The sequence below is a fragment of the uncultured Microbacterium sp. genome, from assembly GCF_947488465.1.
Classification (GTDB): Bacteria; Actinomycetota; Actinomycetes; order Actinomycetales; family Microbacteriaceae; genus Microbacterium.
Window position 1 is genome coordinate 279,269 of sequence record NZ_CANKZA010000003.1, and the last position, 56,223, is coordinate 335,491.

59 protein-coding genes (2 of these 59 only partly in view) are annotated in these 56,223 nt (G+C 67.8%); 44 read left to right on the top strand and 15 right to left on the bottom strand.

Annotated elements, in window-relative coordinates:
* Positions 1-761 carry the end of a translation initiation factor IF-2 gene (gene infB, locus Q0653_RS09050; protein WP_298944387.1) on the top strand. The gene continues 1,966 nt to the left of window position 1, outside the view, so 761 of the gene's 2,727 nt are visible here — the last part of the coding sequence; the start codon falls outside the window, past its left edge; its stop codon occupies positions 759-761.
* A 71-nt stretch (positions 762-832) separates the two neighbouring features.
* Positions 833-1,288: a 30S ribosome-binding factor RbfA gene (rbfA, locus tag Q0653_RS09055; RefSeq protein ID WP_298743594.1), complete on the top strand. Its 456-nt coding sequence runs from the start codon at positions 833-835 to the stop codon at positions 1,286-1,288.
* A gap of 7 nt (positions 1,289-1,295) precedes the next feature.
* Here rbfA and Q0653_RS09060 read toward each other — a convergent pair whose 3' ends face one another.
* Complete coding sequence (locus Q0653_RS09060; protein WP_298944323.1) at positions 1,296-2,162, bottom strand: A/G-specific adenine glycosylase; 867 nt, start codon at positions 2,160-2,162, stop codon at positions 1,296-1,298.
* A 189-nt stretch (positions 2,163-2,351) separates the two neighbouring features.
* On the opposite strand from Q0653_RS09060, the gene truB reads away from it, so the two are divergent.
* Genes truB through Q0653_RS09080 form a run of 4 tightly spaced genes read left to right on the top strand, consistent with a single transcriptional unit; the run spans position 2,352 to position 5,054 of the window.
* On the top strand, positions 2,352-3,248 hold the full coding sequence (gene truB / locus Q0653_RS09065; protein WP_298944324.1) for a tRNA pseudouridine(55) synthase TruB: 897 nt from the start codon (positions 2,352-2,354) through the stop codon (positions 3,246-3,248).
* Positions 3,245-3,613 (top strand): hypothetical protein, encoded by a 369-nt coding sequence (locus Q0653_RS09070; RefSeq protein ID WP_298944325.1) that lies wholly within the window; start codon positions 3,245-3,247, stop codon positions 3,611-3,613. Before truB ends, Q0653_RS09070 begins: the two co-directional genes overlap by 4 nt.
* 35 nt (positions 3,614-3,648) lie before the next feature.
* Positions 3,649-4,092 carry a hypothetical protein gene (locus Q0653_RS09075; RefSeq protein ID WP_298743602.1) on the top strand — a complete coding sequence of 148 codons (444 nt, stop codon included), beginning with the start codon at positions 3,649-3,651 and terminating at the stop codon, positions 4,090-4,092.
* Positions 4,089-5,054 carry a bifunctional riboflavin kinase/FAD synthetase gene (locus tag Q0653_RS09080; RefSeq protein ID WP_298944326.1) on the top strand — a complete coding sequence of 322 codons (966 nt, stop codon included), beginning with the start codon at positions 4,089-4,091 and terminating at the stop codon, positions 5,052-5,054. Before Q0653_RS09075 ends, Q0653_RS09080 begins: the two co-directional genes overlap by 4 nt.
* 10 nt (positions 5,055-5,064) lie before the next feature.
* Here the strand turns inward: Q0653_RS09080 and deoC are convergent, their stop codons facing one another.
* The gene (deoC, locus tag Q0653_RS09085) at positions 5,065-5,781 is read right to left on the bottom strand and encodes a deoxyribose-phosphate aldolase (RefSeq protein ID WP_298743606.1); all 717 of its coding nucleotides are present in this window, start codon (positions 5,779-5,781) and stop codon (positions 5,065-5,067) included.
* 266 nt (positions 5,782-6,047) lie between these two features.
* On the opposite strand from deoC, the gene Q0653_RS09090 reads away from it, so the two are divergent.
* From Q0653_RS09090 to Q0653_RS09115, 6 genes are all read left to right on the top strand, one after another.
* A complete protein-coding gene (locus Q0653_RS09090; protein WP_298944327.1) occupies positions 6,048-6,377 on the top strand; it encodes a glycerophosphodiester phosphodiesterase family protein in 330 nt (109 codons plus the stop codon).
* A 70-nt stretch (positions 6,378-6,447) separates the two neighbouring features.
* A complete protein-coding gene (locus Q0653_RS09095) occupies positions 6,448-6,657 on the top strand; it encodes a heavy-metal-associated domain-containing protein (RefSeq protein WP_298743613.1) in 210 nt (69 codons plus the stop codon).
* Complete coding sequence (locus tag Q0653_RS09100; RefSeq protein ID WP_298944328.1) at positions 6,654-8,909, top strand: heavy metal translocating P-type ATPase; 2,256 nt, start codon at positions 6,654-6,656, stop codon at positions 8,907-8,909. Before Q0653_RS09095 ends, Q0653_RS09100 begins: the two co-directional genes overlap by 4 nt.
* 172 nt (positions 8,910-9,081) lie before the next feature.
* Positions 9,082-11,244 (top strand): DEAD/DEAH box helicase, encoded by a 2,163-nt coding sequence (locus Q0653_RS09105; RefSeq protein ID WP_298743617.1) that lies wholly within the window; start codon positions 9,082-9,084, stop codon positions 11,242-11,244.
* A 122-nt stretch (positions 11,245-11,366) separates the two neighbouring features.
* Complete coding sequence (locus tag Q0653_RS09110; RefSeq protein WP_298944329.1) at positions 11,367-12,395, top strand: 6-phosphofructokinase; 1,029 nt, start codon at positions 11,367-11,369, stop codon at positions 12,393-12,395.
* A 220-nt stretch (positions 12,396-12,615) separates the two neighbouring features.
* The gene (locus Q0653_RS09115; protein ID WP_298944330.1) at positions 12,616-13,530 is read left to right on the top strand and encodes a hypothetical protein; all 915 of its coding nucleotides are present in this window, start codon (positions 12,616-12,618) and stop codon (positions 13,528-13,530) included.
* Positions 13,531-13,722: 192 nt separating this feature from the next.
* Here Q0653_RS09115 and Q0653_RS09120 read toward each other — a convergent pair whose 3' ends face one another.
* Positions 13,723-15,825 (bottom strand): S9 family peptidase, encoded by a 2,103-nt coding sequence (locus tag Q0653_RS09120; protein WP_298743622.1) that lies wholly within the window; start codon positions 15,823-15,825, stop codon positions 13,723-13,725.
* 169 nt (positions 15,826-15,994) lie between these two features.
* Between Q0653_RS09120 and Q0653_RS09125 the strand changes: the two genes are divergently transcribed.
* From Q0653_RS09125 to Q0653_RS09145, 5 genes are all read left to right on the top strand, one after another.
* A complete protein-coding gene (locus Q0653_RS09125; protein ID WP_298944331.1) occupies positions 15,995-17,218 on the top strand; it encodes an inorganic phosphate transporter in 1,224 nt (407 codons plus the stop codon).
* Positions 17,215-17,538, top strand: coding sequence for a peptidase (locus Q0653_RS09130; RefSeq protein ID WP_298944332.1), 324 nt, complete (start codon positions 17,215-17,217; stop codon positions 17,536-17,538). The genes Q0653_RS09125 and Q0653_RS09130 overlap by 4 nt, the downstream gene beginning before the upstream one ends.
* Positions 17,539-17,567: 29 nt before the next feature.
* Positions 17,568-18,494 (top strand): phosphodiesterase, encoded by a 927-nt coding sequence (locus Q0653_RS09135; protein ID WP_298944333.1) that lies wholly within the window; start codon positions 17,568-17,570, stop codon positions 18,492-18,494.
* Positions 18,495-18,613: 119 nt separating this feature from the next.
* The gene (locus Q0653_RS09140; RefSeq protein WP_298944334.1) at positions 18,614-20,071 is read left to right on the top strand and encodes an aspartate ammonia-lyase; all 1,458 of its coding nucleotides are present in this window, start codon (positions 18,614-18,616) and stop codon (positions 20,069-20,071) included.
* Between the two features lie 86 nt (positions 20,072-20,157).
* Positions 20,158-20,727: a DUF4190 domain-containing protein gene (locus Q0653_RS09145; RefSeq protein WP_298944335.1), complete on the top strand. Its 570-nt coding sequence runs from the start codon at positions 20,158-20,160 to the stop codon at positions 20,725-20,727.
* A 16-nt stretch (positions 20,728-20,743) separates the two neighbouring features.
* Here Q0653_RS09145 and Q0653_RS09150 read toward each other — a convergent pair whose 3' ends face one another.
* The gene (locus Q0653_RS09150; protein WP_298944336.1) at positions 20,744-21,607 is read right to left on the bottom strand and encodes a fumarylacetoacetate hydrolase family protein; all 864 of its coding nucleotides are present in this window, start codon (positions 21,605-21,607) and stop codon (positions 20,744-20,746) included.
* Between the two features lie 200 nt (positions 21,608-21,807).
* On the opposite strand from Q0653_RS09150, the gene Q0653_RS09155 reads away from it, so the two are divergent.
* A complete protein-coding gene (locus tag Q0653_RS09155; RefSeq protein ID WP_298944337.1) occupies positions 21,808-22,176 on the top strand; it encodes an FKBP-type peptidyl-prolyl cis-trans isomerase in 369 nt (122 codons plus the stop codon).
* A 164-nt stretch (positions 22,177-22,340) separates the two neighbouring features.
* Positions 22,341-22,901: a YceI family protein gene (locus Q0653_RS09160; RefSeq protein WP_298944338.1), complete on the top strand. Its 561-nt coding sequence runs from the start codon at positions 22,341-22,343 to the stop codon at positions 22,899-22,901.
* Here the strand turns inward: Q0653_RS09160 and Q0653_RS09165 are convergent.
* A complete protein-coding gene (locus tag Q0653_RS09165) occupies positions 22,867-23,874 on the bottom strand; it encodes a DMT family transporter (protein WP_298944339.1) in 1,008 nt (335 codons plus the stop codon). The two genes, Q0653_RS09160 and Q0653_RS09165, sit on opposite strands and share 35 nt — an antisense overlap.
* Positions 23,875-24,083: 209 nt before the next feature.
* Between Q0653_RS09165 and rpsO the strand changes: the two genes are divergently transcribed.
* Complete coding sequence (gene rpsO / locus Q0653_RS09170) at positions 24,084-24,353, top strand: 30S ribosomal protein S15 (protein WP_261606398.1); 270 nt, start codon at positions 24,084-24,086, stop codon at positions 24,351-24,353.
* Between the two features lie 72 nt (positions 24,354-24,425).
* Here rpsO and Q0653_RS09175 read toward each other — a convergent pair whose 3' ends face one another.
* Positions 24,426-25,586, bottom strand: coding sequence for an acyltransferase family protein (locus tag Q0653_RS09175; RefSeq protein WP_298944340.1), 1,161 nt, complete (start codon positions 25,584-25,586; stop codon positions 24,426-24,428).
* Positions 25,587-25,717: 131 nt separating this feature from the next.
* On the opposite strand from Q0653_RS09175, the gene Q0653_RS09180 reads away from it, so the two are divergent.
* Complete coding sequence (locus tag Q0653_RS09180) at positions 25,718-26,923, top strand: LLM class flavin-dependent oxidoreductase (RefSeq protein ID WP_366521981.1); 1,206 nt, start codon at positions 25,718-25,720, stop codon at positions 26,921-26,923.
* Positions 26,920-27,582, top strand: coding sequence for a CE1759 family FMN reductase (locus Q0653_RS09185; protein WP_298944341.1), 663 nt, complete (start codon positions 26,920-26,922; stop codon positions 27,580-27,582). Before Q0653_RS09180 ends, Q0653_RS09185 begins: the two co-directional genes overlap by 4 nt.
* Positions 27,583-27,588: 6 nt before the next feature.
* On the opposite strand, the gene Q0653_RS09190 is transcribed toward Q0653_RS09185, so the two are convergent.
* From Q0653_RS09190 to Q0653_RS09200, 3 genes are read right to left on the bottom strand one after another with little or no spacing between them, the layout of a single operon-like run.
* Complete coding sequence (locus Q0653_RS09190) at positions 27,589-28,308, bottom strand: gamma-glutamyl-gamma-aminobutyrate hydrolase family protein (protein WP_298944342.1); 720 nt, start codon at positions 28,306-28,308, stop codon at positions 27,589-27,591.
* Positions 28,309-28,338: 30 nt separating this feature from the next.
* Entirely contained in the window at positions 28,339-28,473 is a 135-nt protein-coding gene (locus tag Q0653_RS09195; protein ID WP_298944343.1) for a hypothetical protein, read from the bottom strand.
* A 24-nt stretch (positions 28,474-28,497) separates the two neighbouring features.
* Complete coding sequence (locus Q0653_RS09200; RefSeq protein WP_261606404.1) at positions 28,498-28,674, bottom strand: DUF5302 domain-containing protein; 177 nt, start codon at positions 28,672-28,674, stop codon at positions 28,498-28,500.
* A 309-nt stretch (positions 28,675-28,983) separates the two neighbouring features.
* Between Q0653_RS09200 and Q0653_RS09205 the strand changes: the two genes are divergently transcribed.
* The 3 genes from Q0653_RS09205 (at position 28,984) to Q0653_RS09215 (ending at position 33,232) form a co-directional block, all read left to right on the top strand.
* Positions 28,984-31,266, top strand: coding sequence for a polyribonucleotide nucleotidyltransferase (locus Q0653_RS09205; protein ID WP_298743654.1), 2,283 nt, complete (start codon positions 28,984-28,986; stop codon positions 31,264-31,266).
* Between the two features lie 252 nt (positions 31,267-31,518).
* Positions 31,519-32,550 (top strand): aldo/keto reductase, encoded by a 1,032-nt coding sequence (locus Q0653_RS09210; protein ID WP_298743656.1) that lies wholly within the window; start codon positions 31,519-31,521, stop codon positions 32,548-32,550.
* Between the two features lie 82 nt (positions 32,551-32,632).
* Positions 32,633-33,232 (top strand): histidine phosphatase family protein, encoded by a 600-nt coding sequence (locus Q0653_RS09215; protein ID WP_298743657.1) that lies wholly within the window; start codon positions 32,633-32,635, stop codon positions 33,230-33,232.
* A gap of 419 nt (positions 33,233-33,651) precedes the next feature.
* Here Q0653_RS09215 and Q0653_RS09220 read toward each other — a convergent pair whose 3' ends face one another.
* Positions 33,652-34,122 (bottom strand): GNAT family N-acetyltransferase, encoded by a 471-nt coding sequence (locus Q0653_RS09220; RefSeq protein WP_298743659.1) that lies wholly within the window; start codon positions 34,120-34,122, stop codon positions 33,652-33,654.
* 44 nt (positions 34,123-34,166) lie between these two features.
* Between Q0653_RS09220 and Q0653_RS09225 the strand changes: the two genes are divergently transcribed.
* Together Q0653_RS09225 and Q0653_RS09230 are read left to right on the top strand one after the other, a co-directional pair.
* Positions 34,167-34,982 (top strand): dihydrodipicolinate reductase C-terminal domain-containing protein, encoded by an 816-nt coding sequence (locus Q0653_RS09225; protein ID WP_298743661.1) that lies wholly within the window; start codon positions 34,167-34,169, stop codon positions 34,980-34,982.
* Complete coding sequence (locus Q0653_RS09230) at positions 34,979-35,419, top strand: tetratricopeptide repeat protein (RefSeq protein WP_298944344.1); 441 nt, start codon at positions 34,979-34,981, stop codon at positions 35,417-35,419. Before Q0653_RS09225 ends, Q0653_RS09230 begins: the two co-directional genes overlap by 4 nt.
* Here the strand turns inward: Q0653_RS09230 and Q0653_RS09235 are convergent.
* The 3 genes from Q0653_RS09235 to Q0653_RS09245 all read right to left on the bottom strand — a co-directional run bounded on the left by Q0653_RS09235 (position 35,416) and on the right by Q0653_RS09245 (position 37,295).
* Positions 35,416-36,306 carry a TIGR01777 family oxidoreductase gene (locus Q0653_RS09235; protein WP_298944388.1) on the bottom strand — a complete coding sequence of 297 codons (891 nt, stop codon included), beginning with the start codon at positions 36,304-36,306 and terminating at the stop codon, positions 35,416-35,418. The genes Q0653_RS09230 and Q0653_RS09235 overlap by 4 nt on opposite strands.
* 13 nt (positions 36,307-36,319) lie before the next feature.
* On the bottom strand, positions 36,320-36,745 hold the full coding sequence (locus tag Q0653_RS09240) for an OsmC family peroxiredoxin (protein ID WP_298944345.1): 426 nt from the start codon (positions 36,743-36,745) through the stop codon (positions 36,320-36,322).
* A 112-nt stretch (positions 36,746-36,857) separates the two neighbouring features.
* Positions 36,858-37,295, bottom strand: a complete 438-nt coding sequence (locus tag Q0653_RS09245) for a thioredoxin family protein (protein WP_298944346.1) — start codon at positions 37,293-37,295, stop codon at positions 36,858-36,860.
* Between the two features lie 100 nt (positions 37,296-37,395).
* On the opposite strand from Q0653_RS09245, the gene Q0653_RS09250 reads away from it, so the two are divergent.
* The 16 genes from Q0653_RS09250 (at position 37,396) to dapF (ending at position 53,375) form a co-directional block, all read left to right on the top strand.
* Positions 37,396-38,220 carry a thymidylate synthase gene (locus tag Q0653_RS09250; RefSeq protein WP_298944389.1) on the top strand — a complete coding sequence of 275 codons (825 nt, stop codon included), beginning with the start codon at positions 37,396-37,398 and terminating at the stop codon, positions 38,218-38,220.
* On the top strand, positions 38,217-38,705 hold the full coding sequence (locus tag Q0653_RS09255; RefSeq protein WP_298743670.1) for a dihydrofolate reductase: 489 nt from the start codon (positions 38,217-38,219) through the stop codon (positions 38,703-38,705). The genes Q0653_RS09250 and Q0653_RS09255 overlap by 4 nt, the downstream gene beginning before the upstream one ends.
* A gap of 268 nt (positions 38,706-38,973) precedes the next feature.
* Entirely contained in the window at positions 38,974-39,861 is an 888-nt protein-coding gene (locus tag Q0653_RS09260) for a type IV toxin-antitoxin system AbiEi family antitoxin domain-containing protein (RefSeq protein ID WP_298743672.1), read from the top strand.
* A gap of 124 nt (positions 39,862-39,985) precedes the next feature.
* A complete protein-coding gene (gene dapA / locus Q0653_RS09265; RefSeq protein WP_298743674.1) occupies positions 39,986-40,963 on the top strand; it encodes a 4-hydroxy-tetrahydrodipicolinate synthase in 978 nt (325 codons plus the stop codon).
* A gap of 49 nt (positions 40,964-41,012) precedes the next feature.
* Positions 41,013-42,689, top strand: coding sequence for a ribonuclease J (locus Q0653_RS09270; RefSeq protein WP_298944347.1), 1,677 nt, complete (start codon positions 41,013-41,015; stop codon positions 42,687-42,689).
* Between the two features lie 23 nt (positions 42,690-42,712).
* Entirely contained in the window at positions 42,713-43,207 is a 495-nt protein-coding gene (locus Q0653_RS09275; RefSeq protein ID WP_298944348.1) for a GNAT family N-acetyltransferase, read from the top strand.
* 63 nt (positions 43,208-43,270) lie between these two features.
* Positions 43,271-45,973, top strand: a complete 2,703-nt coding sequence (locus Q0653_RS09280) for a DNA translocase FtsK (protein WP_298944349.1) — start codon at positions 43,271-43,273, stop codon at positions 45,971-45,973.
* 37 nt (positions 45,974-46,010) lie between these two features.
* Complete coding sequence (pgsA, locus tag Q0653_RS09285; RefSeq protein WP_298944350.1) at positions 46,011-46,592, top strand: CDP-diacylglycerol--glycerol-3-phosphate 3-phosphatidyltransferase; 582 nt, start codon at positions 46,011-46,013, stop codon at positions 46,590-46,592.
* Between the two features lie 59 nt (positions 46,593-46,651).
* Positions 46,652-47,143, top strand: a complete 492-nt coding sequence (locus Q0653_RS09290) for a CinA family protein (RefSeq protein WP_298743789.1) — start codon at positions 46,652-46,654, stop codon at positions 47,141-47,143.
* 154 nt (positions 47,144-47,297) lie between these two features.
* Positions 47,298-47,618 (top strand): helix-turn-helix domain-containing protein, encoded by a 321-nt coding sequence (locus Q0653_RS09295; protein ID WP_298743684.1) that lies wholly within the window; start codon positions 47,298-47,300, stop codon positions 47,616-47,618.
* A gap of 1 nt (position 47,619) precedes the next feature.
* Positions 47,620-47,850, top strand: a complete 231-nt coding sequence (locus Q0653_RS09300; RefSeq protein ID WP_298743686.1) for a DUF3046 domain-containing protein — start codon at positions 47,620-47,622, stop codon at positions 47,848-47,850.
* Positions 47,851-48,088: 238 nt separating this feature from the next.
* Complete coding sequence (gene recA, locus Q0653_RS09305) at positions 48,089-49,138, top strand: recombinase RecA (RefSeq protein WP_298743688.1); 1,050 nt, start codon at positions 48,089-48,091, stop codon at positions 49,136-49,138.
* 227 nt (positions 49,139-49,365) lie between these two features.
* Entirely contained in the window at positions 49,366-49,911 is a 546-nt protein-coding gene (locus Q0653_RS09310; protein WP_298944351.1) for a regulatory protein RecX, read from the top strand.
* 45 nt (positions 49,912-49,956) lie between these two features.
* Positions 49,957-51,507, top strand: a complete 1,551-nt coding sequence (miaB, locus tag Q0653_RS09315) for a tRNA (N6-isopentenyl adenosine(37)-C2)-methylthiotransferase MiaB (protein ID WP_298944352.1) — start codon at positions 49,957-49,959, stop codon at positions 51,505-51,507.
* A 2-nt stretch (positions 51,508-51,509) separates the two neighbouring features.
* Complete coding sequence (gene miaA, locus Q0653_RS09320) at positions 51,510-52,442, top strand: tRNA (adenosine(37)-N6)-dimethylallyltransferase MiaA (protein WP_298944353.1); 933 nt, start codon at positions 51,510-51,512, stop codon at positions 52,440-52,442.
* Between the two features lie 63 nt (positions 52,443-52,505).
* Complete coding sequence (gene dapF, locus Q0653_RS09325) at positions 52,506-53,375, top strand: diaminopimelate epimerase (RefSeq protein ID WP_298944354.1); 870 nt, start codon at positions 52,506-52,508, stop codon at positions 53,373-53,375.
* A gap of 5 nt (positions 53,376-53,380) precedes the next feature.
* On the opposite strand, the gene Q0653_RS09330 is transcribed toward dapF, so the two are convergent.
* Positions 53,381-54,022, bottom strand: coding sequence for a methyltransferase (locus Q0653_RS09330; protein ID WP_298743699.1), 642 nt, complete (start codon positions 54,020-54,022; stop codon positions 53,381-53,383).
* A 69-nt stretch (positions 54,023-54,091) separates the two neighbouring features.
* Here Q0653_RS09330 and hflX point away from each other — a divergent pair, with 69 nt between their 5' ends.
* On the top strand, positions 54,092-55,609 hold the full coding sequence (gene hflX / locus Q0653_RS09335; RefSeq protein WP_298743701.1) for a GTPase HflX: 1,518 nt from the start codon (positions 54,092-54,094) through the stop codon (positions 55,607-55,609).
* A gap of 11 nt (positions 55,610-55,620) precedes the next feature.
* Here the strand turns inward: hflX and Q0653_RS09340 are convergent, their stop codons facing one another.
* Positions 55,621-56,223, bottom strand: the 3' portion of a protein-coding gene (locus Q0653_RS09340; protein ID WP_298944355.1) for a prolyl oligopeptidase family serine peptidase. The gene runs 1,311 nt beyond the window's last position; 603 of the gene's 1,914 nt are visible here — the last part of the coding sequence; the start codon falls outside the window, past its right edge; the stop codon is at positions 55,621-55,623.

Here is a 56,223-nt window from a genome sequence, read left to right on the forward strand (position 1 = left end):
ACACCTTCATCGTCACGGAAGAGGACCGTCTCGCCCGTCAGATCGCGGAGAAGCGTGAAGCCGCCGAGCGCAACGCGCAGCTGGCCAAGGCCCGCAAGCGCATCTCGCTCGAGGACTTCACCCGCGCTCTCGAGGACGGCAAGGTCGAGTCGCTCAACCTCATCATCAAGGGTGACGTGTCGGGTGCTGTCGAAGCGCTCGAAGAGTCGCTCCTCAAGATCGAGGTCGACGATTCCGTGCAGCTGCGGATCATCCACCGTGGTGTGGGTGCCGTCACCGAATCCGACATCAACCTGGCGACGATCGACAACGCGATCGTCATCGGCTTCAACGTCCGCCCCGACCCGAAGGCCCGCGAGCGCGCGGCTCGCGAGGGTGTGGATGTCCGGTTCTACTCGGTCATCTACAACGCGATCGACGATGTCGAGCAGTCGCTGAAGGGCCTGCTCAAGCCGGAGTACGAAGAGATCCAGTCGGGTGTCGCCGAGATCCGCGAGGTGTTCCGCTCCTCCAAGTTCGGCAACATCGCCGGTGTCATCGTTCGGTCGGGAACCATCACGCGCAACGCCAAGGCCCGCGTCATCCGCGAAGGTGTCGTGGTGGCAGATGGTCTGGCCATCGAGTCGCTGCGCCGGTTCAAGGACGACGTCACCGAAGTCCGCACGGACTTCGAGGCCGGTATCGGACTCGGTAAGTTCAACGACATCCAGATCGGCGACGAGATCGAGACGACCGAGATGGTGGAGAAGCCGCGCGGCTGATCCGCATGTTGGATGTGAGGGGCGCCTGTCATCACGACGAGCGCCCCTCACTCACCCCGAAGGAGTAAGACATGGCCAGTGAACGTCAGGCACGCCTCGGCGACCGCATCCGCGTCATCCTTGCGGAGCGTCTCGAGAAAGGGCTTCGAGACCCGCGGCTCGGCTTCGTCACGATCACGGACGTGCGGGTCACGGGTGACCTGCAGCACGCATCCGTGTTCTACACCGTCTACGGCTCCGATGAGGAGCGCGCATCGTCTGCGGAGGCGTTGACGTCGGCGACCGGAATGCTCCGCAGTGAAGTCGGCAAGCACCTCAACATCCGGCTGACACCGTCGCTCGAGTTCATCCCCGATGCGCTTCCGGACAGTGCCGACCACATCGCCGACCTCCTTCGTGAGGCGCGCGAGCGCGATGCGGCCGTCGCGGGTCTCGCGACCGGTGCAGCGTATGCCGGCGACGCGGACCCCTATGTGAAGCCCCGCGACGAAGACACTCCGGCCGCGGCGAGCGACGACGAGGACTGATCGGCGCCTACCGCGGCAAGCGAAGGTGCCCGTCGGAGGCTTCGACAAGACCATCGGCGATGAGTGAGTCGATCGCGCGATCCCGCTGACGACGGTCGGGCCAATCCGGGATCACCCCATCCTGCGGGATGTCGTGGTCTGAGGAGTCGCGCAGGGCTCTGAGGATGGCTCCGCGCGCCTGGCGGTCGCTGCCTTCGTAGCGGGCCTGGCGCCGCCGGTCGTCGCCCGTGTCCGGGTAGGCGGCCGCGCGCCAGGCGCACAGGTGCGCAATGGGGCATTCCGCACACCGGGGCGCTCGCGCGGTGCAGACGACCGCGCCGAGCTCCATCGTCGCGGCGTTGAAGAGCGCGGCATCCGTGTCGGTCGCCGGAAGCAACGCCGTCATCGCGGCGAGGTCGGTCTTTGCCGGGGGTCCGGGTTGGGAACGCCCGTCCACGGCGCGGGCGATCACGCGCCGGGTGTTGGTGTCGACAACCGGGTGCCGATCACCGTAGGCGAAGACCGCCACCGCCCGTGCGGTGTAATCGCCGATCCCGGTCAGCGCGAGGAGCGCATCGACATCGCGGGGGACGACGCCGTCGTGACGGTCGCGGATCTCCACCGCCGCACGGTGGAGCCACAGCGCGCGGCGCGGATACCCGAGGTTCGCCCATTGCCGCACGGCTTCGGCCGGCGGATCCGCGGCGAGGTTCGCGGGGGTCGGCCATCGGCGGAGCCATGCCTCGAGGTGGGGGACCACGCGGGATACCGGAGTCTGCTGCAACATGAACTCGCTCACGAGCGTGCCCCACGCCCCGAACCCCGGTCGGCGCCACGGAAGATCGCGGGCCGCGCCGCCGTACCACTCGATCAGCGGGGCGGCGAGATCGGGCATCCGAACAGCCTACGCGCCCCGCCGCGTGCCGTATTCAGTCCGCACGCGCGGACGACGGTGAGTCGGCCGCGGAATCCCGGGCGCACTCTGGCGGGCCTGTGCCCGGCGGACTGAATACGGTCAGGGGATGCACGGCAGGGGGACGGCGGCGAGAGCGGCGGCTGGAGCGGGGCACGTAGGCTGGAAGACATGCCTGAGACCCCTCCGCAGCCCCGCGGGATCCTCCTGGTGGACAAGCCGCAGGGCATCACGAGCCACGATGTGGTCGCCCGCGCGCGCCGGGCGCTGAACACCCGCAAAATCGGCCATGCCGGGACCCTTGACCCGATGGCTACCGGGCTGCTGATCCTCGGCGTGGGCCCGTCCACACGCTTGCTGACCTACATCGTCGGGCTCGGCAAGACCTATGAGGCGACGATCCGCCTCGGCGTCACCACCGACTCCGACGACGCCGACGGCGTCGAGACGGCGCGCACGGATGCCGCGGCCATCGCCGATGCGCAGATCAGCGCCGGCATCGCCGCACTGACGGGGGACATCTCGCAGGTCCCGAGCACGGTGTCGGCGATCAAGGTCGGCGGCAAGCGTGCGTACGACCTCGCGCGGGCGGGGGAAGCGGTCCAGCTCAGCGCACGCGCGGTCACCGTCAGCCGCTTCGAGGTCTTGGGGATACGCCGCGAGGCGGGGATGATCGACGTGGACGTCGCCGTCGATTGCTCGAGCGGAACCTACATCCGGGCTCTGGCACGCGACCTCGGCGCGGGACTCGGGGTCGGGGGACACGTGACAGCACTCCGTCGCACGCATATCGGTCCGTTCGACGTGGCCGACGCTGTCGCCGAGCTCGTCCCCGACGTGGAGCTGCAGACGGATGCGTCCGTGGCGGCCGACCTGCTCGGTGTGTTCGCGGTCTCCGCCGAGGAGGCGCGGGATCTCCGACACGGCAAGCGGCTGGCCGGAGCCGCATCACGGCTGACGGGCACGACGCCGGCAGCGATCGCCCCGGACGGCGAGCTGGTCGGCATCGTCGAGCGCCGCGGGAACGACGTCAAGAGCATGATGAATATGCCGCAGGGTGACGCATGATCCAGTGGTTCGCCCTTGTGCAGGTCGTCGTGGCCGTCGTCGTCGGACTCGCCTGCATCGCGCTGGGTCTCGCCGGGCGTCGCCCGAGCGACCTCAGCGTCGGCGGTCTCGCTCTGGTGTTCGTCCTCCTCGTGGCACAGGTCGTCGTCGCGGTCGTCGCGCCCCTCGCGGGGAACCCGCCGACCGGAAGTGCCCTGGAGTTCTGGGTGTATCTGGTCTCCGCTGTCCTCCTGCCTCCCGCTGCAGTCTTCTGGGCGCTGATCGAACGCAGCCGGTGGAGCACCGTGATTATGGGGATCGCATCGCTGGCCGTGGCTGTTATGGTCTGGCGGATGCAGGTCATCTGGACCCTGCCCGCGCTGTGATCGCCGCAACGCCGCGCGATTATCATGGACAGGTCATGTCAACGCCCCGTCCCCGTATGACCGGCATCGGCCGGGTCCTCGTGATCGTCTACGCGATCATGGCCCTCGCAGCGACGGGTCGCTCCTTCGTGCAGATCGTCCAGGACTTCGCCGGCGCCCCCATCGCCTACACGCTGTCGGCGATCGCTGCCCTCGTCTACATCCTGGCGACGGTCGCACTGGTCCGCTCCGACTCACACGTCTGGTACCTCATCGCGTGGGTCGCGATCTGCTTCGAACTGGCCGGTGTCCTCGTCGTCGGGACGCTGAGCCTCACGCATCCCGAGCTCTTCGCGCACGACGCTACGGTGTGGTCCGGCTATGGCTACGGGTACTTCTGGATTCCCCTGGTGCTGCCGTTCGTGGGGATCTGGTGGCTCGTGATGTCCGGACGCACAGAACCGGCGGCCGCTCCCGTCGTGGAAGGATCCAGCTGGTGATCGTCTTCCGTGATCCGTCCGAGGTACCTCCCGGGTTCGGCCCGAGCGTGGTGGCGATCGGAAAGTTCGACGGTGTGCACTCCGGCCACCGGGCCGTGATCGATCGCGCCCGGGTGGCGGCCGCCGATGCCGGTGCACGCGTGGTGGCGGTGACCTTCGACCGTAATCCGCTGAGCGTGCTGCGTCCCGAACTGTGCCCGGAGCCGCTCGCGAGTCTCGATCAGAAGCTGCGCCTCCTCGCCGCCGAGGGCATCGACGCGGTGCTCGTGCTCCGTTTCGATGCACAGCTGGCCGCGCTCGAACCCCGCGCGTTCGTCGAGCACGTGCTGGTGGACGCGCTCGGGGTCGTCACGCTCATGGTCGGCGACGACTTCCGGTTCGGCCGGGGCGGCGCGGGCGATCCCGGTCTGCTGACCGCACTGGGCGCGGAGTTCGGCTTCGCCGTCGACGTCGTCGGAGACGTGCACGGTGGTGGCCGTCGGGTGTCGTCGACCTGGGTGCGCGACCTGCTGGATGCCGGTGATGTCGAGGGCGCTGCGCGTCTGCTCGGCCGGCCGCACACCGTGCAGGGAGAGGTCGTGCACGGGCTCAAACGGGGGCGCGAGCTGGGCTTTCCGACGGCGAATCTGTCGACCGCCGCCGAGGGGTTCATCCCGGCAGACGGCGTGTACGCCGGCTGGCTGATCGATGAGGGCCCGGCGGCCGAGGGGGCGCAGCCGATCGGTGCAGTGACCCGCTACCCGGCAGCGATCTCCGTGGGGACGAACCCGACCTTCGATGACGTGCACGCGCGGCAAGTCGAGGCATACGTGCTCGACGAAACCGATCTCCATCTGTACGGGCACCGCGTGCAGATTCAGTTCACCCACCGCGTGCGGGGGATGCTGGCGTTCGACGGTGTCGAGGCGCTTATCGATCGTATGGATCAGGACGTGGCGGAGATCCGCCGCGTCCTGACGTGACCGGCGGAACTCAGTACGACGACGCGTCGACGATGCCGGTAGCTTGCTCTCCGGCATCCACTCGACGTGCCTCGCCGAGGATGACCGCGCTACCGCTCGTGCCGAGTCGGCTCGCGCCGGCGGAGAGCATGGCGAGGGCGTCCGCGTAGCTGCGGACCCCGCCGGAGGCCTTGACCTGGACATCGGCGCCGACGTTCGCGCGCATGAGTTCGACGTGGGGGACGGTGGCCCCGCCGCCGGCAAACCCGGTCGAGGTCTTGACGAAGTCCGCCCCGCCGGCTTCGGTGAGCCGACTGCCGCGCGCGATCTGTTCGTCGTCGAGCAGTGCCGTCTCCAGGATCACTTTGGTGATGTGGCCGGATGCCGCCGCCACGACGGCGCGGATGTCCTCGGTGACGACCTCGTCGAAGCCGGAGCGCAACGCGCCGATGTTGACGACCATGTCGAACTCCGTCGCGCCGTCGGCCAACGCCTGCCGGACTTCGGCGACCTTCGCGGCCGTCGACGTGGTGCCGTGTGGGAACCCGATGACCGTGCCGACGGCGACGCCGGTGCCGGCCAGGCGCGACACGGCATGGGCGATGTCGCTCGGGCGGACGCAGACGCTGAACACGCCCCATTCGGCGGCGATGTCGAGTTCGCTGTCGACCTCGGTGCGGGTGAGTTCGGGTTTGAGGATCGCGTGGTCGAGGGTCGCGGCGAGGGCGCGCTCGGTGATGGTGGCCATCCCTCCAGCGTACGCGCGTGCGTGGGGTGCGCGGAGATCTGGTGAAGGCGGAATGAACAAAAGATAACGAAAGAGTAACGCGGCCCGTTAAGGTGGCCGAGACGACGTTGTCACCGTACGAAGGGCACCGATGACCGCACCGCCGCGGACCGAAGGACTGCCGGCCCTCTTGATCGTGTGCGTCCTGGCTGTGGTGAGCGTCGTGATCGACGCGATGGGTGTGACGCCCAGTCGCGTGACCGCGGAAGAGCTTCTCGGCGCGGCGCGTGACCCGGGCGAGGCGGCCTTCGTCGCCGGTCATCGCGGGGGAACGGCAGTGGCGCCGGAAAACACCCTTCCTGCGGTGCGCGAAGCACTGCGCGCGGGGCTTCGAGTATGTCGAGGTCGATCTGGCGCTCACTGCCGACGGCCACGCCGTGCTGATGCACGACCGAACCGTCGATCGCACGACCGATGGACACGGTCCCGTGGCTGCACTCACGCTCGATGAGGTGCGTCAGCTCGATGCCGGTTCGTGGTTTTCGCGGGCGTTCGCCGGGACGAAAGTGCCCACCGCGACGCTCTACTCCTGGCAGGACAACCTGGCCGACGGGTAGGGAATACCCCTGGGGGGTATTATGGGTGTCATCGTTTAAGCGGCATCCGCTCGTACGCACAGGAGATGACATGACGAACCAGACCTTCGAAATCACCGGTATGACCTGCGGCCACTGCGCGGCCGCCGTGACGCGCGAGGTGCGTGGCGTCGCGGGCGTCGACGATATCGCCGTCGATGTGGCGGCGGGCACCCTCACCGTCTCGACCGACGGCACGCGTGACGCAGAGATCGCCGCCGCGGTCAGCGAGGCCGGCTACACCCTGGTCGGTCGGAAGTGACCGCGCCCCGCACCGATGAGCGGACCGAGGCCGTCCTCGACATCGAAGGGATGACCTGCGCCAGCTGCGTCGCGCGGGTGGAGAAGCGCCTCAGTCGCGTGGACGGCGTCGAGGCCACGGTGAATCTCGCGACGGAGACGGCGCGCGTCAGCTTCCCGGCGACACTCGACGAGGAAGAGCTCGTACAGGCCGTCCGTGCGGCGGGCTACGACGCCGTCGTACGCACGCGTGTCCTCCCGGACCAGAGGCGTGCCGCCGTCGACACCCACGAGCACGACCACGGCGATGTCCCCGGGCGCACGACGCTGAAGACCCGGCTGATCGTCAGTGCGGCGCTCGCGGTGCCCGTGATCGCCGTGAGCATGGTGCCCGCGTGGCAATTCCCCGGCTGGCAGTGGGTCGCCCTCGCACTCACCACGCCGATCGTCGTGTGGGGCGGCTGGCCCTTCCACCGCGCGACGTTCGCGGCGGGGCGTCACGGTGCGATGACGATGGACACGCTGATCACCCTCGGCACCGGCGCGGCCTATCTGTGGAGCGTGTGGGCGATGCTCTTCGGCACCGCAGGGCGCATCGGTCTCACCCACGATGCGAACCTCTTCGGCCCTGTCCATGACCCGAGTGCGCTCGTGTATTTCGAAGTCAGCGCAGCCGTCACGGTGTTCCTGTTGCTCGGTCGGTTCGTCGAACAGCGCTCGAAGCGCCGGGCGGGGGCCGCGGTGCAGGCGTTGCTGGCGCTGTCGGCAGCCGACGTCGACCTGATCGACGGCACCCGGATCCCGGTGGAGGACCTGCGTGTCGGTGATGCCTTCGTCACGCGCCCGGGCGAGAAGGTCGCCTCTGATGGCCGGGTCGTCGAGGGGCGCGCATCCGTCGATCAGAGCATGCTGACCGGTGAGGCGGCACCCGTCGAGGTCGGCCCGGGCGATGTCGTCACGGGCGGCACTCTCGCCGTCGACGGCCGACTGATCGTCACCGCCACCTCGGTGGGCCCCGATACGCGACTCGCGCACATGGCGCGACTGGTCGAAGACGCCCAGGCCGGAAAGAGCCGGGTGCAACGTCTCGCCGACCGTATCTCGGCGGTGTTCGTCCCGATTGTGATCGCACTGTCGATCCTGACGTTGCTCACGTGGGTTCTCGCCGGGGGAGGCATCGCGGCCGGATTCACCGCCGCCGTCGCCGTCCTCATCATCGCCTGCCCGTGTGCTCTCGGACTCGCCACGCCGATCGCGATTCTGGTGGGCACGGGGCGGGGCGCGCAGTTGGGCATCCTCATCACGGGCCCCGAAGCACTCGAGAGCGCCGATCGCATCGACACCGTCATCCTCGACAAGACCGGCACCGTGACCACGGGAGAAATGAGCGTGCGCGGTATCGAGGTTCTCGACGAGGGCACGGATGCCGATACCGTCGCCCGACGGGTCGCTGCGCTCGAGCAGGCATCCGAGCATCCCGTCGCGCGGGCGCTCGCCGCACTGAGCGAATCGCCGGCATCCGTCACCGACTTCACCGGTCACGCCGGACGGGGGGTCACCGGGGTCGTCGAGGGGCGCGTGGTCTTCGCCGGTCGCCCGGACTTTGCCGAAGCGCTGACCGGCACCGCGTCCGACGCTGCGGCGTCCGCCGTCCGCCGTGCGGAAGAGGCCGGAGCGACCGCGGTCGTCGCGGGGTGGGACGGGCGCGTCCGCGCCGTCGTGAGCGTCGCCGACACCGTCCGCCCCGACAGCGCCGCAGCCGTGGCGCACCTGCAGGATCTCGGGCTCAAGGTGCTGCTCCTCACCGGTGACAACGCCGGCGCCGCGGCCACAGCGGCCCGCGCCGCGGGCATCGACGATGTGATCTCCGGCGTCCTTCCCGAGGGGAAGGTCGACGAGATCCGCCGTCTACAGACGGAAGGTCGGCGCGTCGCCATGATCGGGGACGGCATCAACGACGCCGCGGCGCTCGCCACCGCCGACCTCGGGATCGCGATGGGGGGCGGGACGGATGCCGCGGTCCACGCGAGTGACATCGCCGTGACGGGCATCGGGCTCACTCCGGTGGTCACCGCGATCCGACTGAGCCGCCGGACGATGGCGATCATCCGCGGCAACCTGTTCTGGGCTTTCGCCTACAACGTCGCGGCGCTCCCGCTGGCGGCGCTGGGCCTGCTCAATCCGATGATCGCGGGCGCGGCGATGGCGTTCTCCAGCGTCTTCGTGGTGCTCAACAGCCTGCGTCTGCGGGCGGCTCCGGGTCGGGCGCGCTAGACTGGCGCCGAGGGCCCGTCCCGTCTGTCGCCGCAGCTCGCTGAAGTGAGTACCCGCAGCCGGGTGGAACGATCCTCGTGTATTCCCCCGCGGCGACAGTCGCGGACTCCGACCGACCGGTCGCGCAGGCCGGTTCCGCCGGCTCTCACCGGCATCCACGCTCAGGAGGAGCATGCCGCCCACGGCATCCACCGCATCCGCTCAGCGCGCGTCAACCAGACGACGCAAGAGCTCTCCGGCGCGACGCGACGATGACGCGCCGCTGATCCCGATCCTTGCGCGCAAGGTGCGCGAGGTCGAGGCCAAGGCCCAGCGCGGCAAGCTCGGTCCGACGAACCGCGTGAAGTTCCAGGTGATCGCCTTCCTCGTCCGTGAGGAGCGCGCCCGGGTCAAAGCCGATGAGTCGGTACCCGCCGGTGCGCGCGCCGAACTCCTCAAGCGGCTCGACGGCGTCGCCACGATCCTCGCCAAGACCGCCGCGCGCGACACCTCGCTCATTCAGCTGCTCGAGGTCGATCAGGCCACGACGCCAGTCGCCAAGCGCATGCGGCGCGATTGGCTGCTGGAATCCGGCGCCGAACTCGCCGAAGACGAGCTCATCATCACCGACGTCGCCCCCGTGCAGACCCAGGTCGTGCCTGCGGCGCTTGCGGAACGCCAGGTCATCCCCGCCCAGATCGAGGCTCGACGGGAAGCGAATCCGTTCCTCGCGCCCGATGTGGCGTTGCGTGCGCCGGCATCCACCGCCCGTCGACGCCTGGACGGCTGGGAGCTGATGGGGCCGCTGTACAAAGCATTCGAAACGGGTGCCGGCGGTTCGGCGGCATCCATGGAGTTGCCGCCCGTCCCCGAGTTCGATCGACTGTCGCCCAAGGGCCTGGAGATCATGCCGCACCAGTCGCGGTTCCTCGAGGCCGTCCGCTGCGGGCACCGATCGTTCCTCCTGGCCGACGAACCGGGCCTCGGCAAGACCGCCCAGTCGGTCCTGGCGGCATCCATCGCGGATGCGTACCCGCTGCTGGCTGTCGTCCCCAACGTCGTCAAGATGAACTGGGCCCGCGAGGTCGAACGGTGGACGCCGCAGCGGCGCGCGACCGTGATCTCCGGCGATGGCGGCGACATCGATGCGTTCGCCGACGTGTTCATCGTCAACTACGAGGTGCTCGACCGGCACTTGGCGTGGCTCAGCTCGATCGGGCTCAAGGGGATGGTCGTCGACGAGGCGCACTTCATCAAGAACCTCACGTCGCAACGGTCGCAGAACGTCCTGGGGCTCGCCGCCCGCATCCGCGAACAGGTCCGCGATCCGCTCATGCTCGCCCTCACGGGTACCCCGCTGATCAACGACGTCGAGGACTTCGACGCCATTTGGCGGTTCCTCGGGTGGACCAACGGGGAGAAGCCCGGCCCCGAGCTCATGGAACGTCTCGACGCGACGGGCCTCACGCCCGCCGACAAGGCGTTCTATCCCGAGGCGCGTGACGCCGTCATCTCGCTCGGCATCGTCCGACGCAAGAAGAAGGACGTCGCGGCCGACCTGCCCGACAAACTCGTGGCGGATCTTCCGGTGGAGCTCGACGACGACTTCGGTCGTTCGATTCGGGCGGCCGAACGGGAGCTGGGTGACCGCATGGCGGTGAAGTACCGCCGGATCATCGAGGCGCGCGGCGACAAGGTCTTCCGCGGCGAGTTCGACGAGGACATCGTGCGCCTCGTCGCGCACGGCGAGCTCGAGGATTCCAAAGCGACCGGCACCGGCGGCGACAACGTGTTCACGATGGTGCGCAAGATCGGCCAGGCCAAGGCCCTCCTGGCGGCGGACTACGCGGTGCAGCTGCAGCGCTCGGTCGGCAAGGTCGTGTTCTTTGCGAAGCACATCGACGTGATGGATGCCGCCGAAGCCCACTTCGCTGCGGCGGGGCTGCGGACGATCTCGATCCGTGGTGACCAGACGACTCCCGCTCGCCAGCTCGCGATCGACGCGTTCAACAACGATCCAGGGGTCGCGATCGCCGTGTGCTCGCTGACAGCTGCCGGCGTCGGTCTCAACATGCAAGCGGCCTCCAACGTCGTCCTCGCCGAGCTCAGCTGGACCGCCGCCGAGCAGACGCAGGCCATCGACCGCGTGCACCGCATCGGCCAGGATGAGCCCGTCACGGCGTGGCGGATCATCGCCGCGCACACGATCGACACGAAGATCGCCGAACTGATCGACTCGAAGCAGGGGCTGGCTGCCCGCGCGCTCGACGGCGAGCAGCTCGACCCCACCTCGAGCGATTCGGTGCAGATGTCGGCCCTCATGCACCTGCTGCGTCAGTCGCTCGGTTCACGCTGAAACGGTGTCCGCGCGGCCGGTCTTTTTGCCGGTCGTGCGGATGGCCGTGCGGTGCTCCGGAGCGATAGTGTCGGGGGAGGCAGCGACGCCGTACGCAGATCACTGAAACAAAGGATCCCCACATGAAGATCGGCATCCTCACGAGCGGCGGCGATTGCCCCGGACTGAACGCCGTCATCCGCGGTCTCGTGCTCAAGGGCACGACCACCTACAACGTCGAGTTCGTCGGCATCCGCGACGGCTGGCGTGGCGTCGTCGACGGCGACTTCTTCCCGCTCACCCGGCACGAGGTCAAGGGCCTCTCCAAGGTCGGCGGCACCATCCTCGGCACGAGCCGCACGAACCCGTACGAGGGCCCGCGCGGCGGCGCCGAGAACATCAAGGCCACGATGTACGGGCACCGGCTCGACGGCATCGTCGCGATCGGCGGCGAGGGCACCCTCGCGGCTGCGAACCGCCTGTACAACGACGGCATCAACGTCATGGGTGTGCCCAAGACGATCGACAACGACCTTCGGGCGACCGACTACTCGTTCGGGTTCGACACCGCCGTGAACATCGCCACCGAGGCGATGGACCGCCTGCGGACCACCGGTGATTCGCACCAGCGCTGCATGGTGGCCGAGGTCATGGGCCGTCACGTCGGCTGGATCGCCCTCCACTCCGGCATCGCCGCGGGCGCCCATGTCATCTGCATCCCCGAGGTTCCGATGTCGCTCGACGAGATCACCGCGCAGGTGCAGAAGGCCCACGATCGCGGCCGCGCGCCGCTGATCGTCGTCTCGGAGGGCTTCACGCTCTCCGGGATGGACGAGGCCTACAGCGACAAGGGGCTCGACGCGTTCAACCGCCCGCGCCTCGGGGGGATCAGCGAGATCCTCGCGCCCGAGATCGAGCGCATCACCGGCATCGAGACACGTGCGACGGTCCTCGGCCATATCCAGCGCGGCGGGTCGCCGTCGGCGTTCGACCGTGTCCTGGCGACCCGGCTGGGCCTGCACGCCGCGGATGCGGTCGTCGAGGGCGGGTGGGGCCAGATGGTGTCGATGAAGGGCACTGACATCGTCCGTGTCCCCTTCGAAGAGGCCCTCGGTGAGCTCAACACCGTCCCGATCTATCGCTACGAAGAGGCCGCCGCCCTCTTCGGCTGACCCCTCTCCGTTGTCCCACTTGGGGCATGCCTTGTCCCACTTTCGGTAGACCCTGTCCCACTTGTGGTCGATTTTGACGCCAGAAACCAACCACAAGTGGGACATGGGTCGGTTGTGATGTGGCTGCGGAGCTTCCTCCACAATGTGAGGCCTCGCCGCGTCATCCACCGATCGTGGCCCACGGTGCCTGCTCGGCGGGCGCATAGGCGACGATGGGCGGATGCCGGCATCCGACGATCCTGCCGTACTCCTTCCGGCGGCGTTCACTGTTGCGCACGCGCGCGCAGCCGGGGTTGAGCGAGGGCGACTGCGCGGGGCAGCCTTCACCACCCCGTTCCATTCCGTCCGAGTGCGGGGCGCCGTGGAGGCGAATTCGCTCGCGGCCTCGTGTCTCGCATTCGCGCCGCGGTTGACGGACGGACAGTTCTTCAGCCATGAGACGGCGCTCGCTCTGCTCGGCGTGCCGATGCCGGAGTGGCCTTATCGGCCGGCGGTGCATGTGTCCGCGTACCGTCCCGCACGCGAGCCACGCACCCGCGGTGTCACCGGACATCGGCTGCAGCTTCGTGAACCGGCGTTCGCGGTCATCGGCGGTCTACCGATCGAGGATCCGGTGCGCGCATGGCGGCAGGTGGGGAGGCTATGGAGCTTCGCCGATCTGGTCGCAGCGGCTGACTTCCTCATCTCCGGGGATCGTCCTCTCGCGGCGGTCGAGGATCTGCGCGCCGAGATCGCCACCATGGGCGATGTGCGTAGCGGCATCCTCGCCCGCTCGTTACGCGCCGTGCGCTTCGGTGTGCGGTCGCCGCGTGAAACGCGACTGCGGCTCCTGCTCGGGGATGCGGGATTTCCAGAGCCGGACGTGGGCTGGAATCTCTTCGACGACCGGGGCGAGTTCGTCGCTGAACTCGACCTGGCGTTTCCGCGCTATCGCGTGGCGATCGAATACGATGGTCGCGTGCACGCGGAGGATGCCGCACAGTTCGCACGGGATGCGGACCGGTGGGCTGCGATCCGGGACATGGGGTGGGACCACCGGCGAGTGCTGTCGCATCACATCGGCAAGGGTGGACGTGCCGCCATAGCGATTGCCCGCGATGCACTCACACGCGCCGGGTGGACGCCGGGACGCTGAACGCCGATCAGTGGCCGGCGCGCAGCCCGTCGCGCGCTTGTCTCGCCGACTGGCCGCCGTCGCCGCAGACAGCATGTCCCAAAAGTGGCTGAATGTGCGCGCCGAAACCAGCCACAAGTGGGACACGCCCCGCCCGAAGTGGGACACACACCGCCCGAAGTGGGACGAGCACGCGTCCCGCGGCGGCGGGGGTCAGTCGGCGAGGTCGAGGACGTCCAGCAGCCAGGCGAGCTCGAACGCCCGCTGTCGCCAGGCGTTGTAGCGGCCGCTGACTCCGCCGTGGCCGGCGACCATCTCGCACTTCAGCAGCGCATCGGCGCCGACGGCGCGCAGCCGGGCCACCCACTTGGCCGGCTCGACGTAGAACACCCGCGTGTCGTTGAGCGATGTCGCGGCCAGGATGCGGGGATAGGCCACATCCGTGCGCACATTCTCATAGGGCGTGTAGGTCTTCATATACGCGTAGACCTCGGGGTCGTGCAACGGGTCGCCCCACTCGTCCCACTCGATCACGGTGAGCGGCAGCGACGGATCCAAGATCGTCGTCAGTGCATCGACGAACGGCACGTCCGCGAGGATGCCGGCGAACATCTCCGGAGCCAGGTTCGCGACCGCACCCATCAGAAGACCGCCCGCCGACCCACCCTCCGCGACCATGCGGGAGGGGGTGGTGACGCCCGACGCGACCAACTCGTGCGCGCACGCGACGAAATCGGTGAAGGTGTTGCGCTTGTGACCGAGCTTGCCGTCTTCGTACCACTGGCGGCCCATCTCGCCGCCGCCGCGGACGTGCGCGACGGCGAAGATCACGCCGCGGTCCAGCATCGACAACCGCGCGACCGAGAATCCCGGTTCGATCGAGTGTTCATACGAGCCGTACCCGTACAGGTGCACGGGCCGCGGGGCATCGCCCGGCGTGCCGAATGAGGTCTTCCAGACGAGCGAGATCGGCACGCGCACGCCATCGGATGCCGTCGCCCACACCCGCGACTGCGCATAATCCGCCGCGTCGTAGCCGCCGAGCACCGGCTGGCGCTTGCGCAACAGGAACTCGCCGGTCGCGACGACATAGTCGTACACCGTGCCCGGCGTCACGAACGAGCCGTATCCGAGCCGCACGAGCGGCGGCGCCCATTCCGGGTTGCCCGCGGCGCCGGCCGAGTACAGTTCCTCGGCGAAGTCGAGCTCGTCCACGCGATCCGTGGCGTAGTCGAGCATGCCCATCCGAGCGAGCCCATCGCGCCGATACGACACGACACCCCAATCGCGGAAGGCCGAGACGTCCAGCAGCCTCCGGCCCGGTTCGTGGGCGAGCACGACCGCTCGCGTGCCGGTGGGGTCGGCGACCGACACCCGCACCAACTCGAAGTCGAGTGCCCCGTCGTTGTGCAGGATGTAGAGCACATCCTCGCCGTCCACGACGGCGTGGGTCGCGGAATATTCGACACCGTCGCGCCGCGGCCAGATCGAGCGCGGTTCGGCGCGCAGATCGGCGGCATCCACGAGATATTCCTCGGTCGTGATCGACGAGCCCACCTCGATCACGAGGTAGCGCTGACTGCGGGTGAAGCCCGCGCCGACCCAATACCGGTCGTCGGATTCGTGGAACAGCGTCACGTCGTCGGAGGCGGGCGTGCCCACTTCGTGCAGCCACACGGTATCGGGCCGCCAGGCGTCGTCGACCGTCGTATAGACGACGAAGCGTCCGTCGGGAGAGAACATCGCGCCCGACGACGTCTGGTCGATCACGTCGTCCAGGTCCTCGCCTGTTGCGAGGTCGCGGATGCGCAGCGTGTAGCGCTCATCGCCCTCGCTGTCCACGCCGTACAGGAGGTGGCCGCCGTCGGCGGAGACGTCGAAGCTGCCGAGAGAGAAGAACTCCAGCCCGTCGGCCTCGATGTTGCCGTCGAGGAGCACCTGCTCACCGGGGACATCGACGCCGGGGGAGAGGATGGGCGGGGTCCAGTCGTCGGGATCCGTGAGGGGCGCGCGACAGTGGATGCCGTATTGCTGGCCCTCGACGGACCGGCCGTAGTACCACCAGTTCCCCTCGCGGGTGGGCACGGAAAGGTCGCTTTCGAGCGTGCGTGACTTGATCTCCTGGAAGATGCGCTCCCGCAGAGGTTCCAGAGCCGCGGTGCGGGCATCCGTATACGCGTTCTCCGCCTCCAGGTGCGCGATGACCTCGGGGTCGTCTTTCGCGCGCAACCATTCGTATTCGTCGACGACCTCATCGCCGTGATGGATGCGGGTGATGGGGCGGACAGGGGCGACGGGCGGGGTAAGCGTGGTCACTCTGCAACGGTAGCCGACACCCGGATCAGGCGACCCGTGTTCTGCGATCGCCCGTGGATATGCGAGTATTTTCCTCGTCCGGTTGCCGGAACATGAATCTCCGGTGAACTCTTCGTTCGCACCGCCGATCGCTTCGGCATTTCCCACCTCCTCTGACGGAAAGCGAACTGTGGAAACGGCCGTATTGATCGTCGTGCTCGTGATCGCCCTGGCGTTGTTCTTCGACTTCACGAACGGCTTCCACGACACCGCGAATGCGATGGCGACACCCATCGCGACCGGTGCTCTCAAGCCCAAGGTCGCCGTGTTGCTGGCGGCCGTCCTGAACCTCGTCGGCGCGTTCTTGTCGACCGAAGTGTCCAAGACGATCTCGCACGGGATGATCAACGAAGACGGGATCGATGCGACCACGTTCTTGCCGATCATCTTCGCCGGCCTGGTCGGCGCGATCACCTGGAACATGCTCACCTGGCTGCTGGGGCTGCCGTCCAGTTCATCGCACGCGTTGTTCGGTGGTCTGATCGGGGCGACGGTGGTCGGAGCGAGCGCGGCTGCGATCGACTTCGGCGTGGTGCTGAGCAAGGTCGTCCTACCGGCTCTCATCGCGCCGTTCACGGCCGGTGTCATCGCGTTCCTCGTGACCCGCCTCGCCTACGCGATGACACGTCGCTACGACAACAAGCCCGACGGTCGTGACGGGTTTCGCTGGGGACAGATCTTCACATCGTCCCTCGTCGCCCTCGCGCACGGCACGAACGACGCACAGAAGACCATGGGGGTCATCACCCTCGCCCTGATCACCGCGGGCCTGCAGGACGGTGACAACAGCGATCCGCAGACCTGGGTGATCTTCGCCTGCGCCTTCACGATCGCCCTCGGCACGTACATGGGCGGCTGGCGCATCATCCGCACGCTGGGCAAGGGACTCACCGACGTCAAGCCGGCACAGGGTTTCTCCGCCGAGTCGTCGACGGCCGCCACCATCCTCGCCTCGAGCTTCTTCGGGTTCGCGTTGTCGACGACGCAGGTGGCATCAGGGTCGGTGATCGGGTCGGGTCTCGGTCGCCGCGGCTCGATCGTCCGCTGGCGCACCGTCGGGCGCATCGCCGTCGGATGGGTGCTGACGCTTCCCGCCGCCGGCGCGGTCGGTGCCGCGGCGGCGCTCATCGTCGTCTGGTTGGGTCCGCTGTGGGGCGTGCTGGTCGGGTCGGTGATCGCGGTGGCGATCATCCTCGGGATCTTCGCGCGGTCACGTCGCAACGCGGTGGATGCCGGCAACGCCATGAGTGAGGTCGCCGACTCGGGACTGGCGGTCAAGGTCACGCGCAACCCGCCTCCCACCCGCAAGCAGCGGGCGGTCGCTCGAAAGCCGAGACGGAAGGACGAGAAATGATCGACTGGCTCGCATTCCTGCACGTATTCGCGGCGGCTTTGGCCGGTGCGACGCTGATCGTCGGCTTCTACGCGATCGGCTTGCGGCTCCTCGTTCGCGCCGGACGTTCGCCTGTGGTGGCCCCGGCCGAGTTCACCGACGCGATCACCGTGATCACGGAAAAGGAAGCGCGGCGCGCAGCCAAAGCATCGGCGAAGGCAGCGAAGAGGAGTCCCCTCACGACGGGACAGAAGCAGGTCGCGCTCGTCGGTGCGTACGCATCGTTCGCGGTCAGCGCGCTCGCCGTCCTCGGCGGGTTGACACTGATCGTCATCCACTGATCGTCGGAGGACGGTTCTAGGCTGACAGCATGCCCGACGTGTCTGCTGCTCCCGGAACACCCGTCCAGTTCGGGCAGCACGCCCCCGCGCGGCGCACGATCCTCCATCTGTCCGACACGCATCTGCTCGCCGACGGGCGTCTCCTCGGCGGGCGGTACGACACCGCCGAGAACCTGGCACGCACCCTCGAGGCGATCGAGCGGATACGCATCCGGCCGGACGCGATCGTGTTCACGGGCGATCTCACCGACCTTGGCGAGCCCGGAGCGTATGCGGCCCTGCGAGCCGCGGTCGAACCGGTGGCCGAGCGCCTGGGTGCTCCGCTGATCTGGGTGGCGGGCAATCATGACGAGCGGCCGGCGCTGCGCGCGGGGTTGCTCGACGCGGAACCGACCGAGGAACCGGTGACGAGCGTCTGGGATCTCCGCGGGCTCCGGCTCATCGCTCTCGATTCGACGGTCCCGGGATGGCACCACGGCCACCTCGACCCGGCTCAGCTCGCCTGGCTGCGCGAGGTGCTCGCCGAACCGGCTCCGCTCGGCACGATCCTGGCACTCCATCACCCGCCGTTGCCGAGCCACATCCCGTTCTTCGACATCCTCGAGTTGCGCGACCAAGAGGCATTCGCCGCCGTCATCGCCGGATCAGACGTGCGAGCGATCCTCGCCGGCCACCTGCACTACGCCACCGCCGGTACGTTCTCCGGCATCCCCGTGAGTGTCGCCTCAGCGACGTGTTACACGATGAATCTGCAGCGCCCGGCGACCGAGGTCAACGGGATGGATGCCGGACAGTCGTTCCAGCTGGTCCACGTCTACGACGACACCATCACGCATGCCGTGGTCCCGGTGGTCGAGGCGGCCACGGCCGACTTCTTCTCGGCGGAGTGGATCGAGGCGATGGCCGCGCTGAGCCCGCGTGAACGGCTCGAGGCGTTCTCGCGCAAGCCGGTCTGACGTTCACCGCGGCGTAGGACACGGCAGTGCCGGTGTACGCGGCGTCTATCGGCAGGTGGCGCTGCCGCGGCTAGGCTCGACGCATCCGATCCGCAGACGTGACCCACAAGGACACCACCATGGCACTGGACGCAACGACGCGTACCGAAACAGATTCGCTCGGCTCCCTCGAGATCCCCGCCGACGCCTACTGGGGCATCCACACCGCACGGGCGCTGGAGAACTTCCCGATCTCGATGCGGCCGATCTCGGTCTACCGCGACCTGGTGAAGGCTCTCGCGATGGTGAAGCAGGCATCCGCCCGCGCCAATCTGGAGATCGGGGTCCTCGATGCCGTCAAGGCTGATCTGATCGATCGGGCTGCCCAGCGGGTGATCGAGGGGGAGTTCCATGACCAGTTCGTCGTGGGTGTCGTCCAGGGCGGGGCGGGCACCTCGACGAACATGAACGCGAACGAGGTCATCACCAACATCGCGCTCGAAATGGCCGGGCGCCCCAAGGGCGACTACGCCTTCCTCTCGCCGATCGACCACACCAACCGGTCGCAGTCGACCAACGATGTGTACCCGACGGCGGTGAAAGTCGGACTCAGCCTTGACCTCCGCTCGCTCCTGGAAGAACTCGACCTGCTGCGCCGCTCGTTCCTCGCCAAGGCCGTCGAGTTCCACGACATTCTGAAGATCGGTCGCACGCAACTGCAGGATGCCGTCCCGATGACCCTCGGTCAGGAGTTCCACGGGTTCGCCACGACGCTCGGATACGACCACCAACGCCTCACCGAAAACGCCAACCTGCTCTTCGAGATCAACATGGGAGCGACGGCGATCGGCACCGGTATCACGACGCATCCCGCGTACGCGACGGCCGTGCTCCGCCACCTGCGCGAGATCACCGGACTCGACCTCGCGACGGCGGACGACCTCGTGGAGGCGACGAGCGACACCGGTTCGTTCATGTCGTTCTCCTCCACCCTCAAGCGCAACGCGATCAAGCTGTCGAAGATCGCCAACGACCTGCGGTTGCTCTCCAGTGGTCCCCAGGCCGGATTTGGCGAGATCAACCTGCCGGCGCGCCAGGCGGGCTCCAGCATCATGCCCGGAAAGGTCAACCCGGTCGTCCCGGAGGTCGTCAACCAGGTCGCGTTCGCGGTGGCCGGGGCCGACTTGACCGTCACCATGGCCGTCGAGGGTGGACAACTCCAGCTCAACGCCTTCGAGCCGATCATCGCTCACTCGATCTTCCAGTCGATCACGTGGATGCGGCGCGCCATGCGGACGTTCCGGATCAACTGTGTCGACGGCATCACCGCGAACCGCGATCGGCTGGGCGCGATGGTGGGCTCGTCGGTCGGCGTCGTGACCGCGCTGACCCCGTTCATCGGCTACGCGGCATCCGCCGCGCTCGCGAAGACCGCCCTCCTCACCCACCGCAACGTGGGCGATCTCGTCGTGGAGGCAGGTCTCATGTCGCGCGACGAGGTCGACAAGCAGCTGTCACCCGCGCGACTCTCGGGTCTGGAAGCGGTGACGCAGGCGATCCCGATCATCCAACCGGTCGAGAACCTCGTCGAGGGCTGACGGCGCGGAGGCTGGCATCCGCGCGCGGGTCCGACTAGCGTCGGAGGTCGGCGCGCCGAGCGCCTGCATACGACACGGAGGCCCTCATGACCGATCCGAACACCCCCGCACCCGGCGCCCAGCCGCCGGCCGAGCCGCCCGTCTACACCGCTCCCGCGGCCGACCCCGCCTACACGCCTCCGGCGGCACCGCCCGCGGCACCCCCGGTGGCTCCGCCGACCTACGGCGAGTACGCTGCCGCTCCGCCCGCGGCTCCGGCCTACAGCGACCCCGGCTACGCGGCGGCGCCGTCGTACCCGGCCGGGTACCCCGAGCCGGCTGCGCCCGGCCGCACGCTCGGCATCGTGGCGCTGGTGCTTGCGATCGTCCCGATCGGTCTGCAGATCGTCGGGCTCATCCTCGGCATAGTCGCGCTGGTCCAGAGCCGCAAGGCGGGGCGGAAGAACGGCATCGCCCTCGCGGCGATCATCGTCAGCGCCATCCTCATCGTGCTGACGATCCTCGGCATCATCCTGGCTGTCGTCCTCTTCAACGCCGCCGGCGGCGCCGACCTCGTCAATCAGGTCGCCCAGTGCCAAGCCGACCCGACCGGTTCGGTCGTCTTCAACGGCGTCACGATCAGCTGCCAGGAACTGCTGGAGCAGTCGAACCGCTGAGCGGCTCGCCGCGCCCTCAGTCGAGGATGCGGCAGTGGGTCGTGAGGCTTCCGATGCCGTCGACCCCGACGGTCACGGTCGAACGATCGCGCAGGAAGATCTGGGGGTCGCGGGAATAGCCCGCGCCCCCCGGACTTCCCGTGGAGATCAACGTGCCGGGCAGCATCGTCGCCGAACGCGACAGATGCGAGATGAGCGTGGCGACCGAGCGGACCATCTGCCCGGTGGAGGCATCCTGCACCGTCTGCCCGTCCACGACCGCCCAGATGTGCAGGTCCTGCGGGTCGGCGATCTCATCGGCAGTGACGACGAACGGTCCGTTCGGCGTGAACCCGTCGAACGACTTGCAGCGCGACCACTGCGCTTCGGAGAACTGGATGTCGCGAGCGGTGATGTCGTTGACCACCGTGTACCCCCAGACGTGGGAGAGCGCGTCCGCCTCGCTGACGTCTTTCGCGGGGCGCCCCATCACGACCCCCAGCTCTGCTTCGTAGTCCACCGACTCACTGAGGGTCCGCGGCCAGGTCGTCGTCGACTCGTGCGCCGACAGCGATCCGGGCCAGAGCACGAACACGGTCGGCGCGGAGTCGGTCTTCAAGCCGAGCTCACTGGAGTGGGCGGCGTAGTTGAGCCCGATCGCGAGCACGAGGGGCGGCGCGTCGACGGCCGGTCCGAAGCGCAGGCCGTCGAGCGGGATGCCGGCGGCGCCCCGGGCGGCACCTTCCACGCGGTGCCGGAGGTCGTCGTCCCCGTCGATGAGCTGCTGCAACCGGTGCGGAGCCCCGTCGAAGAGGGGGGCGACGAGAACCGCTTCGTCACCGCGGATCACCGCCAGCTGGTGATCGGAGTCTCCGGGCACGATCACATGAGCCACACGCATCCCGCCAGACTACGCGAGGCTGTGCGGCGATGACCCGGGAGGGCTTCGCGGGGGGGGCGGTTGGAAATGACTCAGCGCCCGGTGCCGCGGCGATGCCTGCGTGTCTCCCGGGCGCTGAGTTGGCCTGAGCCCATTGTCCGTGCGGAGTGCGGACCCTGTCAAGGGTGCCGGTCGGGGGCGTCCCGTGCTTGGATGGAGGCATGACTGATGAGCGCACCAAGCCCGAATTCGATGCTCCCACCGGCCCCGCGCCGTCCGAGCTCGTCATCCGCGACCTGATCGAAGGCTCCGGCGACGAGGCGAAGCCCGGCGACACCGTCACCGTGCACTACGCCGGCGTCGAGTACGACTCCGGCGAGGAGTTCGACTCCTCCTGGGGCCGCGGCGAGTCGATCCAGTTCCCGCTGCGCGGCCTCATCCAGGGCTGGCAGGACGGCATCCCGGGCATGAAGGTCGGCGGGCGTCGAGAGCTCGTCATCCCCCCGCACCTCGCGTACGGCCCGGCGGGCGGGCACTTCCTCGGCGGCAAGACGCTGATCTTCATCATCGACCTGCTCAAGGTCGGCTGAGACGCCTTCTCCTCATGCAGGGCGGATGCCGGGTCGTTTCCCCGGCATCCGCCCAGCGTCGGCCGAGCGCCGTGCGAGAATTTTTCCATTCGCAGGAATAGATCCTCGAGCAGCGTGTTGAACCCCCGCAGAACGTCCCCCGTTACTTCTTCGAAAGGCCTCCCATGACCGACACCACGCTCCTCGAGATCCCCGGCTACAAGGCGGGCACGTGGGTGCTCGACCCCGCGCACAGCGAGGTCACCTTCTCCGTCCGTCACATGATGATCTCCAAGGTGCGCGGCACCTTCGGTGTGAAGTCCGCCACGATCGTCGCCCCCGAGAACCCGCTCAAGGCGTCCGTCACCGCCTCCGTCGACGTCGCATCGGTCGACACGAAGGACGAGGGCCGCGACGCGCACCTGCGGTCGGCCGACTTCTTCGACGCCGAGCAGTTCCCGACGATCGATTTCGTCTCCACCGGCGTCCGCGCCGAGGGCGGCGACTTCCTCGTCGACGGCGACCTGACCATGCACGGCGTGACCAAGCCCGTGACCTTCGAGGTCGAGTTCGGTGGCTTCGGCACTGACCCGTGGGGCAACTACAAGGCCGGCGCCACGGCGAAGACTGTCGTGAACCGCGAAGACTTCGGCCTGACCTGGAACGCCGCACTCGAGACCGGTGGCGTCCTGGTCGGCAAGGACGTGACCATCACGCTCGACCTGCAGGGCTCCGTCCAGGCGTGATCTGACGGTCTGAAGCGGGGGTGGATGCTGCGGGATCCGCCCCCGCTTTCTTCGTGCGTTCGCCGAACCGTAGGCGGTCCTGTGCGAGCAGAATGCCGAGGAACACGATCACGGCACCGACAGGCTCGTTCCAGGTGAGAGTCTCTCCCAGGATCAGCACCCCCAAAAGGACGCCGACAACCGGAGTGATGTAGGTCACGGTCGATGCACGGGTCGGCCCCCACGCGCGCAGCGTGTTCTGGTTCCAGATATAGGCGACGCCGGTGCCCAGGCATCCCAGGAGCGCAATGCTTCCGATGATCCACGGGTCGAGCCGGACGGGCGAGAGCACGAGGACCGGGGTCAGCAGAAGCATGATCGCGGCGCCGAGACCGATGTTCAGGAACGAGAACATGAGTGCCGTCATGCCGGTGTTCGAGGTGAATCGGCGCATGTAGGCGAGGCTGAAGCCATAGCAGGCGGTCGCACCGAGGATGGCGAGCTGCGCCGCCAGGCTCTGGGAGAAGTCGAGGCCCTGCCACGGAGCGATGATCACCATGACGCCGAAAATGCCGACGAGGATGCCGGCGATCTGCATCGGCTTCAGCTTCTCGACGCGGAACACCGCCCATGCCATGAGCGCCGTCATGATCGGCGTCGTCGCGTTGTAGATGCTCGCAAGGCCGCTCGTCACGTGTTGCTGTGCCCACGAGAAGAGCAGGAACGGGATCACGCAGAACGACACCGCCAGCACGGTCATATGCGCCCACACGACCAGGCGTCGGGGGAACCGGTCGCGGCGCAGCGCGACGAAGATCCCGAGCGTCAGCGCTCCGAGGATCAGGCGAGACCACGCGACCTGAGCCGGCGAGATACCGGTCAGCGCGACCTTCATGAACAGGAAGCTGGATCCCCAGATGACGCCGCACAGGACGAATTGCACGGCGATCGACAGGGGCGAGCCGGTCACAGCATCGCGGGTGGTGGCGCTCACGTCGTGACTCTACGACCCGGTGCCGACACTCGGGACCGATCTCGAGTACGACGGCCGAAAACCGCTGGTGTCCGGCAGTCCGACGACGCGGCAGTAGGTGTCGCGCTGGGCTGGTAGACTCTTCAGGTTGCCGTTGGATCGGCCGCGGATAAAGAGAGCCCTCACATCAGGTGTCGGGCGCCGCGCAACAAAGAGGAAGGGGATCACCTATGGCACTGGAAGCAGACGTCAAGAAGGCGATCATCGAAGAGTACGCGACGCACCCCGGTGACACCGGATCCCCCGAGGTGCAGGTCGCGATGCTGACGCAGCGTATCAAAGACCTCACCGAGCACCTCAAGGAGCACAAGCACGACCACCACTCGCGTCGTGGTCTGTTCCTCATGGTCGGCCAGCGTCGTCGCCTGTTGGGTTACCTCCAGGACATCGACATCACGCGCTACCGTTCGCTCATCGAACGTCTGGGCCTGCGTCGCTGAGCATCAGCGTCTAGCGTTCAATCGCGCAGAACATTCTTGAGAGAGCCGCCCCACGGTGTGGGGCGGCTCTCGTCATTCCCGGGGCGAGTGCGGATGCCGGTCGTCGGGGCGCGGGGTCTCGCGCGGGCGACGGGATCCGGTCGGGTCGTTGCGACGCCCTTCGCGCGCGGCGAGAGTCGGGTCCGCGAACAACCAGCCCGGGCGCGGCTCGATGAGCGGGCGGAACACCGTCCGCACGGGTTTCGTCGCCAGCAACAGCGCGGTCAACACCGACAGGATCACGACCCCGGGCAACCAGAGCCACGTGGGTTCGGCGTGGCGGAGGATTCCGGTCTCGCGGAACGGATACAGCACGAACGAGTGCAGCAGATAGACGTACATCGTGAATTGGCCGAAGTGCGTCCACCGGTGCTGTCCGCGCGGGACGAGAGCCAGGAATGCGATGCTCAGCACGAGCGCGATCACGATGAGACCGAGACGCACGCCGCCGGCCCACCACTCGGTCCCGCCGAGCGCGGCATAGCCTTCGTCGTAGAACAGCCATTCGCGGAGATTCACATCGCGCCAGACGTCGACGAAGAACCAGGCGACGAAGGCGGCTGCCGCGAAGGTGCCGAGAGCCGCGACGCGCACCCACCAGCGCTGGCGACGCAGCAGGTCGAGTCGCTCCAGGATGCTGTGATGTCGCAGCCACCAGCCGAGCGTGAAGAACGGGAGCAAACCCAGCGTGCGCGACAGTGACAGCGTCGAGTCGATGTTCGGCCAGTAACCCACCAGGACGGAGATTCCCACCGTCCACGCGAGGGGCCACCGCAGGAGCACGAGGTAGGGCAGCACGAGCCGGAAGATCGCCAGGGCCAGCAAGAACCAGAGCGTCCATGACGGCTGCGTGGGGTTCGGATTGGCCTGGCCCTCCACGATCCACTTCGTCAGAGTCCAGAGGCTCTCGAAGATGACGTACGGCACGACGATGTCGGTGAGCACCCGCGCCATCTGGCGACGGCTGGGGGAGTCGGACTTCGAGAAGTAGCCCGAGATGATCGCGAACGCCGGCATGTGGAACGCGTACACGAGCAGGTAGAGCGCGAGGGCGAAATCGCTGTCGTATGTGAGGCGCTGAGTCGCGTGCCCGAGGACAACGAGCACAATGCACGCGAACCGCGCGTTGTCCCAGAGTGGCACGCGTCGCTTCGTGGTGCCGACCGGTCCGGTGGGCGGGGCGGGTGTGCTCATGTCGCAGGCCACCCTACCCGGCGGGAATACCCTGGAGGGCGCCGCGTTGCACAGGGTATATTCATTTGCATGTAATGGATGCCGCGGCATCCGGAAGGCGAGGGACTGACGTGAACGAGCAGAGCCCGCAGATGCAGTTCGGCATCTTCACCGTCAGCGACATCACGGAGGATCCGACCACCGGCCGTACTCCCAGCGAGGCGGAGCGCATCCGCGCGACGGTCGAGATCGCGACGCATGCCGAAGACGTCGGCCTCGACGTCTTCGCGCTCGGCGAGCACCACAATCCGCCGTTCTGGTCGTCCTCTCCGACGACGACGCTGGCCTACATCGCCGCCCAGACCGAACGCCTGGTGCTGTCCACGGCGACGACCCTCATCACGACCAACGACCCGGTCAAGATCGCGGAAGACTACGCGATGTTGCAGCACCTGTCGGGCGGCCGCATGGACCTCATGCTCGGTCGCGGCAACACCGGGCCGGTCTACCCCTGGTTCGGCAAGGACATCCGCCAGGGCCTGCCGCTCTCGATCGAGAACTACGCCCTGTTGCAAAAGCTCTGGCACGAGGATGTCGTCGACTGGGAGGGCACGTTCCGCACCCCCTTGCAGGGCTTCACCTCGACCCCGCGCCCGCTCGACGGCATCGCGCCGTTCGTCTGGCACGGGTCGATCCGCACTCCCGAGATCGCCGAACAGGCCGCCTTCTACGGTGACGGCTTCTTCGCGAACAACATCTTCTGGCCGGCTGAGCACTATCAGCGCCTGATCGGGCTCTACCGTCAGCGCTGGCAGCACTACGGCCACGGCGCGCCCGAGACGGCGATCGTCGGTCTCGGCGGTCAGGCCTTCATGGCCAAGAACTCGCAGGATGCCGTGACACAGTTCCGGCCGTACTTCGACAACGCGCCGGTCTACGGGCACGGACCGTCGATGGAGGACTTCTCCGAGATGACCCCGCTCACCGTCGGGTCGCCGCAGCAGGTGATCGACCGCTACGCGGGTATGCGCGAGCTCTACGGCGACTATCAGCGCCAGCTGTTCCTGATCGACCACGCGGGGCTACCGTTGAAGACCGTACTCGAGCAGCTCGATCTGCTCGGCGGCGAGGTCGTGCCCGCCCTCCGCAAGGAGTTCGCGAAGGATCGCCCGGCGGCAGTTCCGGATGCGCCGACACACGCCGCCCGCGTCGCCGCCACGTATGGGGACGGGCCCGCCCGCCAGGCAACACCCCGCCCCAACCGCGGCGACAATCTCAGCGGTCCGTCCCCCTACGCCGATGCCCCGGCCCCGGCGGGGGCCGCGTTCGGCGCTGCCGCGACAGGCGGCGTGCGATGACGGGGCGTCGGATCGCCGTGATTTCGGCGGGTCTATCCACCCCCTCATCGACCCGGATGCTGGCAGACCGTCTGGCCGCCGCTACTCTGGCGCAGCTCGCCGACGACGCCATCGAAGCGACCGTCGACACGGTGGAACTTCGTGATCTCGCGCACGACATCACGAACAACCTTTTGACAGGATTCGCCCCGCCCGCCCTCGAATCCGCGATCAATACGGTGATCTCGGCCGATGCGCTCATTGCCGTCACCCCGATCTTCTCGACCAGCTACTCGGGACTGTTCAAGTCGTTCATCGACGTGCTCGACCCCGACGCGCTGACCGGGATGCCGGTTCTTCTCGGCGCGAACGCCGGAACGGCACGCCACTCTCTCGCGATCGATTACGCGATTCGCCCGTTGTTCACCTACCTTCACGCCGAACCCGTGCCGACCGGTGTGCTCGCGGCATCCAGCGACTGGGGGAACGCTGCCGATGAGGTCGCGCCGCTCAGTGCGCGCGTCGATCGCGGTGCGCGTGAGCTCGCTGCGGCGATCGCTCGTCGCGACCCGGCTGTGGGCGGTGATCCGCTGGATCCCGAGAACTATCTCGACAATTTCACCCGGATGCTCGGCTCCTCGGGCGGCGGCCACCTTCTCGGCGGCCTCGCGGGCGAGTAGCCCGGATCAGGACGCGCGAAAAGCCGGCGAGCGCACCATTTCGGCGAACGCCGCGAACGGCGCTGCCGCCAGGAGTGCGGGTGTGCCGTCGGCCTCGGGGTGCCACTGGACAGCGATGATCGGAGCATCCCTGTGCTCGATGGCCTCGATGACGCCGTCGTGGGCGACGGCGGTGGCGACGAGTCCCTCACCCAGCCGGCCGATGGCCTGGTGATGCCCAGACGCGACCGAAATCTCATCTGCGTCGACCTCTGCGCGCAGGCGTGAACCGGCTGCGACGGTCACCGAATGCCAGGTCCATTCGAGGCCGCCGCATCCGTCCGAACCGGGAGTATGGCGCACGGAGCTCACGGGCAGATCTTCGATGAGTGTGCCCCCGAAGGCGACGTTCAGCACCTGCAGTCCACGACAGACGCCGAGAATCGGGATGCCACGCGCGTGCGCGGCCCGCGCGATCTCCAGATCGAGGGTGTCTTGTGCGGGATTGACGTCATAGCAGGGGGCTGCCGTGTCGCCGCCGTAGCGTGCGGGGTCGACGTCGCCACCGCCGGGGAGGACGACACCGTCGACACCCGTCAGGTCCGCATCGCGCACGACGAGGACGTCGAGGTCTTCCGCGCGCACAAGCGCGGCGACGTCGTCGAAGATCGCATTCGCGAGACCGACGCGCGCATCAGCTCCGATCGGGTCGGAGAGACGTGCAGGCATCGCGATTCGAGGAGGCATGCTCCCATCTTCGTGGGTCGCGCTGTGGCCTCAGCCCTCGATGCCGCCTTCGAACTGTTCGACTTCGAACGCCAGCTGTCGCTGCAAGTCGATCTTCTCCGCCTCGTCCAGCTCGGTGCCCTCGTCGGGATCGGGGTTCGTTGCCTGCCCGGATGCATCGCTCATGGTGGGCGTCTCCTCTCGTGGGGTTCAGCCGCTCTTGCGGCGGAACTCTCGGCGGGTCACGGCGCCATGGGCGCCCTGGATGGCTGACTCTCCGTCGAGGTGAGCCTCGCCGTTGCGGTGCTGGGCATTCTTCTTGTCGAGCGCTTCCTTGAACTTGCGCTTCATCTCGTCCGATGCCGAGGTGTTCTCTTCGGTGCTCATGTCGCAAGGATACGCGGTCAGAAGATCCGCAGGTCAGAGGCCGACTGGTAGGCTTGTGCGGGTTGCCTCCACGGCATCCACAACTACACAACAGAGCTCAGCTGAGCTCATGGAGCAGGCCGGCAGGAAGCTGGTCTCCTGTGGTGGGTTCCCATTCGATCGCGAATGGTGGCTTTTCACTGGTGACCAGCGTAGGCGGACTTCGCGGAGGACCTCCGCGCGCTCATATCTGTCTGTTCCTGCTTCTTCGCAGGAACCTCGGCCGCCACACGGGCGGACACCGAGGCTAAACAAAGAAGGAGTGACCTCTTGGAAGGTCCTGAAATCACCGCCGCCGAAGCCGTCCTCGACAACGGCCGCTTCGGTACCCGCACTGTCCGGTTCGAAACCGGCCGACTCGCGCAGCAGGCACAGGGTGCCGTCGCCGCGTACCTCGATGAGGAGACGATGCTCCTCTCGGCCACCAGCGCCGGAAAACACCCGCGTGAAGGCTTCGACTTCTTCCCGCTGACCGTCGACGTCGAAGAGCGTTCCTACGCCGCCGGCAAGATCCCCGGTTCGTTCTTCCGCCGCGAAGGACGCCCCTCCACCGAGGCGATCCTCGTCTGTCGTCTGATCGACCGGCCGTTGCGCCCGTCGTTCGTCGCGGGCCTCCGCAACGAGGTTCAGATCGTCATCACCGTCCTGAGCATCGCTCCCGGTGAGTTCTACGATGCGCTCGCGATCAACGCGGCCTCGCTGTCGACGCAGATCTCGGGTCTGCCGTTCTCTGGCCCGATCGCCGGTGTGCGCCTCGCGCTCATCCCCGGCCAGGGCGAGCACGCCGACCAGTGGGTCGCTTTCCCGACCGTCACCCAGCTCGAGGACGCCGTCTTCGACCTGATCGTCGCGGGCCGCGTGCTCGACGACGGCGACGTCGCGATCATGATGGTCGAAGCCGAGGCCACAGAGCAGAGCTGGAACCTCATCAAGGCCGGTGCTGTCAAGCCGAGCGAAGAGATCGTCGCGCAGGGTCTGGAAGCATCCAAGCCCTTCATCAAGCAGCTCGTCGAGGCACAGAACGTCGTGGCTCGCACCGCTGCCAAGGAGATCCAGGACTACCCGGTCTTCCCGCCGTACGCGCAGCAGACCTACGACTTCGTCGCCGGTCGCGCGTACGACAAGCTCGTGCCGGTCTACCAGATCGCCGACAAGGTCGAGCGTCAGAACGCCGATGACGCGATCAAGGATGCCGTCAAGGCCGAGCTGCTCGCCGCCGTCGAGTCCGGTGAGCTTCCGGCCGTCGCGACGCTGGAGTTCTCCGCGGCGTACAAGTCGGTCACCAAGACCATCGTCCGTGGGCGCATCCTCTCCGAGGGTGTCCGTATCGACGGTCGTGGGCTGGCGGACATCCGTCCGCTGGATGCCGAGGTTCAGGTCATCCCGCGCGTGCACGGTTCGGCGATCTTCCAGCGTGGCGAGACTCAGATCCTGGGTGTCACGACGCTGAACATGCTCAAGATGGAGCAGCAGATCGACTCGCTGTCGCCCGTCACCAGCAAGCGTTACATGCACCACTACAACTTCCCGCCGTACTCGACCGGTGAGACCGGCCGTGTCGGTTCGCCGAAGCGTCGCGAGATCGGGCACGGCTTCCTGGCCGAGCGCGCGCTCGTGCCGGTGCTGCCGAGCCGCGAGGAGTTCCCGTACGCGATCCGTCAGGTGTCCGAAGCTCTCGGCTCCAACGGCTCGACGTCGATGGGCTCGGTCTGCGCCTCGACCCTGTCGCTGCTGAACGCGGGTGTGCCGCTGCGCGCTCCCGTGGCCGGTATCGCGATGGGCCTCGTCTCCGACCAGGTCGACGGCCAGACGCGTTACGCGGCGCTGACCGACATCCTCGGCGCCGAAGATGCGCTCGGTGACATGGACTTCAAGGTCGCCGGCACGAGCGAATTCGTCACGGCGATCCAGCTCGACACCAAGCTCGACGGCATCCCGACGGCGGTCCTGACCGCGGCGCTCACGCAGGCCAAGGACGCACGCCTGACGATCCTGAACGTCCTGAACGCCGCGATCGACGGTCCGGACGAGATGGCGCCGACGGCTCCGCGCGTGATCAGCGTGCAGATCCCCGTCGACAAGATCGGTGAGCTCATCGGGCCCAAGGGCAAGACGATCAACTCGATCCAGGACACCACCGGCGCGCAGATCTCCATCGAGGAGGACGGCACCGTCTACATCGGCGCGACCGATGGTCCCTCGGCCGAGGCCGCCCGTGCGCAGGTCAACGCGATCGCGAACCCCACCAACCCGGAGGTCGGCGAGCAGTTCCTCGGAACCGTCGTCAAGCTTGCCGCGTTCGGTGCGTTCGTCTCGCTCCTGCCCGGCAAGGATGGCCTGCTCCACATCAGCGAGGTGCGCAAGCTCGCCGGTGGCAAGCGTGTCGAGAACGTCGATGACGTGCTCTCGGTCGGTCAGAAGATCCTCGTGAAGATCACGAAGATCGACGACCGCGGCAAGCTGTCACTCGAGCCCGTGCTCGACGAAGCAGCTGACCAGGAAGGCTCGGCTGCGGCCAGCGAGGGTCCCGGAGACGCTCCCGCCGAAGGCTGAACCTGACGGTTCCTGACTGTGCGGATGCCCGCCTCCTCCCGTGTCGGAGGGGCGGGCATCCGTGCGTGTGGCTCGTGTCCTCCCAATGGGGGACAAAACTGCACCTGACCGGGCGATGAGAGAGAACCGTTATGCAATGTTTACCGCGCGTTCGGGTCAATGGGCGTCCGTGTCCCCGCCCTGCTCTACCCTCGGAGGTACGCATCGGGGGGTGCGAGAACCTGGACACTCCCCAGCAGCAAGGGGTGTGAGATGGGCTTTTTCGGCGTCGGGACGTCAGCCCCCACCGAGCGCGCGGACATCGTATCGACGGCCACGCATCCCTCGGCACCCATTCCCGTGCAGGGCGCTCCCGTCGGGGCAGCCGTGCGTGTGGCGCTCGGCGAGACCGGGTTGCGCGTGTTCCCCCTCATCCTCGGGGCGGCGGAGTTCGGGTGGCACGTCGATCCGGGCGCGGCCCACATGATCCTCGACGTCTACCGCAGTCGCGGAGGCAACGCGATCCACACCTCTGACGGCTATTCGGCCGGGCGCAGCGAGCACATCGTCGGTCAGTGGTTGCAGACCCGCGGCGTGCGTGATGACACAGTCGTCGCGGTGCGAGTGGGGACGCATCCGGATCATCCGGGCCTCGGCTCGGTCAACCTCATCCGGTCGGTCGAGGCATCCCTCACCCGGCTGCAGACCGACCGCATCGATGTGCTCTACCTCGATGCCGCGGCAGATTCTGCCACCGCGCTCGAAGACACTCTCGCCACGGCGGAGTGGCTCGTCGAAGCGGGAAAGGTGCGCGCGCTCGGCGCCCACGGCCACACGGCGGCACAACTCGTCGAGGCACGTATTCTCGCCTCGGCGGGGTACCCGCGCCTCACGGTGCTCGATGTGCCGTACAACGTCCTGCGTCGCGATGAGTTCGACGGTGATCTCAAACTCGTCGCCGGCGCGCAGGGAATCGCGGTGACGCCGTCGCAGGCTCTCGAGCACGGGTACCTCGCCGGCGTTCACCGCTCGCGTGCCGGCGTGGCACTGTCGGTGCGAGGAACGCAGCTGGCCGCAGCGATGAACCGGCGCGGCACGCGCGCGCTTCGGGCCCTCGACAAGGTCGGAGCCGAGTTGTCCGTTCCGACGGCCGCCGTGGCGATCGCGTGGTTGCTGGCCCAGAGAACGGTCGCGGCGCCCATCGTGAACGCCTACGCCGTCGGTCACATCGAGGAACTCGTCCAGGGCGTCGGCGCGCGGCTCAGCCGCGCACAGCTGGCCGACATCGCCCGCGCCGCTCAGTAGCGCTGGGCTCCTCGCCCGGGGCCTGACGTAGGGTGGGAAGTACCCGCCCCCAGACCCCCGGCTGCGATGAGACGAGCGTGACGTGACGCATTATCTCTACCTTGTGCGCCACGGGGAGCATCTTGACGCGGAGCACGGGCTTGAGGATGGACCGCTCTCTCCGCGCGGGCGTCGCCAGGCAGAGCTGTTGGCCGATCGGCTCTCGGGCGTGCCGTTGGATGCGGTGTGGCACTCGCCGCTCGAGCGAGCGGCTGAGACGGCGCGCGCGGTTGCCGATCGCCTCCCCGCGGTCGACCCCCGACCGTCGCCGCTGCTGTTCGACTGCATACCGACGGGGATGACACCCGACACGCCGGCGATATACGAGTCGTTCTTCGGTTCGTTCACCGAGGCGGAAGTCGATGCGGGCCGAGCGCAGATGGCCGATGCCGTCTCGGAGTTCCTCGCCCGCAAGGCCGATGCGCACGAGCTGCTCATCACCCACAACTTCGTGATCGCCTGGTTCGTCCGTGAGGCTCTCGACGCGCCGGAGTGGCGCTGGATGACGGTCAATCAGGCCCACTGCGGGCTCACTGTCCTCGCGCAGCGCCCCGGCCGGCCCTGGGCTCTCGTCTCGCACAACGACCTCGCCCACTTGCCGTTCGAGTTGCGCACCGGTCTCCCCGAGGTTCCGCCGGTCTGACCGCGGTCCCGCCGCGTCCCAGCCCCCTGCCGAGCTCACCGTCGCCAGACCGCCCCGGCCCGCAGGCCATGGCCCGTCACACCGCAGATCAGCTCCTGCGGGGCTGACGCACGGGGGTCCGGGCGCCGCCGCGTTCATCCCACAGGAGATGTTGTGGTGACGACGGCCGCCGCCGCGTGATTCCGGGGTTCCTGACTCGACGCAGACAGATTCTCCTGTGGGCTGAACACGATCACGCTCGCAGAGAGCGGTGCCCAGTGAGCGAGGACACGTCCGGCGCCTCTCGCCTTGCCATACCAACGCGTCGCGTTGGCGGGTGCCTGAGAATTGCGGGTGCAAACGGTCGTTTCCGCATCCCCGACGCGACAATTTGAGCCAACAATTCGTCGTGGACGTGGCGAGAGTCCCCGTCTGCGCAGTTAGAGGGCCTTCCGGTACCAGCGGGTCGCGTTCGGGTTGTCGTTGTAAGGCTCGATTGCTGCGAAACCGCTGCGCGAGTAAAGGCTGCCGGCCGCTTCGAGGGTGTGGTGGGTATCGAGCACGAGGTCCGCGGCACCCCACTCCTTCGCCTTCGCCTCGAGGCCCTCGAGCAGCACACGCCCCCAGCCGCGGCCACGGGTTTCCGGTGCCAGATAGAGGTGCTTGACCTCGTACCGGGAGCCGTCCGGCCCGTCGGCGATCCGGCGGATGCCGCCGCACCCGACATCGTCTCCCTCATCGTCGACGACGATCAGAAAGACGCCGGCGGGAGGCGCGAAGACGGATGCGTCGGGGAACACCGGACGGTAGGTCTGCCCTTTCGGGAATGCTTCCCCTCGCATCTCGAAATACTCGGTCAGGAGCGCACGAGCGCGGGGGTCGTCGGCGGAGATCGACTGCAGGCTCACCATGTGTTCGAGCGTAACGCGCGGCAGTCGCCGCGTAGGCTGAGGGGATGACCATGACGCGCGTGGCCCTCGTGGGCGGAACCGGAAAGCTGGGGGCGATCATCGCGGCCGTCATCGAGGCGAGCGACGAGTTCGAGACGGTGGCGGTGCTCGGTTCCTCGAGCGATCTCGACGAGATCGACGGCGCCGACCTCGTCGTCGACGCCTCTACGCCGGCCGTGTCTATCGACGTGGTCCGTGCGGCGATCGAACGGGGGATCAACGTCCTCGTCGGCACGTCCGGCTGGTCGGCCGAGCGCATCGCGCTCGTTCGCCCCCTCGTGCAGGCAGCCGGCACCGGCGCCGTGTTCATCCCCAATTTCTCGCTCGGCTCGGTCATCGGCTCGGCGCTCGCCGCAGCAGCTGCACCGTTCTTCCCTTCGATCGAGATCGTCGAAACGCACCGCGAGACGAAGGTCGATTCGCCGAGCGGCACCGCCGTCCGAACGGCGGAGCTCATCGCCGCGGCCCGTCAGGATGCCGGTCCGGTCGAGTCGCCGCACGCGGATCAGCGCGCCCGCGGACAGCAGGTGGCCAGCATCCCCGTGCACTCGCTGCGGCGCCCCGGCGTCATCGCGCGACAGGAGACGATCCTCTCCGGTCCCGGTGAGGCACTCACCCTCGTCCACGACACGGTGGAACCGGCCGCCGCGTACGGCCCCGGCATCCGAGTGGCGCTCGCTGCCGCACGCGACGCACGTGGAGTGACCGTGGGTCTCGACTCGCTCATCGACATCGGTCTGCGCGCCCCCTCTGCGCGTGCAGTGGCGCCGATCGATGAGGGCGGCGTGCCCGGTCAGGTCGCCCGCACCACGGGAGCATGAGCGCTCGGATCGGCGTCGCCGTCATGGCGGTGCTGTTGACGCTCTATGTCGTGCTCGTCGGGCAGCGAGCCTGGCTGCTGGTGACATCCGCCGAGCCTGTGGGGATCGTGATGGGCGTTGCCCTGATCGTGTTGCCACTCATCGCCGTCTGGGCGATGTGGCGTGAGATCCGCTTCGGCGTGCGCGCCTCCGCGCTCGCCGCGCGCCTCGAGACCGAGGGCGGTCTTCCGGCGGAGGAACTCGACGTCCGACCGAGCGGACGCCCCGAACGGGCGCAAGCCGATGAGCTGTTCCCGGCCTATCGCGCCGACGTCGAGGCGCACCCGGAGGACTGGCGCGCCTGGTTCCGGTTGGGCCTCGCCTACGACGGCGCGGGCGATCGCAGCCGCGCACGTCAGGCGATCCGCACCGCGATCACCCTCGAGCGGGCACGCTAAGCCGGGACGGCCGCTGCCACAGCGTCTTCGACCGTGGTGTGGGTGAACGTGAAGCCGGATGCCTCCAGAACCCCGGGCACGACGTGCGAGTCGCTTGCGAGAAGCGACTGTGTCGCATCGCGACCGAGCACGAGCGAAATCGCCCACAGGGGAGCGCGCACGAGGAACGGCCGATTCATGCGCCGGGCCAGGGCGAAGCCGAGGTCGTTGGCCGTCGCGCGAGTCGGGCCGGTGAGGTTCACGGGCCCTGCCACCTCGTGGTCGATGATGTGTCGGATGGCCCGCACTTCATCCTCGAGCGAGATCCACGGCCACGCCTGAGTCCCCGGACCGATGGGTCCGGACACGCCGTACTTCGTCAGAAGCAAGAGCGGCTTCAGCACTCCCTCACGATGGATGATCGGCGCGGTCCGAAGGAGGGCGACTCGCCCGGGCGTGCGCTGCGCGGCGGTCTCCCACTCGCCGCAGACATCCGCGAGGAAGGTATCGCCGCGCGGAGAGGCCTCCGTCAGGACGGCTCCCGGGGCAGACGGGTAGTAGCCGGCTCCGGAGGCGGAGACGAACGCCGGAGCCTCCGCGCCAAGCGCGGTGAGGGCTGTGGCGAGTGTTTGCGTGGGCAACAGTCGCGACCACAGCAGCTCGTGCTTGTACCGCGGGGTCCAGGGAAAGCGGCCGATGCTCGCGCCATTCAGGTTGACCACGGCGCGCGCACCGCGCAGGACCTCGGGGTCGAGCAGCGTGTGCCCCGGGTTCCACGAGCGCTCATCCGGCGCCTCGACCGGACGCCGCACGAGCCGGGTGACGGCCACGCCGTCGGCGCGCAGTGCGTCCACGAGAGCGCGACCGATCAGTCCGGATGCGCCGGAGACGACGACCCGGCCGGGCACCTCGATGGGGGCGTCAGGCAAGCGTCGCCTCGAGTGTGATCTCGATTCCGGTGAGCGCGGCCGAGACGGGGCATCCGGTCTTGGCTTCGTCGGCGATCCGCGCGAAATCCTCGGCCGACAGGCCCGGCACCACAGCGTTGACGTTGAGGTGAGAGCCGGTGATGCCCGTGCCGGGGATGAAGGTGACCGATGCGGTCGTCTCCACGCTGTCCGGCGGAGTGCCGTTGCCGGTGAGTGCGTGCGAGAGCGCCATGCTGAAGCAGGCGGAATGCGCCGCGGCGAGCAGTTCTTCGGGGGTCGTGACCGAGGTTGAGCCCTCGCTGCGCGCCTTCCAGTTCACCGGCAGTGGACCCTGGTTGGAGCTTTCCAGAGCAACCTCCCCGGAGCCCTCGGCGAGACTCCCCTTCCAGCTGGTGCTGGCTTCGCTCGTGACGCTCATCGTGTCCTCCTGGTGGATCTGCGGGGTGGATGCCGGCGCATGCGCGCCTGCGTCGAGCCTAGACCGCAGGCCGGGGCAGGGGAACAGACGGGGAGCTCCCGTCGAGGTGGGATCAGACCCCGACGCCGACGGCGGTCACGCGTGCGAGCTCGAGCTCGATGACATCGCGTCGGGGTGTGCCGCCGAAGCGCGTCTGGATCACGCCGTCGCCATCCAGGATCAAGGTGGTCGGCGTCTGCAACACGTGGAAGTGCTTGGCGATGTCCGGACGGTGCGTGAGATCGATGTCGAGATGCACCACGCCGTCGCGATCGTCCGCGATCTCCGTGAGGGTGCGGTGAACCCCGGGGCACCGCGCGCACATCTCGGTGCTGAACTGCAACAGTGTGGCGCGCTCGCCCAGTGCGCCCGCACCGAGCCGGTGCGGCTCGACGACTTCGCTCGGATCCTGACGGCGCGGACGATTCTGCTGCCAACGCAGGTACGCACCGACGCCGATCGTCGCCGCGAGCAACGCGGCGAGGACGAGGGCGGCATCCGTCAGATTCACAACTCCGTACTCTATCCGCTCGAATGCTCCCCTGTCTGAGATCGATCACAGATGACCTCCGCGCATGACGCACGTCGGCTGATCGACCAGCGCGGGTAGTCTGGCCTGCGTGAGCGCTGTCGATGTCGTCCCCACCCCGTACGAGGATCTGCTGGCGGAGGTGCTCGCCGATGGCGTGCACAAGGACGACCGGACGGGCACAGGGACGACGAGCGTCTTCGGTCGCCAAATCCGGTTCGATCTGGCCGAGGGTTTCCCGCTCATCACCACAAAGCGCGTGCACATGAAGTCGATCGCGTATGAACTCCTCTGGTTCCTGCGGGGAGAGTCCAACGTCCGGTGGCTCCAGGAGCACGGTGTGACCATCTGGGATGAGTGGGCCGATGCCGACGGCGAATTGGGGCCGGTGTACGGCGTGCAGTGGCGCTCGTGGCCCACGCCCTCGGGGGAGCAGATCGATCAGATCAGTGAGGTGATCGCCCAGATCCGCGCGAACCCCGACTCGCGCCGCCTCATCGTGTCGGCCTGGAATCCGGCGGACATCCCGAACATGGCCCTTGCGCCGTGCCACGCGCTCTTCCAGTTCTATGTCGCCGACGGCAAGCTCTCGTGTCAGCTGTACCAACGCAGCGCAGACATGTTCCTCGGGGTGCCGTTCAACATCGCTTCCTACGCCCTGCTGACGCTCATGATCGCCGAGCAGACCGGCCTCCAGCCCGGCGATTTCGTATGGACCGGCGGCGATTGCCATATCTACGACAATCACGTCGAGCAGGTTCGGCAGCAGTTGTCGCGCGAACCGTATCCGTACCCGAGAGTGCGTTTCGCGCGCACGCCCGATTCGATCTTCGACTACACCTTCGATGACATCCTCGTTGAGGACTATCAGCACCATCCCAGCATCCGCGGAGCCGTCGCGGTATGACACGCATCGGGCTCATCTGGGCCGAAGCCCGGGGTGGTGTCATCGGCGCGGCCGGCGGGATGCCGTGGCACGTGCCGGAAGACATGGCCCGCTTCAAGGCGGTGACCACCGGACATCCGGTGATCATGGGGCGGCGCACGTGGGAGTCGTTCCCGCCGCGCTTTCGCCCCTTGCCCGATCGTCGCAACATCGTCGTGACCGGCACCGACTCGTGGGCGGCCGATGGTGCGGAGCGCGCGGCATCGCTCGAGGCGGCCCTCGCCCTCGTCGCCGATGACGAGGCGGCGTGGGTGATCGGCGGCGGCCGCCTGTACGCGGCGGCGATCGACGGCGCCGACGTGTTGGAGGTCACCGAACTCGATCTCGAGGTCGACGGCGACACGTATGCCCCGGTTCGTGACGGGTGGGAACTCGCGGACGCGGGGGAGTGGCAGGTCTCCCGAACCGGGGTGCCGTACCGCTTCCTCACCCTGATCCGACCCTGACGACCTGCGGGACGAGCTCCCCGCTGCGGCCACATAGCGCGACCACACAGCGCCTCCGGCCGCTGTCGTCTCGCCACGTGTCGAGTCGCATGGCCCGTTCCGGTCAACGCGCCTCATCGGTCCCGCCCGGCCCCACGTGCACCACGGACCATACGACTCGTGCGCGATCTCACGCATCGCCTCCTCCCCAGGTCCCCGATGTCCGGGACTCTCCACCGATCGGGGAGCGGGCGCCCGCGGCGGACCGGCGGCGAGCTGAAATGTGCTCATGTACACGGCGGATCTCACCGATGCTCTGCAGCTGCGCGGCGGCGTGGTCCGAACGTCGGCTCTGCGGAGGCTGGGGGCCACCGCATCCGACATCAGACGGGCGCTCCGCACCGGTGAGCTCGTGCGACTTCGAGAAGGCGTGCTCGCGCTCCCGTCCGCCGATCCGGAGGTACGGGATGCCGCCCGCCACGGTGGAGAGGTCGCGTGTGTCAGCGCGCTGCGTCGCGTGGGCGTGTGGATCTTCGACCCGCTCGATCCGACGCGCCCGGTTCACGCGCTCCATGTGTGGGTGGGGGGATCCGGCCGTCGGCATCGTCATGGTCCCTGTGCGTGCATCACCCACAACGACGCCGGCAGCTCAGGGTTCGGGCGCACGTCGATCGTGCTGGCGCTCGTCCAGGTCGCGCGCTGTCAGGGTGCTGAGTGCTTCTTCGCGGCATTCGAGTCGGCATGGCACCTCGGACTCCTGACCCGCCGGATGCGCAAAGAGGTGCGGGCCGGTCTGTCGGCGTCGATGCGGTACCTCGTCGATCTTGCGCGCCCCGACGCCGATAGCGGGCTCGAGTCGCTGCTCCGGCTGCGCCTGCACCGGATCGGCATCACGTTGCAGACCCAGGTGTGGATCGCCGAGATAGCTGGGCGTGTGGATTTTCTCCTCGACGGCATCCTGATTCTCGAGACGGACGGCCGCGAGAATCACGATGGTCCCTCTCGACGTCACCAGGATCTCCTCCGGGATGCGCGTACGGCGGCACTCGGTTTCGACACCCTCCGCTTCGACTACGCGATGGTGATCCACGACTGGCCGGTGGTCGAGGCGGCGATCCTCGCCCGGCGACGGTTGCTCGGCTCGCGACTCGGTCGTATGGCCGGTGTTCTTCGCTGAGGCGCATCCGACCCACGAGACAGCTTCCGCACCACCGGCCATGCGACCGAGCCACCCCCTCGACCCGACGAGGCGGCGGATGCCAGAGGAAGCACCAGGCGGCGCTGACCGATACCCTGGGAACATGACGCACACGGGCAACCCCTTCGGACAGGTCCTCGTCGCGCTCGTCACTCCGATGACGGCCGACGGTGAGGTCGATTGGGCTGCCGTCGAGAAGCACATGGATGACGTCATCACTGCAGGTGCGGACGGCATCGTCGTCACGGGGACGACCGGGGAGACGAGCACCCTCACCGACCCGGAGAAGCTCAAGCTGGTCGAAATCGGCAAGTCGGTCGCGGCCGGTCGCGCCAAGATCATCACCGGCGGCGGATCGAACGAGACCGCCCACGCGATCGAGCTCTACAAGGCGAGCGAGAAGGCCGGCGCAGACGGCATCATGATCGTCACGCCCTATTACAACAAGCCGACGCAGGCGGGCATTCTGACGCACTTCCGGCTTGTCGCCGACGCGACCGATTTGCCCGTGATCCTCTACGACATCCCCGGACGCACGGGTGTGCCCATCACGTACGAGACGATTCTGCGTCTCGCCAAACACCCCAACATCCTCGCGATCAAGGACGCCAAGGGCGACTTCAGCGAGGTCAGTCGCGTGCTGAACCAGACCGACCTCATGTATTTCTCCGGAGATGACTCGAACGCGCTCCCGCACATGGCGATCGGTGCGACGGGGCTCATCGGTGTGACCGCGAACGTCGCCGCAGCGCCGTACCGCGTGATGGTGGATGCCGTGAACCGCGGGGACCTGGCTGCCGCCACCGCGGCGCACAAGAGCCTCGAACCTCTCGTCCGCGCCGTCATGACCCACGTCCCCGGCACCGTGAGCGCGAAGTACATCCTGCACGGCCTCGGACGTATCTCGAGCCCCCGCGTCCGCCTGCCCCTCGTGGGGCCGGAGGAGTGGGAGGCCGCCCTCATCGAAGACGAGCTGGCGCTCGTCACCGGCGTCGCTGGCGCCGACTTCTCGAACTTCCGCCCCGACCGCAATGCGGCCGCCGGTGGAGCACTACCCAAGGTGCACGGCACGACCCGCTGACACCGCAACATCTGAACGCGGATGCTGAGGCATCTGAAGGAGGCACCCGATGCCCAAGAACGTCTACGACCCGCCCGCCCTCGAAAAGGGCACCCTGCGCGTCATTCCCCTCGGCGGCCTCGCCGAAATCGGTCGCAACATGACCGTCTTCGAATTCGACGGCAAGCTGCTGATCGTCGACTGCGGCGTGCTGTTCCCGGAGGAGCACCAGCCCGGAGTCGACCTGATCCTGCCCGACTTCGAGCCGATCAAGACCCGGCTCGACGACATCGTCGGGGTTGTTCTCACGCACGGCCACGAAGACCACATCGGCGCCGTGCCCTACCTGCTGCGTCTCAAGGGCGACATCCCGCTGATCGGTTCGAAGTTGACCCTCGCGCTCGTCGAGGCGAAGCTCAAGGAGCACCGCATCAAGCCGTACACGCTCACGGTCGCGGAAGGCCAAGAAGAGGAGATCGGCCCGTTCGACCTCGAGTTCATCGCCGTCAATCACTCGATCCCCGATGCGCTCGCCGTCGCGATCCACACGGATGCCGGCACCGTGCTCGCGACCGGCGACTTCAAGATGGACCAGTTGCCTCTCGACGGCCGCCTGACGGACCTCCGCGCGTTCGCCAGCCTCGGTGAGGACGGAGTCGACCTCTTCATGGTCGACTCGACGAACGCCGACGTCCCGGGCTTCACGCCGCTCGAGCGGGCCATCGGCCCCGTACTCGACCAGGTGATCGCGAAGGCCCCGCGCCGAGTGATCGTCGCGAGCTTCTCGAGCCACGTGCACCGCGTGCAGCAGGTCATCGACGCCGCCGCGGCCAACGGCCGCCGCGTCGCCTTCCTCGGCCGCTCGATGGTGCGCAACATGACCATCGCCGAGGACCTCGGCTACCTCACGGTGCCGCAGGGTGTGCTGATCGACTACAAAAAGGCCAAGGACCTTCCTGACGACAAGATCGTCTACATGTCGACGGGCTCCCAGGGTGAGCCGATGGCCGTCCTCAGTCGGATGGCCAACATGGACCATGCGATCGAGATCGGCGCGGGCGACACCGTGATCCTCGCCTCGAGCCTCATCCCCGGCAACGAGAACGCGGTCTACCGGGTCATCGACGGACTCACGAAGCTCGGTGCCAACGTTGTCCATAAGGGCAACGCGAAGGTACACGTATCCGGCCACGCGGCCGCTGGCGAACTTCTCTATTGCTACAACATCCTGAAGCCGCGCAATGTCATGCCCATCCACGGCGAGTACCGTCACCTGATCGCGAACGCAAAGCTCGCGCAGGACACCGGCATCCCCGAGGAGAACGTCATCATCGCGGAGAACGGCACGGTCGTCGATATGCAGGGCGGCATCGTGAAGGTCGTCGGCCAGCTCGACCTCGGCTTCGTCTACGTCGATGGCTCGACCGTCGGTGAAATCACCGATGCCGATCTCAAAGACCGCCGCACGCTCGGCGAAGAGGGTTTCATCTCGATCATCGTCGTGGTTGATTCGGCCACCGGCAAGATCATCACGGGCCCCGAGATCCACGCGCGCGGCTTCGCCGAGGACGACAAGGTGTTCGACGACGTCAAGCCGAAGATCGCCGCGGCCCTCGCCGAGGCTGCGCAGTCGGGCGTCCGTGATTCCCACGCCCTCTCTCAGGTCGTCCGTCGCACGATCGGCCGGTGGGTCAACCAGCGCCTGCGTCGACGCCCGATGATCGTGCCGCTCGTCATCGAGGCGTAACACCGGCGAGCTACTGTCTGGACATGCCCGCTTCGTTCCGTGTTCGTCCCGCCACTCAGGCGGATGGCGCGTTCCTGGCGGACATGATCGTCGAGGCCGCCAACTGGCGCCAGGGTGGGGCGCGTCCCCGACACGACATCATTGCCCATCCGGACCACAGCCGTTACGTTTCGGGCTGGATGCGGCCGGGCGATGCCGGATTCGTCGCGATCGACGGCAACGGGGAGGCGGTCGGTGCCGCGTGGTACCGGATGCTGCCGCGCACCGATCCCGGATTCGGCTACGTGGGGACGGGGGTTCCCGAGCTCATCATCGGCGTGCGGCCGATCTGGCGCGCCCACGGTGTGGGCCGCGCGCTTCTGCAGCACTTGTGTGCGCACGCGCGTACGCAGGGATTCGCCCGGATCAGTCTGTCGGTCGAGCGCGGAAACTTCGCATCCTCGCTCTATCGCAGCGAGGGATTCGCGGTCACCACGCCCGGCATCGGACGCGACACGATGGTCAAGCGTCTCCGCTGACGCCGACGATCGCGGGCCGCGTCAATCCGCGGGTTTCCCGGGTTCGGCGCCTACCGTGGGGTAATGGCCAGGAGCACCAGCACGCCCACGAACGCCCGCGCGTCCGCGAAGGGCTCCTCCCCGCGCGCCCGCAAGAGCGAGCCGGCGCCGAAGCGCTACGTCGACGAGGCGGAGAAGCCGCCGGTAATCGTCCGCTCATGGATGGGCCTCGCCCACATGACCGGCGGGATGTTCCGCGCGTTCGGGCCGGAGACCCTCGAGAAAGACCAGCGCCGCGATGGCTTCCCGTTCCTGCTGGTGTTGCTCGCGGTCGCCGGCGCGGTCGTCGAGTGGTTCCTGATCGGTACCGAGGTCGGAACCAATATCAGTGCCTACACTGCGGGTGCGATGATCGGCCGTGTCGCGTTCATCATGCCGGTGCTCCTGCTGCTCCTCGCGGGGTGGCTGTTCCGGCATCCGTCGTCCGTGCACGACAACGGGCGGATCGGCATCGGCTTCGGCCTGTTCGTCCTCTCGATCGCGGGCTTCTGCCACGTCGCCGGCAACCGGCCGCAGCCGAAAGAGGGCCTGCCGCCCCTGAGCGAGGCGGGCGGGCTGTTCGGCTGGATGATCGGCGAGCCGCTCACCCTCCTCACGAGCATCGGCGCATACCTGGTCCTCGGCATCCTCACGGTGCTCAGCATTCTGATCCTCACCAAGACCCCGCCGAACCGTATCGGGCGCCGTCTCGGCGACCTGTACGCCTGGATGTTCGGGGCCGAGCGCCCCGAACCCGCCGACCCGTCCGGCACGGCGCCGACGGTCGCTTTCACCAGCGCCGATGAGGACGAGAAGGATGCCGGGACCCCCTGGTGGCGCCGCAACAAGACCGGCCGTGAAGAGGACGTCGACGGCCACCTCGGCTCCGATGACCTCACGGCACTGCTGACACCCTCGGGTGCCGGCGGGTTCGAACAGGCGATCGCGTCTCCGGTGGTTCCCGCGGTCCCGCCGGTTCCGCCGATGCCCGACGCGGCGACCGAGATCATCGACCCCGCCGTCATCGCGCACGCCAAGAATGCGCGCAAGACCGACACCGGCATCCGGGAAGACAGTGGCGAGATCATCCTCGACGACGGAATCCTGCCCGGAATCTCGGGCCTCGGTGACGACCACGACGGTCGCCCGCCGGTTCCGCCCTACCGGCTTCCGTCGGTCGCGGCGCTCGCAGAGGGAACGCCGCACAAGGCCCGCTCCGAGGCGAACGACATCATCGTCCGCGCGATCATGGGCGTGTTCGAGCAGTTCTCGGTCGACGCGCGGGTGACGGGCTTCTCTCGGGGGCCGACCGTCACGCAGTACGAGATTTCGCTCGGCCTGGGCGTGAAAGTGGAGCGCATCACCGCGCTCACCAACAACATCTCCTATGCGGTCGCCTCCAACGAGGTGCGCATCCTGGCACCGATTCCGGGCAAAAGCGCGATCGGCGTCGAGATCCCCAACACCGACCGCGAGATCGTCACGCTCGGCGACGTGCTGCGGTCGAACGCCGCGGTCAGCCAGACGCACCCCATGACGATCGGCGTCGGCAAGGACGTCGGTGGCGGCTATGTCGTGGCCAACCTCGCCAAGATGCCCCACCTGCTGGTCGCCGGTTCGACCGGATCGGGAAAGTCGAGCTTCGTCAACTCGATGATCACGAGCCTGCTGATGCGCGCCAAGCCGTCCGAGGTGCGGATGGTGCTGATCGACCCGAAGCGTGTGGAACTCACGAGCTACGCCGGCGTTCCGCACCTGATCACGCCGATCATCACGAACCCGAAGAAGGCGGCCGAGGCGCTGCAGTGGGTCGTGAAAGAGATGGACATGCGCTACGACGACCTCGCGTCGTTCGGGTTCCGCCATATCGACGACTTCAACAAGGCTGTCATCGCGGGCGAGATCAACCTGCCGGTGGGCAGCGAACGCGTCCTGAAGCCCTACCCGTACCTGCTGGTGGTCGTCGATGAGCTCGCCGACCTCATGATGGTCGCGCCGCGCGATGTCGAAGACTCGATCGTCCGCATCACGCAGCTCGCTCGAGCCAGCGGCATCCACCTCGTCCTTGCCACCCAGCGACCGTCGGTCGACGTCGTCACAGGGCTCATCAAGGCGAACGTCCCCTCTCGCCTGGCCTTCGCCGTGACGAGCGTCACCGATTCGCGGGTCATCCTCGATCAGCCTGGGGCCGACCGCCTCATCGGCCAGGGCGATGCCCTCTTCCTCCCCATGGGGGCGTCCAAGTCGGTCCGTGTGCAGGGCGCCTGGGTCGCCGAGAGCGAGATCGAAAAGGTCGTCGAACACGTCAAGAAACAGGCGCGTCCGGACTATCGGGCCGACGTCGCCGCCGTTGCGGAGAAGAAGGAGATCGACGCCGACATCGGTGACGATCTGGAACTTCTCCTGGCCGCGGCGGAACAGATCATCTCGACCCAGTTCGGATCGACCTCGATGCTGCAGCGCAAGCTCCGCGTCGGCTTCGCCAAGGCGGGGCGGTTGATGGACCTGCTCGAATCGCGCGAGATCGTGGGGCCCTCCGAGGGGTCGAAAGCTCGCGACGTCCTCGTCACTCCCGAGCAGCTTCCCGAGGTCCTGGCGCGCCTGCGGGGCGTCGCTCCGGCGACACCTGCGGCCGCGCCGGCCGACGGGTACGGACCGGATGCCGTGGACACCCAGTTCGACGGCTATGAGGTCGTCGAGAGCGACGACGGGTCTGAGGATGCCTGGGGTCTGACGGGACGGGATTGACCGGGGATTGAGCCCGGCAGTTCGGTAGGCTCGGCGCGTGAGCATCCCTCGGCAGTTGCCCAACGCGATCACGATCGTGCGCATTCTGTGCGCGCCGGTCTTCCTCTGGATGCTGCTGGCAGACGGGGGCTCCGACGGGGCGCTCCGCTGGTGGGCGGCGGTGCTTTTCATCGTCGCGATCGCGACCGACGGCATCGACGGATATCTGGCGCGCAAGTACGAGATCGTGACCGACCTCGGCAAGCTTCTCGATCCGATCGCCGACAAGGTGCTCACCGGATTCGCGTTCATCGGTTTGTCGATCCTTGCGGAACTACCCTGGTGGGTCACGATCGTCGTCCTCGTGCGGGAGGTGGGCGTGACCGTCCACCGCCTGCTGGTCGCGAGCACACACGTCGTCGCAGCCGCGTGGATGGGAAAGCTCAAGACCGTCGCCCAAGCTGTCGCCCTGTCCCTTGCTCTCCTGCCGCTCTGGACGATCGTGGGCGAGTGGATTCACACGGTGAACACCGTGGCGATGTGGATCGCGGTCATCCTGACGATCGCGAGCGGCATCGACTATGTCCTCACCGAGGTACGCGGAGCGCGCACCACGCGGTCACGGGGATCGGCATCGTGACCGCACTCGCGGGGCTGCCCGATCTGCCCGATCTTCCCGAAGACGTGGAAAGCACGTTGGTGTCCTCCGGTCGTCGCAACGAGTCCGAACGGCTGATCGATCGATTGAAGGATCTGGGCTGGACGGTCGCGATCGCGGAGTCGCTGACCGGGGGACTGGTCACCGCATCCCTCGTCGCGATCTCGGGCGCATCTCAGGTCGTCCGCGGCGGAGTTGTCGCCTACGCGACCGATGTGAAGGCGAGCGTTCTCGGGGTCGATCCGACGTTGCTGGAGGCGCATGGCCCGGTCCACCCCCGTGTGGCGCGACAAATGGCCGACGGCGTGCGTCGCGCCCTGGGGCATGATGGGGTCACGGCAGACGTCGGGATCGCGACGACCGGGATCGCCGGCCCGCTGTCGCCCGACGGCCAGCCGGTGGGTACGGTGCATCTGGCCGTCTCCACGCCACTGGGGTCGCGGGTCGAGTCGCTCGAACTCAGCGGGGATCGGGACTCGATCCGCGCCGAAGCCACCGCCCGTGCCATCCGGCTGGCGCTGGATGCGCTCTGATCGTCGATGTCCGTGGGAATACCCGCTGTGACGACGGGGTTACGTACGAGCGATTCCCAACCATTCCACAGCGCACGGGGGATAGTGTGACCAGCACATCCGGTACTGTTGTCCACCCGGGGCGCGCAATCACTGTCAGAGGAGGGGGCCCGACATGATCCTGGTTCGTCAAGAGATCGGCGAAGTCCTGCGTGACTTCCGCCTGCAGAAGGGGCGCACCCTCCGCCAGGTTGCCGGCCGCGCGAGCGTGGCACTCGGCTATCTGAGCGAGGTCGAGCGCGGTCAGAAGGAAGCATCCAGCGAAATCCTCGCGTCGGTCGCCGACGCGTTGGATGTGCCCATTTCGATCATCATGCGCGAAGTCGGCGATCGTCTTTCCGTTCTCGAGGGTCTTCACGTGTTCCCCGACGTCGTTCCCGACGACTTGGCAGCGCTCGAGGACGACCTCATTCAGCCTGAGCTGTCGCTGCACTGACGTGCGCGTGAGCGAATTCGGCCGTGCGGTCGACGATGAGTTCGGCGCGCGCGGTGACTCGCTCGTCGCAGACCTCGCTCTGGCCCCGCTGGAGTATCGCACCGCCGCGGAAGCCCTCCGCGACGGTGTTCCGCCTCGCGAGGTATGGATCGCTCTCTGCGCCGCCACCGACGTCCCGCTCTCCCGACGTCATGGCGTCGGTCTTCTCGATGCGAACAAGAACACCCGCTGACGACGCCGCGCGGCGTGTCGCTTTCGTAATTCTGTTCGATTGGCACGTAGTCTCCTGCACAAGAGGTGTCTGAGACGCGTTGTCCACCGTTTCGCGGGGAACCCCGACCCATGTCGGAGCCCCTCCCTAACGTGGACAACGTCAACAGACATCCCACGCCTTGTCGCAGAATCTTCCCCGTCGGGGTGGGTCGCGACAGCCTACAGGCCGCAGAACCACGAGCACGAAGGAGCACGTCATGCCCTCACCCGCAGACCGCGAGAAGGCCCTCGAATCGGCCCTCGCCCAGATCGACCGGCAGTTCGGAAAAGGCTCGGTCATGCGACTGGGTAGCGACGAGCGTGCGCCGGTCGCCGTCATTCCGACCGGCTCCATTGCCCTCGATGTCGCCCTCGGTGTGGGGGGACTTCCCCGTGGCCGCATCATCGAGATCTACGGCCCGGAATCGTCGGGTAAGACCACGCTCACGCTGCACGCGATCGCCAACGTCCAGCGCGCCGGTGGAATCGCCGCCTTCATCGACGCGGAGCACGCGCTCGATCCCGACTACGCGCAGAAGCTCGGTGTCGACATCGATCAGCTGCTCGTCTCCCAGCCCGACACAGGTGAGCAGGCTCTGGAGATCGCAGACATGCTCGTGCGTTCGGGCGCGATCGATCTCGTCGTCATCGACTCGGTAGCCGCCCTCGTTCCCAAGGCCGAGATCGAAGGCGAGATGGGTGACACGCACGTCGGCCTGCAGGCGCGACTCATGTCGCAGGCGCTGCGGAAGCTCACCGGTGGGCTCAGCCAGACGGGGACGACGATGATCTTCATCAACCAGCTGCGCGAGAAAATCGGCGTGTTCTTCGGCTCACCCGAGACGACCGCCGGCGGTAAGGCGCTGAAGTTCTACGCCTCGGTACGCCTCGACATCCGTCGTATCGAGACGCTGAAGGACGGAACGGATGCCGTCGGCAACCGCACCCGAGTCAAGGTCGTCAAGAACAAGATGGCACCGCCCTTCAAGCAGGCCGAGTTCGACATCCTCTACGGGGTGGGCATTTCTCGCGAGGGTAGCCTCATCGACTTCGGCGTGGAGCATGCCATCGTGAAAAAATCGGGTGCGTGGTACACGTACGAAGGTGAGCAGCTCGGGCAGGGCAAGGAGAACGCCCGCAACTTCTTGCTGAAGAACGTGGACATCGCTGCCGACATCGAGACGAAGATCCTGCAGAAGCTCGGCGTCGGCCAGCCCAAGCAGGTCGCGGAGCCCGCCGACGACCTGGCTGCCCGCCGTCCCGCCTGAGCGTGACTTCCGACGATCACCTCGCTCCGGTGATCCCGCTGTTCGGCGGGCCGGCTTCGGCCGCGCCCGCCGACCACGGGGACTCCGGGAGTGGCCAAGAGACACGCGCGCAACGCGCTGTCCCCGCCGATGGGCGATTCGCGGCGCGCTCTCGCTCCGCTGATCGAGTGCCCGCGCGACGTGCGGGGGTATCGAGATCACCCGAGTCCGCAGACGGCTCGTGGCATATGACGTGGACGGAACCCGGGCCGCACGTCGACCCATCGCTCCGCGCGGATGAGGCGGACGCGCGGGACCTGGCGGAGACGCGCCTGCTGAAGAAGTTGCGGGTGCGTTCCCTCTCCGAACGCGAGGCGCGCACCTTCCTGCGCGAGCAGGAGGTCGGCCCCGAGGCGATCGAGCAGATCATCGATGCGTCTAGGGGCCATGGCTACCTCGACGATGCTCGCCTGGCGGAGCAGCTCATCCATGCCGGGACGACGCGCAAAGGGCAGGGGCGTCAGGCGATCTCCCTCGCCCTTGGGCAGCGGGGCATTCCCCGCGAGGTGGCCGACGCGGCCTTGGCCGAGCTGGCTGACGACGACGCCGAACGCGCGCTCGAGTTCGCGCGCCAGAAGGCGCAAGCGATGCGAAGTCTCGACCGCGAAGCCGCGGTTCGCCGGTTGGTAGGGCAGCTGTCTCGTCGAGGATTCGGTAGTGTCGCGCTGAGCACCGCCCGGCGTGCGCTCGACGAGCTCGACCGCCCCGCTGCGCGCGGCGTGCGTTTCGAGTGAGTGACCGGCGTCCGCTCGCGTCCGGCCTCATAGAATGGGGGCATCATGACTTCCCCGTCCGCCGCACCCACGCTCATCGCGCCGTCGCCCGCAGCCCACGCTGCGGACGGCAGTGCTCGCACCTACGAGGTGCGTACGTTCGGTTGTCAGATGAACGTGCACGACTCCGAGCGGTTGTCCGGGTCGCTGGAGAGTGCCGGGTATGTTCGGGCGGATGCCGGTGACGAAGCGGACGTGATCGTCATCAACACGTGCGCCGTCCGCGACAACGCGGCCGGCAAGCTCTATGGCACCCTCGGGTATCTCAAGAGCCGGAAGGACCAGCGCGCGGGCATGCAGATCGCCGTCGGCGGGTGTCTCGCTCAGATGGACAAAGACGCCGTCCTCGACAAGGCCCCCTGGGTCGACGTCGTGTTCGGCACCCACAACATGGGATCTCTTCCCCGACTGCTCGAACGTGCACGCCACAACGGTGATGCAGAACTCGAGATCCTCGAGTCGCTCGATGTCTTCCCCTCGACCCTCCCGACCAAGCGCGACTCGGTGTACAGCGGGTGGGTTTCGATCTCGGTCGGGTGCAACAACACCTGTACCTTCTGCATCGTCCCGAGCCTCCGCGGCAAAGAAAAGGACCGACGCCCCGGCGACATCCTGAGCGAGATCAAGCTGCTCGCCGACGACGGTGCCATCGAGGTCACGCTGCTCGGCCAGAACGTCAACAGCTACGGAGTGGAATTCGGCGACCGGCACGCCTTCGGCAAGCTGCTGCGTGCGGCGGGTGAGATCCCCGGTCTCGAGCGTGTGCGGTTCACGAGTCCCCACCCGGCCGCATTCACGGACGACGTGATCGATGCGATGGCTGAAACGCCGCAAGTCATGCCGCAGTTGCATATGCCGTTGCAATCCGGCTCCGACCGTATCCTCAAGGCGATGCGACGCTCCTACCGCAGTGACAAATTCCTCGGCATCCTCGACCGCGTGCGGGAGCGCATGCCGAACGCCGCGATCACGACCGACATCATCGTCGGATTCCCGGGCGAGACCGACGAAGATTTCGAAGACACTCTGCGTGTCGTGGAGCAGGCGCGGTTTGCGAGTGCATTCACGTTCCAGTATTCGATCCGCGAGGGAACACCCGCGGCGACCATGCCCGACCAGGTACCGAAGGCCGTCGTGCAGGAGCGTTTCGAGCGTCTCGCCGCTCTGCAGGACCGCATCAGCCTGGAAGAGAACCAAAAACAGGTCGGACGTGAGGTCCACGTGCTGGTCTCGACGGGGGAGGGCAAGAAGGATTCCGCGACCCATCGCCTCACCGGTCGCGCAGAGGACAACCGTCTGGTGCACTTCGAGTTGCCCGCCGGCAGTCCCCTCCCGCGTCCGGGCGACGTCGTCTCGGTTGTGATCTCGCACGCCGCGCCGTTCTATCTGCTCGCCGACAGTCCGGATGGAGCGCCGTTGCGAGTACGCCGCACGCGCGCAGGCGACGCCTGGGACCGTACGCAGGCCGAGTCGTGCGGCGTGCCCGCACCGGCAACCGTCGGCGGTGCGCCGAGATCCGTGGGTCTCGGCATCCCCACCCTCCGCGCCGCGGAGTGACGGTGGCCCGCGCTGCGACCGCGCGCACCGGGCGACTCTGGGCCGTCGTGGGTGCGACCGGAACGGGGAAGACCGATCTGTCGCTGCGGCTCGCGGAAGCCCTGGTCGCGCGCGGCCGCCCCGCGGAGATCGTCAACGCGGATGCCATGCAGCTCTATCGCGGTATGGACATCGGCACGGCGAAGTTGCCCGAGGCAGAGCGTCGTGGGATCCCGCACCACCTCTTCGACGCACTCGATGTGACCGACGAGGCCGCCGTGGCCTGGTATCAGAGACGTGCGCGGGAGGAGATCACCGCGATTCTCGCTCGCGGCGGAGAGGCGATCCTGGTCGGTGGATCGGGGCTCTACGTGTCCGGCGTCATCTACGACTTCCGTTTCCCCCCGCACGATGATGTCCTCCGAGCACAGCTGGAAGCCGAGCTCGAGCGCGAGGGTGCCGGCGCGCTCTACGCGCGACTGCGGGCAGCGGATCCGATGACGGCGGAGAGGATCGATCCGCGCAATTCCCGTCGGGTCGTCCGTGCGCTCGAAGTCCTCGGACAGGGGGGACCGACGCACGGCGCTTCGCTCCCCAGCGCGCCGGTGCTGTGGCACGTTCCGACCACCGTGATCGGCGTGCAGATCGAGCGCGAGGAACTTGTCGCGCGCCTCGATGCACGCGTCGAAGGGATGTGGGCGCAGGGCCTCCTGGACGAAGTGCGCTCCCTGCGTTCCGAGGGGCTGGAGCGCGGCGTCACGGCGCCGCGCGCCATCGGCTATGCCCAAGCGCTCGCGCAGCTCGACGGCGCGTTGACGGAATCTGAGGCGATCTCCGAGACCCAGGCGTTGACGCGCCGCTACGCGCGCCGACAAGTGTCGTGGTTCCGCCGTTACGCCGAAGTGGCGTGGACCGACCCCCGTGCCGATGCGGGCGCCCTGGCTGACTCGCGCTGACGGCCACCCGGATCAACAGGTGGGTGCGGGATCCGCTACCGGCGCCCGCCCTAAACTGGGGGAATGCCGCAGACCATCGCGTTCACCAAGGGCCAGGGCACGGGAAACGATTTCGTGATCGTGCCGGATCCGGACGGCGCCCTCGACCTCAGTGATGCGCAGGTCGCCGCGCTCTGCGATCGACGCTTCGGGATCGGCGGCGACGGCATCCTCCGGGTCGTGCGTTCGTCGGCGCTCCCCGAGGGGGCGGCGACGCCCGATGCCGAGTGGTTCATGGACTACCGCAATGCGGACGGCTCCGCCGCCGAGATGTGCGGCAACGGCATCCGGGTTTTCGCACGATACTTGCTGAGCGCCGAGCTTATCGACGTCGAGTCTGTCCCCCAGGTGCGCATCGGGACGCGGGCCGGCGTGAAGACGGTGTCCCGCACCGATGACGGCTTCGAAGTGGATCTCGGGGTCTGGCGCCCCGAAACGGATGATGTGCTCGTACGCGCGAAGGGATTGCCCGTCGCGCGCCCCGGGCAGGGAATCGATGTCGGCAATCCCCACGTCGTCGTGGCGCTGTCGAGCATCGCCGAACTGGACGGACTGGACCTCACCGTCCTCCCCGTGCTGGATCCGGTGCAGCCGGCCGGAGCGAACGTCGAATTCGTCGTGCCGGCCGATCCGCTCGTCCAGGGCGGTGTCGGCGCGATCCGGATGCGGGTGTTCGAGCGCGGTGTGGGCGAGACACTGTCGTGCGGGACGGGCGTCGCTGCCGCCGCACTGGCGGTGCGCCTCTGGGCGGGATCTGCCGCCCCGGATCGCTGGAGCGTGGACGTTCCCGGTGGACGACTGGGTGTGCGGGTCATCCGTCACGACGACGGTGAGCACGTCCTGCTGTCCGGACCGGCATCCCTCGCCTTCTCGGGAGAGATCACCCTCGCCTGAGTAGCTCAGGGGAGGGTGATGGTCCCGGTGACCGGTGTGCCGTGTCGGCGCACCTTCAGCACACGAAAGCCGCGTCCTGTGGCCGCACGGGTCACGCTGTACCCGTGCTCGAACGTTGCCGCCAGCCAGCGCTGCAGCGAATCGGACCCGAGGTTGCGCTGAACCACGAGCCACGCGTCGCTGCGTTCATCGAGACGGGGGATCCAGGTCTCGAGAAGGCCGTGGAGCTCGTTCTTACCCACGCGGATCGGCGGGTTCGAGCGGATGCCACGGAACACCACATCGCTCGGGACGTCGCTCGGGAGCACCGCGCGCACATTCTCGAGCCCCCACTCCTCGGCGTTGCGGCGGACGAGATCGAGCGCACGTTCGTTGACATCGACCGCCCATACGGTCGCGTGCGGCGATTCGGAGGCCAGGCTCAACGCGATCGGCCCCCAGCCGCACCCGAGGTCGAGAAGGTGACCCCCCGGCGGGGCGGGAGGAGTATTGGCCAACAGCACCGCCGTCCCTGCGTCGACGTGATCGGGACTGAAGATCCCGCCCGCGGTCGTGACCTCGCCGACGCGCCCGGCAAGGGTCACGCGGATGCGGCGGAGATTCTCGGCGCTGGACGGGGACGCGGTGAAGTAGTGGTCGCTCCCCATCCTGCGAGCGTACCGGGTCCGGCGAGGTCTGCGGGAGGTAGACTGCAAGGCTGACCACGAAAGGACCGCATGACCGACACGACAGACACCGACGACGCCGACCAGACCCCGGGGGATCCGGTGGAGCGTGTGCTGGCGCGCGCGGAGTCGCGGTCGGGCGTGCACGTGTTCGGCGCGGCTCAAGCGTTGCAGGAGAAGTCCACGGTCTCTTACGGAGACACCGACGGCGATCAGTGGGATCGCGAAGAGCGCGCGGCGCTGCGCCGGGTGCCCGGGTTGTCCACCGAGCTCGAGGATGTCACCGAAGTCGAGTACCGCCAGCTACGGCTGGAGAACGTCGTCCTCGTGGGCGTCTACCCGCAGGGATCACAGAACGACGCCGAGAACTCCATCCGCGAGCTGGCCGCGCTCGCCGAGACTGCGGGCGCGGTAGTTCTGGACGGCGTGCTGCAGCGGCGCCCGCATCCGGACCCAGCGACGTACATCGGGCGCGGAAAGGCCGCCGAACTCCGCGACCTCGTCGCGGCCGTCGGTGCCGACACGGTGATCGCCGACACCGAACTCGCCCCCAGTCAGCGCCGTGCGCTGGAAGATGTCGTCAAGGTCAAGGTGATCGACCGGACGACCGTCATCCTCGACATCTTCAGCCAGCACGCGAAGAGCCGGGAAGGAAAGGCGCAGGTGGAGCTCGCCCAGCTCGAGTACCTGCTGCCGCGGTTGCGTGGGTGGGGCGATTCGATGAGTCGTCAGGCCGGTGGCCAGGTCGGTGCCGGCGGCGCGGGCATGGGTTCGCGCGGTCCCGGTGAGACGAAGATCGAGCTGGATCGCCGCCGCATCCGCACCAAGATGGCGCAGCTGCGCCGCCAGCTGCGGGATTTTGCCCCGGCGCGCGAAGCCAAGCGTTCCGAGCGCAAGCGCAACACGATTCCCTCCGTCGCGATCGCGGGGTACACGAACGCCGGGAAATCCAGCTTGCTGAACCGACTGACGAGCGCCGGCGTGCTCGTCGAGAACGCCCTGTTCGCCACTCTCGATGCGACCGTGCGCCGGGCCGAGGCGGCCGACGGGCGGGTCTACACGCTCACCGACACCGTCGGCTTCGTCCGAAACCTTCCGCACCAGCTGGTCGAGGCATTCCGCTCGACGCTGGAAGAAGTCGGACAGGCAGACGTCCTCGTGCACGTGGTGGATGCTTCGCACCCCGATCCGGCGGCGCAACTGGCCACCGTTCGCGATGTCATGGGCGACGTCGGCGCGCGGTCGACTCGCGAAATCGTCGTGTTCAACAAGGCCGACCTCGTCGACGACGATGATCGACTGGTGTTGCGCGGTCTCGAACCGGACGCCCTGTTCGTCTCGTCGCGCAGTGGTGAGGGGATCGACGAGCTGCGTGCGGTGATCGAAGCGGCCCTTCCGCTGCCGGCGATCGAGGTGCGCGCGCTCGTTCCCTACGACCGCGGCGACCTCGTCAACGCGGTACACGAGAGCGGACACATCATCTCGACGTCGCACGAGGAAGGCGGCACCGCCGTCCACGCCCACGTCGGCGAGCGGCTGGCCGCCGAGTTGGCGCCGTACGCGAGCTGACGCCGCGGTGGTCAGCGACCGGCTGTGAGCTCGATGGGCGCAACTCCCGGCGTGCCGAAACCGAAAACCTGACCGAGGAACGCGAGTTCGCTTTCGAGCGCGTGCACGATCGTCTCGACCCGACGGAAACCGTGGCCTTCCCCCGCGTAGAGCACATACGCGTGGGGCACGCGGTGCACCGTCAGCGCCGCACGGATGGCCTCGGCCTGCGCCGGCGGGACGACGGCATCCTCCGCGCCCTGCAGGAGGAGCAGCGGGACGCGGAAGCGCTCCGGCCGGCTGAGGGGGGACCGCTCGAGGTAGATCGGCTCGGCGTCGGGAAGTGGCCCGATGAGCCCGTCCAAATAGTGTGCTTCGAAGTCGTGCGTGTCGGCGGCGAGGGCCCGGGCATCGCCGACGCCGTAGCGGGAGATGCCCGCGCTGAAGACATCGGTCCCGACGAGCGCCGCAAGCACCGTCCACCCGCCGGCTGATCCACCCTCGATCGCGATCCGGCGGGGGTCGGCCAGAGCGTCGTCAGCGAGCCCGGTCGCGGCGGTGGCGACGTCGTCGACATCGACCACGCCCCACTGTCCCCGCAGCCGCTCTCGGTAGGTGCGTCCGTACCCGGTCGA

Coding starts and splice junctions, on each gene's coding strand:
- hflX (WP_298743701.1), top strand. CDS start 54,092: ATGACCGACACGACAGACACCGACGACGCCGACCAGACCCCGGGGGAT.
- Q0653_RS09275 (WP_298944348.1), top strand. CDS start 42,713: ATGCCCGCTTCGTTCCGTGTTCGTCCCGCCACTCAGGCGGATGGCGCG.
- Q0653_RS09270 (WP_298944347.1), top strand. CDS start 41,013: ATGCCCAAGAACGTCTACGACCCGCCCGCCCTCGAAAAGGGCACCCTG.
- Q0653_RS09210 (WP_298743656.1), top strand. CDS start 31,519: ATGGGCTTTTTCGGCGTCGGGACGTCAGCCCCCACCGAGCGCGCGGAC.
- Q0653_RS09260 (WP_298743672.1), top strand. CDS start 38,974: ATGTACACGGCGGATCTCACCGATGCTCTGCAGCTGCGCGGCGGCGTG.
- Q0653_RS09070 (WP_298944325.1), top strand. CDS start 3,245: ATGATCCAGTGGTTCGCCCTTGTGCAGGTCGTCGTGGCCGTCGTCGTC.
- truB (WP_298944324.1), top strand. CDS start 2,352: ATGCCTGAGACCCCTCCGCAGCCCCGCGGGATCCTCCTGGTGGACAAG.
- Q0653_RS09230 (WP_298944344.1), top strand. CDS start 34,979: ATGAGCGCTCGGATCGGCGTCGCCGTCATGGCGGTGCTGTTGACGCTC.
- miaB (WP_298944352.1), top strand. CDS start 49,957: ATGACTTCCCCGTCCGCCGCACCCACGCTCATCGCGCCGTCGCCCGCA.
- rbfA (WP_298743594.1), top strand. CDS start 833: ATGGCCAGTGAACGTCAGGCACGCCTCGGCGACCGCATCCGCGTCATC.
- recA (WP_298743688.1), top strand. CDS start 48,089: ATGCCCTCACCCGCAGACCGCGAGAAGGCCCTCGAATCGGCCCTCGCC.
- Q0653_RS09195 (WP_298944343.1), bottom strand. CDS start 28,473: ATGAGCGATGCATCCGGGCAGGCAACGAACCCCGATCCCGACGAGGGC.
- dapF (WP_298944354.1), top strand. CDS start 52,506: ATGCCGCAGACCATCGCGTTCACCAAGGGCCAGGGCACGGGAAACGAT.
- Q0653_RS09330 (WP_298743699.1), bottom strand. CDS start 54,022: ATGGGGAGCGACCACTACTTCACCGCGTCCCCGTCCAGCGCCGAGAAT.
- Q0653_RS09095 (WP_298743613.1), top strand. CDS start 6,448: ATGACGAACCAGACCTTCGAAATCACCGGTATGACCTGCGGCCACTGC.
- Q0653_RS09110 (WP_298944329.1), top strand. CDS start 11,367: ATGAAGATCGGCATCCTCACGAGCGGCGGCGATTGCCCCGGACTGAAC.
- Q0653_RS09160 (WP_298944338.1), top strand. CDS start 22,341: ATGACCGACACCACGCTCCTCGAGATCCCCGGCTACAAGGCGGGCACG.
- Q0653_RS09220 (WP_298743659.1), bottom strand. CDS start 34,122: ATGGTGAGCCTGCAGTCGATCTCCGCCGACGACCCCCGCGCTCGTGCG.
- Q0653_RS09200 (WP_261606404.1), bottom strand. CDS start 28,674: ATGAGCACCGAAGAGAACACCTCGGCATCGGACGAGATGAAGCGCAAG.
- Q0653_RS09135 (WP_298944333.1), top strand. CDS start 17,568: ATGCCCGACGTGTCTGCTGCTCCCGGAACACCCGTCCAGTTCGGGCAG.
- Q0653_RS09280 (WP_298944349.1), top strand. CDS start 43,271: ATGGCCAGGAGCACCAGCACGCCCACGAACGCCCGCGCGTCCGCGAAG.
- Q0653_RS09310 (WP_298944351.1), top strand. CDS start 49,366: ATGACGTGGACGGAACCCGGGCCGCACGTCGACCCATCGCTCCGCGCG.
- Q0653_RS09155 (WP_298944337.1), top strand. CDS start 21,808: ATGACTGATGAGCGCACCAAGCCCGAATTCGATGCTCCCACCGGCCCC.
- Q0653_RS09225 (WP_298743661.1), top strand. CDS start 34,167: ATGACCATGACGCGCGTGGCCCTCGTGGGCGGAACCGGAAAGCTGGGG.
- rpsO (WP_261606398.1), top strand. CDS start 24,084: ATGGCACTGGAAGCAGACGTCAAGAAGGCGATCATCGAAGAGTACGCG.
- deoC (WP_298743606.1), bottom strand. CDS start 5,781: ATGGCCACCATCACCGAGCGCGCCCTCGCCGCGACCCTCGACCACGCG.
- Q0653_RS09180 (WP_366521981.1), top strand. CDS start 25,718: ATGCAGTTCGGCATCTTCACCGTCAGCGACATCACGGAGGATCCGACC.
- Q0653_RS09140 (WP_298944334.1), top strand. CDS start 18,614: ATGGCACTGGACGCAACGACGCGTACCGAAACAGATTCGCTCGGCTCC.
- Q0653_RS09145 (WP_298944335.1), top strand. CDS start 20,158: ATGACCGATCCGAACACCCCCGCACCCGGCGCCCAGCCGCCGGCCGAG.
- Q0653_RS09060 (WP_298944323.1), bottom strand. CDS start 2,162: ATGCCCGATCTCGCCGCCCCGCTGATCGAGTGGTACGGCGGCGCGGCC.
- Q0653_RS09240 (WP_298944345.1), bottom strand. CDS start 36,745: ATGAGCGTCACGAGCGAAGCCAGCACCAGCTGGAAGGGGAGTCTCGCC.
- Q0653_RS09175 (WP_298944340.1), bottom strand. CDS start 25,586: ATGAGCACACCCGCCCCGCCCACCGGACCGGTCGGCACCACGAAGCGA.
- Q0653_RS09295 (WP_298743684.1), top strand. CDS start 47,298: ATGATCCTGGTTCGTCAAGAGATCGGCGAAGTCCTGCGTGACTTCCGC.
- Q0653_RS09105 (WP_298743617.1), top strand. CDS start 9,082: ATGCCGCCCACGGCATCCACCGCATCCGCTCAGCGCGCGTCAACCAGA.
- Q0653_RS09185 (WP_298944341.1), top strand. CDS start 26,920: ATGACGGGGCGTCGGATCGCCGTGATTTCGGCGGGTCTATCCACCCCC.
- Q0653_RS09075 (WP_298743602.1), top strand. CDS start 3,649: ATGTCAACGCCCCGTCCCCGTATGACCGGCATCGGCCGGGTCCTCGTG.
- Q0653_RS09130 (WP_298944332.1), top strand. CDS start 17,215: ATGATCGACTGGCTCGCATTCCTGCACGTATTCGCGGCGGCTTTGGCC.
- Q0653_RS09150 (WP_298944336.1), bottom strand. CDS start 21,607: ATGCGTGTGGCTCATGTGATCGTGCCCGGAGACTCCGATCACCAGCTG.
- Q0653_RS09255 (WP_298743670.1), top strand. CDS start 38,217: ATGACACGCATCGGGCTCATCTGGGCCGAAGCCCGGGGTGGTGTCATC.
- Q0653_RS09190 (WP_298944342.1), bottom strand. CDS start 28,308: ATGCCTCCTCGAATCGCGATGCCTGCACGTCTCTCCGACCCGATCGGA.
- Q0653_RS09115 (WP_298944330.1), top strand. CDS start 12,616: ATGCCGGCATCCGACGATCCTGCCGTACTCCTTCCGGCGGCGTTCACT.
- dapA (WP_298743674.1), top strand. CDS start 39,986: ATGACGCACACGGGCAACCCCTTCGGACAGGTCCTCGTCGCGCTCGTC.